This window comes from Pseudescherichia sp. (assembly GCF_031987975.1).
GTDB lineage: Bacteria > Pseudomonadota > Gammaproteobacteria > Enterobacterales > Enterobacteriaceae > Pseudescherichia.
In genome coordinates, this window is record NZ_DALZYX010000003.1 from 1 (window position 1) to 42,400 (window position 42,400).

At 58.3% G+C, this 42,400-nt stretch carries 34 protein-coding genes and 1 other annotated feature; of the genes, 14 read left to right on the top strand and 20 right to left on the bottom strand.

Features of this window, described 5'->3' with window-relative positions:
• Window positions 1-212, top strand: a 212-nt coding sequence (locus tag RTN40_RS05830) for a hypothetical protein (protein WP_312227653.1), incomplete at its 5' end; no start/stop codon positions are given.
• A gap of 144 nt (window positions 213-356) precedes the next feature.
• Here the strand turns inward: RTN40_RS05830 and clpB are convergent.
• The 3 genes from clpB to rluD form a co-directional block, all read right to left on the bottom strand.
• Window positions 357-2,930, bottom strand: coding sequence for an ATP-dependent chaperone ClpB (gene clpB, locus RTN40_RS05835; RefSeq protein WP_312227654.1), 2,574 nt, complete (start codon window positions 2,928-2,930; stop codon window positions 357-359).
• A 131-nt stretch (window positions 2,931-3,061) separates the two neighbouring features.
• Window positions 3,062-3,793 carry a purine nucleoside phosphorylase YfiH gene (gene yfiH / locus RTN40_RS05840; protein WP_312227655.1) on the bottom strand — a complete coding sequence of 244 codons (732 nt, stop codon included), beginning with the start codon at window positions 3,791-3,793 and terminating at the stop codon, window positions 3,062-3,064.
• Window positions 3,790-4,770: a 23S rRNA pseudouridine(1911/1915/1917) synthase RluD gene (gene rluD / locus RTN40_RS05845; protein ID WP_312227656.1), complete on the bottom strand. Its 981-nt coding sequence runs from the start codon at window positions 4,768-4,770 to the stop codon at window positions 3,790-3,792. Before rluD ends, yfiH begins: the two co-directional genes overlap by 4 nt.
• 133 nt (window positions 4,771-4,903) lie before the next feature.
• On the opposite strand from rluD, the gene bamD reads away from it, so the two are divergent.
• The 4 genes from bamD to pheA all read left to right on the top strand — a co-directional run bounded on the left by bamD (window position 4,904) and on the right by pheA (window position 7,676).
• Complete coding sequence (gene bamD / locus RTN40_RS05850; RefSeq protein ID WP_312214126.1) at window positions 4,904-5,641, top strand: outer membrane protein assembly factor BamD; 738 nt, start codon at window positions 4,904-4,906, stop codon at window positions 5,639-5,641.
• 268 nt (window positions 5,642-5,909) lie between these two features.
• Window positions 5,910-6,245 carry a ribosome-associated translation inhibitor RaiA gene (gene raiA, locus RTN40_RS05855; protein ID WP_312214122.1) on the top strand — a complete coding sequence of 112 codons (336 nt, stop codon included), beginning with the start codon at window positions 5,910-5,912 and terminating at the stop codon, window positions 6,243-6,245.
• Between the two features lie 105 nt (window positions 6,246-6,350).
• Window positions 6,351-6,476, top strand: a sequence feature (Phe leader region).
• Window positions 6,352-6,399 carry a pheA operon leader peptide PheL gene (gene pheL, locus RTN40_RS05860; protein WP_181016674.1) on the top strand — a complete coding sequence of 16 codons (48 nt, stop codon included), beginning with the start codon at window positions 6,352-6,354 and terminating at the stop codon, window positions 6,397-6,399. It overlaps the preceding feature by 48 nt.
• A 39-nt stretch (window positions 6,477-6,515) precedes the next feature.
• On the top strand, window positions 6,516-7,676 hold the full coding sequence (pheA, locus tag RTN40_RS05865; protein WP_312227657.1) for a bifunctional chorismate mutase/prephenate dehydratase: 1,161 nt from the start codon (window positions 6,516-6,518) through the stop codon (window positions 7,674-7,676).
• On the opposite strand, the gene RTN40_RS05870 is transcribed toward pheA, so the two are convergent.
• The 3 genes from RTN40_RS05870 to aroF all read right to left on the bottom strand — a co-directional run bounded on the left by RTN40_RS05870 (window position 7,673) and on the right by aroF (window position 10,815).
• The gene (locus RTN40_RS05870) at window positions 7,673-8,545 is read right to left on the bottom strand and encodes an SMP-30/gluconolactonase/LRE family protein (protein ID WP_312227658.1); all 873 of its coding nucleotides are present in this window, start codon (window positions 8,543-8,545) and stop codon (window positions 7,673-7,675) included. The two genes, pheA and RTN40_RS05870, sit on opposite strands and share 4 nt — an antisense overlap.
• Before the next feature lie 68 nt (window positions 8,546-8,613).
• Window positions 8,614-9,735, bottom strand: a complete 1,122-nt coding sequence (tyrA, locus tag RTN40_RS05875; RefSeq protein ID WP_312227659.1) for a bifunctional chorismate mutase/prephenate dehydrogenase — start codon at window positions 9,733-9,735, stop codon at window positions 8,614-8,616.
• A gap of 9 nt (window positions 9,736-9,744) precedes the next feature.
• Window positions 9,745-10,815: a 3-deoxy-7-phosphoheptulonate synthase AroF gene (aroF, locus tag RTN40_RS05880; protein WP_312227660.1), complete on the bottom strand. Its 1,071-nt coding sequence runs from the start codon at window positions 10,813-10,815 to the stop codon at window positions 9,745-9,747.
• A 231-nt stretch (window positions 10,816-11,046) separates the two neighbouring features.
• On the opposite strand from aroF, the gene RTN40_RS05885 reads away from it, so the two are divergent.
• Entirely contained in the window at window positions 11,047-11,421 is a 375-nt protein-coding gene (locus RTN40_RS05885) for a DUF2799 domain-containing protein (RefSeq protein ID WP_312227661.1), read from the top strand.
• Between the two features lie 149 nt (window positions 11,422-11,570).
• On the top strand, window positions 11,571-12,779 hold the full coding sequence (dgcN, locus tag RTN40_RS05890) for a diguanylate cyclase DgcN (protein ID WP_312227968.1): 1,209 nt from the start codon (window positions 11,571-11,573) through the stop codon (window positions 12,777-12,779).
• Here the strand turns inward: dgcN and RTN40_RS05895 are convergent.
• The 7 genes from RTN40_RS05895 to ffh form a co-directional block, all read right to left on the bottom strand.
• A complete protein-coding gene (locus RTN40_RS05895; protein ID WP_312227662.1) occupies window positions 12,765-14,159 on the bottom strand; it encodes a PepSY-associated TM helix domain-containing protein in 1,395 nt (464 codons plus the stop codon). The genes dgcN and RTN40_RS05895 overlap by 15 nt on opposite strands.
• Window positions 14,160-14,198: 39 nt before the next feature.
• Window positions 14,199-14,600, bottom strand: coding sequence for a DUF2946 domain-containing protein (locus RTN40_RS05900; protein WP_409418517.1), 402 nt, complete (start codon window positions 14,598-14,600; stop codon window positions 14,199-14,201).
• 144 nt (window positions 14,601-14,744) lie between these two features.
• Window positions 14,745-15,092 carry a 50S ribosomal protein L19 gene (rplS, locus tag RTN40_RS05905; protein WP_006178051.1) on the bottom strand — a complete coding sequence of 116 codons (348 nt, stop codon included), beginning with the start codon at window positions 15,090-15,092 and terminating at the stop codon, window positions 14,745-14,747.
• A gap of 40 nt (window positions 15,093-15,132) precedes the next feature.
• The gene (gene trmD, locus RTN40_RS05910; protein WP_312227664.1) at window positions 15,133-15,900 is read right to left on the bottom strand and encodes a tRNA (guanosine(37)-N1)-methyltransferase TrmD; all 768 of its coding nucleotides are present in this window, start codon (window positions 15,898-15,900) and stop codon (window positions 15,133-15,135) included.
• Window positions 15,901-15,943: 43 nt separating this feature from the next.
• Window positions 15,944-16,483, bottom strand: a complete 540-nt coding sequence (gene rimM / locus RTN40_RS05915; protein ID WP_312214106.1) for a ribosome maturation factor RimM — start codon at window positions 16,481-16,483, stop codon at window positions 15,944-15,946.
• A 15-nt stretch (window positions 16,484-16,498) separates the two neighbouring features.
• Complete coding sequence (gene rpsP / locus RTN40_RS05920; protein ID WP_042387512.1) at window positions 16,499-16,747, bottom strand: 30S ribosomal protein S16; 249 nt, start codon at window positions 16,745-16,747, stop codon at window positions 16,499-16,501.
• A gap of 114 nt (window positions 16,748-16,861) precedes the next feature.
• Entirely contained in the window at window positions 16,862-18,223 is a 1,362-nt protein-coding gene (ffh, locus tag RTN40_RS05925; RefSeq protein WP_312227665.1) for a signal recognition particle protein, read from the bottom strand.
• Window positions 18,224-18,388: 165 nt separating this feature from the next.
• Here ffh and RTN40_RS05930 point away from each other — a divergent pair, with 165 nt between their 5' ends.
• Together RTN40_RS05930 and RTN40_RS05935 are read left to right on the top strand one after the other, a co-directional pair.
• A complete protein-coding gene (locus RTN40_RS05930; protein ID WP_312227666.1) occupies window positions 18,389-19,180 on the top strand; it encodes an inner membrane protein YpjD in 792 nt (263 codons plus the stop codon).
• 30 nt (window positions 19,181-19,210) lie between these two features.
• A complete protein-coding gene (locus RTN40_RS05935; RefSeq protein WP_312227667.1) occupies window positions 19,211-20,497 on the top strand; it encodes an HlyC/CorC family transporter in 1,287 nt (428 codons plus the stop codon).
• A gap of 40 nt (window positions 20,498-20,537) precedes the next feature.
• On the opposite strand, the gene grpE is transcribed toward RTN40_RS05935, so the two are convergent.
• On the bottom strand, window positions 20,538-21,131 hold the full coding sequence (gene grpE, locus RTN40_RS05940) for a nucleotide exchange factor GrpE (protein ID WP_312227668.1): 594 nt from the start codon (window positions 21,129-21,131) through the stop codon (window positions 20,538-20,540).
• A gap of 121 nt (window positions 21,132-21,252) precedes the next feature.
• On the opposite strand from grpE, the gene nadK reads away from it, so the two are divergent.
• The 3 genes from nadK (at window position 21,253) to bamE (ending at window position 24,355) form a co-directional block, all read left to right on the top strand.
• Entirely contained in the window at window positions 21,253-22,131 is an 879-nt protein-coding gene (gene nadK / locus RTN40_RS05945) for an NAD(+) kinase (RefSeq protein WP_312227669.1), read from the top strand.
• Between the two features lie 86 nt (window positions 22,132-22,217).
• Window positions 22,218-23,879, top strand: a complete 1,662-nt coding sequence (recN, locus tag RTN40_RS05950; RefSeq protein WP_312227670.1) for a DNA repair protein RecN — start codon at window positions 22,218-22,220, stop codon at window positions 23,877-23,879.
• Window positions 23,880-24,016: 137 nt separating this feature from the next.
• Window positions 24,017-24,355 carry an outer membrane protein assembly factor BamE gene (bamE, locus tag RTN40_RS05955; RefSeq protein ID WP_238081059.1) on the top strand — a complete coding sequence of 113 codons (339 nt, stop codon included), beginning with the start codon at window positions 24,017-24,019 and terminating at the stop codon, window positions 24,353-24,355.
• A 60-nt stretch (window positions 24,356-24,415) separates the two neighbouring features.
• On the opposite strand, the gene RTN40_RS05960 is transcribed toward bamE, so the two are convergent.
• Complete coding sequence (locus RTN40_RS05960) at window positions 24,416-24,706, bottom strand: RnfH family protein (protein WP_312227671.1); 291 nt, start codon at window positions 24,704-24,706, stop codon at window positions 24,416-24,418.
• Window positions 24,696-25,133 (bottom strand): type II toxin-antitoxin system RatA family toxin, encoded by a 438-nt coding sequence (locus RTN40_RS05965; protein ID WP_312227672.1) that lies wholly within the window; start codon window positions 25,131-25,133, stop codon window positions 24,696-24,698. Before RTN40_RS05965 ends, RTN40_RS05960 begins: the two co-directional genes overlap by 11 nt.
• Before the next feature lie 154 nt (window positions 25,134-25,287).
• On the opposite strand from RTN40_RS05965, the gene smpB reads away from it, so the two are divergent.
• A complete protein-coding gene (gene smpB / locus RTN40_RS05970; protein ID WP_312227673.1) occupies window positions 25,288-25,770 on the top strand; it encodes an SsrA-binding protein SmpB in 483 nt (160 codons plus the stop codon).
• A gap of 60 nt (window positions 25,771-25,830) precedes the next feature.
• Here smpB and RTN40_RS05975 read toward each other — a convergent pair whose 3' ends face one another.
• From RTN40_RS05975 to RTN40_RS05990, 4 genes are all read right to left on the bottom strand, one after another.
• Entirely contained in the window at window positions 25,831-27,000 is a 1,170-nt protein-coding gene (locus tag RTN40_RS05975; protein ID WP_312227674.1) for an HlyD family efflux transporter periplasmic adaptor subunit, read from the bottom strand.
• Window positions 27,001-27,010: 10 nt separating this feature from the next.
• Window positions 27,011-29,143: a type I secretion system permease/ATPase gene (locus RTN40_RS05980; RefSeq protein ID WP_312227675.1), complete on the bottom strand. Its 2,133-nt coding sequence runs from the start codon at window positions 29,141-29,143 to the stop codon at window positions 27,011-27,013.
• Window positions 29,144-29,166: 23 nt separating this feature from the next.
• On the bottom strand, window positions 29,167-30,456 hold the full coding sequence (locus RTN40_RS05985; protein ID WP_312227676.1) for a TolC family outer membrane protein: 1,290 nt from the start codon (window positions 30,454-30,456) through the stop codon (window positions 29,167-29,169).
• Between the two features lie 134 nt (window positions 30,457-30,590).
• Entirely contained in the window at window positions 30,591-42,164 is an 11,574-nt protein-coding gene (locus tag RTN40_RS05990) for an Ig-like domain-containing protein (protein ID WP_312227677.1), read from the bottom strand.
• A 10-nt stretch (window positions 42,165-42,174) separates the two neighbouring features.
• On the opposite strand from RTN40_RS05990, the gene RTN40_RS05995 reads away from it, so the two are divergent.
• On the top strand, window positions 42,175-42,400 hold a 226-nt coding region (locus RTN40_RS05995; RefSeq protein WP_312227678.1), incomplete at its 3' end, for a hypothetical protein.

Here is a 42,400-nt window from a genome sequence, read left to right on the forward strand (position 1 = left end):
TCCATGTCTTCGAGTGCCCACACAGATTGTCTGATAAATTGTTAAAGAGCAGTGCCGCTATTTTCGCTGCGGCGCGGGGTGTGCATATTACGCTTTCCCGCTCAAGAGTCAAGCGTTTATTTTTGCTTTTCTCTGGCAGAACTTCCGAAGAAGTTCCTGCTGACGCGGCGGCTTGTTTGCCGTTGTTCCGTGTCAGTGGTGGCGCATTATAGGGAGTTATTTCTGGCTGACAAGTATAAAATTAAAAAAAGTTATCGATAGCGCAAATTTTGAACAAAACAGTAATCTAAAGCCTATTTTCGCCTGGATTATAAACAAAAACGGGTCCCTGAGGACCCGTTTTGCAATTTTACCAGTTACTGCACGGCAGCAATGCGGTCGTCTTTTACCACCAGCTGTACCGTTTTGCCTGGAATCAGCTCGCCGGAGAGGATCTGCTGCGCCAGCGGGTTTTCGATCTGCTGCTGAATAGCGCGTTTCAGCGGACGCGCCCCATATACCGGATCGTACCCGTTTGCACTCAGCAGCTTCAGCGCATCATCAGACATCTGCACCTCATAGCCGCGCTCTTCAAGACGCTTATAGAGACGCTGCAGCTGGATCTGGGCAATCGAGGCGATATGCTTCTCACCCAGCGGATGGAATACCACGACCTCATCGATACGGTTGATGAACTCCGGACGGAAGCTGTGGCTCACTACGCCCATGACCATCTCTTTCATATGGCTGTAGTCCAGCTCACCGAAGCGTTCCTGGATCAGATCGGAACCCAGGTTCGAGGTCATAATCACCACGGTATTGCGGAAGTCTACCGTCCGCCCCTGCCCATCCGTCAGACGACCGTCATCCAGCACCTGTAAAAGAATGTTGAATACGTCCGGGTGCGCTTTCTCTACCTCATCCAACAGGATCACAGAGTAGGGACGACGACGAACCGCCTCGGTCAGATAACCGCCCTCTTCATAGCCAACGTATCCTGGAGGCGCCCCCACCAGCCGCGACACGGAATGCTTCTCCATAAACTCGGACATATCGATACGCACCATCGCATCGTCGCTGTCGAACATAAAGTTAGCCAGCGTTTTGCACAGCTCAGTCTTCCCTACCCCGGTTGGCCCAAGGAACAGGAAGGAGCCAATCGGACGGTTTGGATCGGACAGACCTGCCCGGCTACGGCGAATGGCGTTCGATACCGCCTCGACGGCCTCGTCCTGGCCAATCACCCGGCTATGCAGCTGCTGCTCCATACGCAGCAGTTTCTCGCGCTCGCCCTCCATCATGCGGGCCACCGGAATCCCGGTCCAGCGCGCCAGCACCTCGGCGATCTCAGTATCGGTTACCTTGTTACGCAGCAGACGCATGGTTTTGCCTTCCGACTGCGTTGCCTGCTCAAGCTGTTTCTCCAGCTCGGGGATTTTCCCGTACTGCAGCTCGGACATCCGCGCCAGGTCGCCAACGCGGCGGGCCTGTTCGATAGCAATCTTCGCCTGCTCCAGCTCGGCTTTAATCGTCTGTGTTCCGGAGAGCGAGGCTTTCTCGGCCTTCCACTCCTCTTCCAGCACAGAGTACTGGCGCTCTTTATCGGCCAGCTCGCCGTTGAGCATCTCCAGACGCTTGATGCTGGCGTCATCGGACTCTTTCATCAGCGCCTGCTGCTCCAGCTTGAGCTGGATAATGCGCCGGTCCAGACGATCCAGCTCTTCCGGCTTGGAGTCGATCTGCATCCGGATGCTGGATGCCGCTTCATCGATCAGGTCGATAGCTTTATCCGGCAGTTGGCGATCGGCGATGTAGCGGTGGGACAGCGTCGCAGCCGCCACGATGGCCGGGTCGGTGATCTGCACATGGTGGTGCAGCTCATAACGCTCTTTCAGTCCACGCAGAATAGCGATGGTATCTTCAACCGACGGCTCGGCAACAAACACTTTCTGGAAGCGTCGCTCCAGGGCCGCATCTTTCTCAATATACTGGCGGTACTCATCCAGCGTGGTTGCGCCGACGCAGTGCAGCTCACCGCGGGCAAGAGCCGGTTTCAGCATGTTCCCGGCGTCCATTGCGCCGTCGGCTTTACCTGCGCCGACCATCGTGTGCAGCTCGTCGATAAACAGGATGACGTTGCCCTCCTGCTTCGACAGGTCGCTCAGCACGCCTTTTAAGCGCTCTTCAAACTCACCGCGATATTTCGCCCCGGCCACCAGCGCGCCCATATCAAGCGCCAGCACCCGACGGCCCTTCAGCCCTTCCGGTACTTCGCCGTTAACGATACGCTGTGCCAGCCCTTCTACAATGGCAGTTTTACCCACGCCCGGCTCGCCGATTAACACTGGGTTATTTTTGGTACGGCGTTGCAGCACTTGAATAGTACGGCGAATCTCTTCGTCACGACCGATCACCGGATCCAGCTTGCCCTGCTCGGCACGCTCGGTGAGGTCAACGGTAAATTTCTTTAAGGCCTGACGCTGGTCTTCGGCCCCCTGATCGTTCACGCCTTCCCCTCCGCGCATCTGTTCAATTGCCTGGGTCACATTGTTGGTATTCGCTCCCGCTGCTTTCAGCAGATCGGCCAGCGTGCCGCGCGACTCCAGCGCAGCCAGAACAAACAGCTCTGACGAAATAAAGTTATCGTTGCGTTTCTGCGCCAGCTTGTCGCAGAGGTTGAGCACGCGCACCAGATCCTGCGACGGCTGTACGTCGCCGCCGGTACCCTCTACCTGCGGCAGACGGCTCAGCGCCTGGTCAATGGCGGTACGGAGCTGGCCTGCATTGACACCAGCAGAGGTGAGTAACGGACGTACCGATCCCCCCTCCTGTGTCAGCAAGGCGCTCATAAGATGAAGTGGTTCGATGAATTGATGGTCTTGCCCCAGCGCGAGTGACTGAGCGTCGGCAAGAGCCAGCTGGAATTTATTAGTAAGACGATCCAGACGCATAACTCCTCCCATAATACAGGTCAAATTTGCTACTGGAGATTAAATGAGGTCATCCCTCAATTATTCAAGGTTAATGATCTAAATTATGTACAAAGAATGTTACACGTACTGGATCGTCTTGATTCTTTAGGTTATATCAGCCAAATGAAACTTGCCAGGCGCCCGGTGGTTTTGTCGCGGCGATAAGAGAAAAATTCATCCTGCTCGCTGAAGGTGCAACGGTCGCCACCGTAGACAGCGTCTACGCCGACGCGTGCCAGCCGCTGACGAGCGAGCTGATAGATATCAGCAAAATATTTTTCGCCTGCCGCACGAAACGCCGCTGAAGCGTTCGAATCTTCAGCAATAAAAGCGTCCCGTACTTCCGGGCCAACTTCAAAGGCGTCAGGTCCAATGGCCGGTCCCAGCCAGGCGATGATGTTTTCCGGCTTATCTGCAAAACAGGCCACCGTCTCTTCCAACACCCCCGTGCACAGGCCACGCCAGCCCGCGTGTGCCGCAGCCACTTCGGTCCCCGCACGGTTACAGAACAGCACCGGCAGGCAGTCGGCGGTCATCACGGCACACACCGTGCCGGGTGTATTGCTGTAAGAGGCATCTGCCCGCTTAGAGGCGTAAGGCTCGCCGGAGAGCGTCAGTACGGTCTTACCGTGCACCTGCTCCAGCCAGACGGGTTTTGAGGGTAGGCCGCCTGCGGCAAACAACCGACGACGGTTCTCCTCGACATGCTCAGGGTTGTCACCACAGTGTGCGCCCAGGTTCAGAGAGTCCCAGGGGGCGAGGCTCACGCCGCCGTTGCGGGTAGAACTACAGGCCGCGACGCCTTCAGGCAGCGGCCACTGCGGAACAATCAGCGATGTCATAACCAGTCCACGTCCTCTTTATGGGTTTCGAAATCGGCGCGCATGGCGTCGATAAGGTCGATCATATCCTGGGGGATCGGCGCATGCCACTCCATCTCAATACCGGTAATCGGGTGATAGAGACGCAGCATGGTCGCGTGCAGCGCCTGGCGATCGAACTGGCGCAGCGCAGCGATAAATTCGTCAGATGCCCCTTTCGGCGGACGCGGGCGGCCACCGTAGAGCTGATCGCCCACCAGCGGATGGGTAATGTGCGCCATGTGAACACGGATCTGGTGCGTACGGCCTGTTTCGAGGCGCAGGCGCAGACGCGTATGTACACGAAAGTGCTCCATGATGCGGTAGTGGGTGACCGCAGGCTTGCCCATCGGATGCACCGACATGTGGGTACGCTTGGTCGGATGGCGGCTGATTGGCTCTTCCACCGTACCGCCCGCCGTCATATGACCAATGGCAACGGCTTCATACTCACGGGTGATCTCACGCAGCTGCAGAGACTCTACCAGCCGGGTCTGGGCCGGAACGGTTTTGGCGACCACCATCAGGCCGGTGGTGTCCTTATCCAGTCGGTGGACGATGCCCGCACGCGGTACGTCAACGATCGGCGGATAGTAGTGCAGCAGCGCATTCAGTACGGTGCCGTCAGGGTTGCCCGCGCCGGGGTGGACGACCAGGTCGCGCGGCTTGTTGATAACAAGGATATCGTCATCTTCATAGACGATGTTGAGCGGGATATCCTGCGGCTCAAAGCGCGCTTCTTCTTCGATCTCTGCATTGATGGCAACACGCTCGCCACCCAACACTTTCTCTTTAGGTTTGTCGCAAATTTTGCCGTTGACCTGCACGCGCTGGTCAAGGATCCACTCTTTTATGCGCGAACGTGAATAATCCGGGAACATTTCGGCCAATGCCTGATCTAAGCGTTGACCGAGTTGGTTTTCGGACACCGTTGCGGTGAGTTGTACTAGTTGTGCCATAGACAGCTTCTTCGTTAACCTTGGGTTTTTACGGCTTCGCCGTTTAATATAGTGTGCTATTGTAGCTGGTCTTAATCGGGAGCAGGAACAGAGAATCCTCCCGCATAAACATTTTGAGGAAAGTCAAAACGTCATGACGCGCATGAAATATCTGGTGGCAGCCGCCACGTTGAGCCTGGCTTTGGTGGGTTGCTCCGGTTCAAAGGAAGAGGTGCCTGATAATCCGCCTAATGAGATCTACGCGACTGCCCAGCAAAAGTTGCAGGACGGTAACTGGAAACAGGCCATAACGCAACTGGAAGCGCTGGATAACCGTTATCCGTTTGGACCCTACTCCCAGCAGGTTCAGCTGGATCTGATCTACGCCTACTATAAAAATGCCGATCTGCCGCTGGCTCAGGCCGCGATCGATCGCTTTATGCGCCTGAATCCGACTCATCCTAACATCGACTATGTCATGTATATGCGCGGCCTGACCGACATGGCGCTGGACGACAGTGCATTACAGGGTTTCTTCGGTGTTGATCGTAGCGACCGCGACCCCCAGCATGCCCGAGATGCGTTTAACGACTTTTCGAAGCTGGTGCGCGGCTATCCGAACAGCCAGTACGTCACCGATGCCACCAAGCGCCTTATCTTCCTGAAAGATCGCCTGGCGAAGTATGAGTACTCTGTAGCGGAGTACTACACCCAACGCGGGGCGTGGGTTGCGGTAGTGAACCGTGTAGAAGGCATGCTGCGCGACTACCCGGACACCCAGGCGACGCGTAACGCCCTGCCGCTGATGGAAAACGCCTACCGCCAGATGCAGATGACCACGCAGGCGGAAAAAGTTGCGAAGATTATCGCGGCCAACAGCAGCAACACCTGATCGCGTGAAAAACCAAACGGCAGCTCTCGGGCTGCCGTTTTTTTATGCGGTTTCGGCTGCTTCTAAAGAAGTAGTGCCGCTACACAACTTATCAACTATGACGCCCCTTCTATTATCCTTCAAGGGAAATCTCACTTCTTCCTGTCCTGCCTCACAAAAAGTCGTCCTTGACAAAAAGTGACAAAAATACGTGATCTTAATCACACTTTTTGACCTTAGGTTCGTTATGCTGAGGTTACCTGGACGGAAAAGACAAGAGGTAACATCTATGACAATGAACATTACCAGTAAACAAATGGAAATTACTCCGGCTATTCGCCAACATGTCGCAGACCGTCTCGCCAAGCTAGAAAAGTGGCAAACCCATCTGATTAACCCCCATATCATCCTCTCGAAGGAGCCACAGGGTTTCGTTGCCGACGCAACCATTAATACCCCTAACGGACAGCTGGTTGCCAGCGGCCGACACGATGATATGTACACCGCTATCAACGACTTGATTAACAAGCTGGAACGGCAGCTCAATAAAGTGCAGCACAAAGGCGAAGCCCGTCGTGCCACCACCTCGGTGAAAGACGCCAGCTTCGTGGAAGAAGAAGAGTAGTCCTTTACATTGAGTGTCTCATCCACGCGCCTTCGGGCGCGTTTTTTATTGACAGGGTGAAAACAGTACGGTTACTTTAACTTGCAGACACGCACAGGAATCTTCCATGAAACAGACGCCGTTTTTCTTCGCACGCTTTTTTACCTTCCCCTGAACGGGAGGCGTTTCGTCGTATAAGAGTGTGTGCGAAGACGAACAGCAAGGCCTCCCAAACCGGGGGGCCTTTTTTATGGCTGACAGACCGATAACGATAATGACTAAGGCAACACTATGACACCGGAAAACCCGCTGCTGGATCTGCGTAAAAAGATAAGCGCCCTGGATGAGCAACTGCTGGCGCTGCTGGCCGAGCGCCGCCAGCTTGCCGTTGAGGTGGGCAAAGCCAAGCTGACCTCCCACCGCCCGGTACGCGATATCGACCGTGAACGCGATCTGCTGGAGCACCTGATCCAGCTGGGCAAAACGCACCATCTCGATGCGCACTACATCACCCGCCTGTTCCAGCTGATTATTGAAGACTCCGTTTTGACCCAGCAGGCTCTGCTCCAGCAGCATCTCAATAAAACCAACCCGCACTCGGCGCGGATCGCTTTTCTCGGCCCAAAAGGATCCTATTCGCACCTGGCCGCACGTCAGTATGCGGCGCGTCATTTCGAACAGTTTATTGAGAGCGGCTGCGCCAGGTTCCACGATATTTTCCAGCAGGTAGAGACCGGTCAGGCCGACTACGCCGTCGTGCCGCTGGAGAACACCAGCTCTGGGGCGATCAACGACGTCTACGATCTGCTCCAGCACACCAGCCTGGCGATCGTCGGGGAGATGACCGTGCCTATCGATCACTGCGTGCTGGTCTCTGGCACCACCGATCTGAGCAAAATCGAAACGGTCTACAGCCATCCGCAGCCCTTCCAACAGTGCAGCCAGTTTTTGAACCGCTATCCGCAGTGGAAAATTGAGTATACCGAGAGCACCTCGGCGGCAATGGAGAGGGTGGCCCAGGCGAACTCGCCCCATGTGGCCGCGCTGGGTAGCGAAGCGGGCGGCGCGCTGTACGGCTTGCAGGTACTGGAGCGTAACCTGGCGAACCAGACGCAAAACATCACCCGCTTTATCGTGCTGGCACGCAAACCGGTTAACGTCTCCGATCAGGTTCCGGCCAAAACGACGCTGCTGATCGCCACGGGCCAGCAAGCCGGTGCGCTGGTTGAGGCGCTGCTGGTGCTGCGTAACCACGGCCTGATCATGACCAAGCTGGAGTCACGCCCAATCTACGGCAATCCGTGGGAGGAGATGTTCTATCTGGATATTCAGGCCAACCTGGAGTCTGCATCCATGCAGAAAGCCCTGCGCGAGCTGGGGGAGATCGCCCGCTCGCTGAAGGTGCTGGGCTGCTATCCTGGCGAAAACGTTGTGCCAGTCGATCCGGCTTAACGCTCAATAAAAGGTGATTTCTTCACCCCTGCCACGCTTACCGGCAGGGTGAAGATCGCCCCGGAGAGCGGGAACTTCGCCAGCTCATCTTTCTTCATATTCTCGCGGGTGGTGGTGATAAACAGCGTCTTCATATCCTCACCGCCAAAGCAGACCATGGTCGGGCAGCGCACCGGCAGGCGATACTCTTCAAGCTGCTCGCCCTCAGGAGAGAAGCGTGCGATACGCCAGCCATCATAAAGCGCGCTCCAGTAGCAGCCCTCCACGTCCGTCGCCGCACCGTCCGGCTGCCCCTCCTCTGTTTTAAAGGTGTGGAATATCTCGCGCTTGCCAGGCTCACCCTTCTCATCCAGCGGCGTACGGTAGATCACCTCCTGCGGCGTATCGGAGGTGTACATCCACTTCCCGTCCGGGCTAAACGCTAATCCGTTGGCCCCGAGAATATCGCACTGGATAACCTCCGGAGTCAGATCGTTATCGACCCGCACCAGCAGCGCGCCGTTATAATCCTGCGGCGACCAGAAGGTGCCGGCGTAAAAGCGGCCAAAATGATCGGTACCGCCGTCGTTGAAGCGCGCCAGCTCAGGGTTAGAGGGGTTATCACATATTTTATGGGTCAGCAGACCGCGCTTGTCCGCCAGCCAGATGGCGTTACGCATCGCGACGATAAAGCCGCCCTTCTCGCGCAGAGCAAAGCAGCCCACCTCTTCCGGGAACCGCAGGACGGTATGTTCGGCAGAGGCCAGATGGTAGCGGTGGATCTCCCCCTCCAGAATATCGGCCCAATAGAGTGCCTGTTCCGATTCGCTCCAGACAGGACATTCCGGCAGATGGCCGGTGTAATCAAACAGCAGTTGCGGCTCAGCCATAGAGACTCCCATACAGTAAAAAGGCCAGCGGGTAACCCACTGGCCTTAAAGTATATACAGCTTTTAACCTATTGACGGTTGTCGTTGGCCTGACGCAGCAGCACCCGGCTTTCGCTCTGGAAGCGCTGGGCGTAGTCGCCAAACCAGTGCTCGACCTTGCGGAAGCTATCGATAAACGCCTGCTTGTTGCCCTCCTCCAGCAGCTCGATAGCCTCGCCAAAGCGCTGATAGTAACGCTTGATCAGAGCCAGATTGCTCTCGGAAGACATGATGATGTCGGCATAGAGCTGCGGATCCTGAGCAAACAGCCGCCCGACCATCGCCAGCTCCAGACGGTAGATGGGCGAGGAGAGCGCCAGCAGCTGCTCCAGCTGCACGTTCTCTTCCGCCAGATGCAGCCCGTAAGCAAAGGTAGCGAAGTGACGCAGCGCCTGAATGAAGGCCATGTTCTGATCGTGCTCGACGGCGCTGATGCGGTGCAGTCGCGCGCCCCAGACCTGAATCTGCTCCAGCAGCCACTGGTAGGCTTCCGGCTTGCGTCCGTCGCAGTAGACCACGACCTGCTTCGCCAGGCTGCCGCTGTCCGGGCCGAACATCGGATGCAGCCCCAGCACCGGTCCCTTATGCACGCTAAGCATCGCCTGTAGCGGCCCGCTTTTTACCGATGCCAGATCGACCAGGATGCAATCCTCCGGCAGCGGCGGCAACGAAGCAATCACCTGCTCGGTAACATGAATTGGCACGCTGACGATCACCATTCCGGCGTCAGCGACAATATTGCCCGCCTGCGCCCAGTCCTCTTTCTCCAAAATACGCACCTGGTAGCCGGAGAGGGTCAGCATCTTCTCGAACAGCCGCCCCATCTGGCCGCCGCCGCCCACGATAACCACCGGACGCAGCGTCGGACAGAGAGTTTTGAACCCTTTATCGTTCTCGCTGGAGTAGGACTCACGCATTACGCGCCTGAGGACATCCTCAATCAGGTCCGGCGGCACGCCAAGCGCCTCGGCCTCATGACGGCGGGAGGCCAGCATGGCAGCCTCACGCTCGGGAACGTAGATCGGCAGGCCATATTTACTTTTAACCTCGCCCACCTCGGCCACCAGATCCAGACGCTTGGCCAGCAGGGCCAGCAGCGCCTTATCTACTTCATCAATTTGATCGCGCAGGGCGGTCAATTCAGCAACCATAACAACCTCTTAAGCCAGACGTGCTGCCAGATGCCCACGCAGATGTTTGTTGATCTCACGCAGCAGCGCATCGGTGGTCTCCCAACTGATGCAGGCATCGGTCACGGAGACGCCGTGCTTCATATCGCTGCGCGGCTGCTCTGACGATTGATTACCCTCATGGATATTACTCTCGATCATCAGGCCGATGATTGACCGATTACCATCTTTAATTTGCGCCACCACGGATTCCGCCACCGCAGGCTGACGGCGGTAATCTTTATTTGAGTTACCGTGGCTGCAGTCTACCATCAGGGCTGGCTTCAGGCCCGCCTGAGTCATCTCTTTCTCGCACTGGGCCACGTCCGCCGGGCTGTAGTTTGGCGCTTTACCACCGCGCAGGATCACGTGTCCGTCCGGGTTGCCCTGAGTCTGCAACAGACACACCTGACCGGCCTGGTTGATACCTACAAAGCGGTGCGGCATTGCCGCCGCGCGCATGGCATTGATCGCCGTCGCCAGGCTGCCGTCTGTACCATTTTTGAACCCGACCGGCATTGAGAGGCCCGAGGCCATTTCACGGTGGGTCTGGGACTCAGTGGTCCGCGCCCCGATGGCCGACCAGCTAAAGAGATCGCCCAGGTACTGCGGGCTATTGGGATCCAGCGCTTCGGTCGCCAGCGGCAGGCCCATGCTGACCAGTTCCACCAGCAGGCTACGGGCAATTTTCAGCCCGTTTTCGACATCAAACGATCCATCCATGTGTGGATCGTTAATCAACCCTTTCCAGCCAACGGTGGTACGGGGTTTTTCAAAATAGACGCGCATAACCAGGTAGAGGCTATCGCTGACCTCTGCGGCAAGGGCTTTAAAGCGGTGAGCGTACTCAATGGCCGCCTGCGGATCGTGAATAGAGCAAGGTCCACAGACCACCAGCAGACGCGGATCGCGCCCGGCAATGATGTCGGAGATGGTCTGGCGCGATTGGGAGATCTGCGCCTCCTGCTCAGCCGTTAGCGGAAACTCCGCCTTCAGGCGTTCCGGGGTGATTAAAACCTGCTCGTCGGCGATGTGGACATTATTCAGCGCGTCTTTTTGCATGATGGCGATCCTGGTCGGTTGTTGCGATAGTTCGTTGCGATAGTGTTCTCGTCAGAGAGTGACTTAACAGTAACATAACCGGTAAAGATTTCAATCCATATTACGTACATAATAGTTTACATTAACCTCTAAAAGGCCATTTATTTGCGTTTACTTCGTAAATATAAATGTACAGAGAGCAACCTAACGGCAACCAGGCTACGCTATAGTAAAAGAAAAAGGAGCACGACGATGAAACCTGGAATGTACGTACTATTAGCGATCCTGCTGTCTGGCTGTTCAGTTGAACCTTACACACATGCTCCCACCTGGACCGGCACGGACTGGTACAGCGCCGGAAAAGACGACGCCCTCTCCGGCGCGGTAGTCAAAGAGAACAGCGTGCTGGCTGCGTTACATAACGATGCCGACGTTGATCGAAACCGTTATCTGCAAGGCTACAAGGAAGGCCTGAAGAGAATTTGCCACGACGACTTTCTCTATGCCTGGGGCCGGGCGGGTAAGATCTACCCTGCTGGCTGCGACACGCAAGAGAGCGCCACACAGCTGCGTAGTGCCTGGCAAGCGGGAATGACAGAGGGAACCCGCGACGCCATCCTCAATTAACAGTCGGAATATTATCCAATCTGTGAATACGTCGCGATCGGCTTTGGCACATCTGGAGTAATATAACCACGATCGTACAAGGGTCTATGCAGGCAAACGCTGCTTTTCTGCTACGTGTAATATTTAGCCGTCGTTGCGGGGAAATAATGATGAATACGGATCTTTCACGCCCAACCTTTAAGCGAACCCTACGCCGAATCAATATTATTAACGTGATTATTACGATGACGCTGGTCTGGTTTCTGATCTCCGTCACCTCGGTGCTAACGCTTAAAGAGTATGCCCAGCGCAATTTAGAGCTGACGGGGGCGACCATGAGTCGTAGCCTGGAGTTCGCGCTTGTCCGCAACGACGCCTCCGCCGCTGCCGATACGCTCTCTACGCTCGGCCAGCGCGAACTCTATAGCGCAGCGGAGGTGCGGGACGCGAAACAGCACGTAGTAGCGGGCTGGTCCTCGACGCCGAAAACCAGCTATGACAAAGCCAGCGAGCTGATCCGTCAGGGGCTGCTTTCCCAGCCGGTTACGCAGCCCATCATGCACGACGGCATGCAGATCGGCGAGCTGCGCCTGACCGCTCAGGCCAGCCTGATTGGACACTTTGTTCTGCTCTCCCTCGGCGTGCTGACTGGCTCGATCCTGTTTGCTTCTGCGGTGGCGCTTGCTATCAGCCGCTACCTGCATAACGGCGTGTTTAACGCCCTGCAAAATATTACCGACGTAGTGCATGACGTGCGAACCTACCGCAACTTTTCCCGCCGCGTCGCCGACGAGCGTATTGATGAGTTCCATCGCTTTGGCCAGGATTTTAATAGCCTGCTGGATGAGATGGAGGAGTGGCAGTTAAGTTTACAGGCGCGCAATGCTCTGCTGCTACGTACCGCTCTGCACGATCCGCTGACCGGGCTGGCTAACCGCGCCGCTTTTCGCAACGCTATTACTACTCTGATGAAGGATGAAACCGCTCAAAGCTGCTCGGCGCTGCTGTTTCTGGACGGAGATAACTTTAAATTTATCAACGATACCTGGGGCCACGCCGTCGGCGATAGCGTGCTGATTGAGGTGGCGAAGCGTTTAACTGACTTCGGCGGTAAACAGCATACGGTCTACCGCCTGGGTGGGGATGAGTTCGCAATGATCCTCACCGGCGTGCACAGCGAGCATGAGGTTAAGCGTCTCTCAGGCGCGCTGGCCCAGCAGTTCTATCAGCCTTTCGATCTGCACAACGGCACGACGACCATGATGACCCTCAGTATCGGCTATGCGCTGGCATGGGAGCACGCCAGCGCCGATAGCCTGCTGGAGCTGGCGGATAAGAACATGTACAAGGTCAAGCAGCGCCACTCAAAGACGCCCTGACTCTTGCTCTGGCTGCAGCCGTGCGGCGCTGGCCCGCCGCCAGCGCAGAATATCGATGGCGATAAACAGCAGCAGGCTGATGCCCAGCACCGGCAGCGCCAGGCCAATCAGCACGGCGAGGACCAGGGTTATCAGCCGCCCTCCTCCGCCCAGCGCCAGCCAGCTCTGCACCAGGGTTTGCACCGGACTCACGCTACCCCGCGCCGGACGGCGGATCCACCACAGCCGGTAGCCCACCACGATGCTGACGCACAGCGCACCGCCAAACAGGATCAGCGCCAGCTGGTTTGGCAGACCAAACAGCACCCCCATATGGAAATCGACGCCCCAGCGGGTCAGCTTCGCCATCAGCGGGAAGTCGGCAAAATGCGTTTGGTCAATCACGGTCATGGTGTGACCATCGATCGCCACGGCATCAACCTGCGTTGGCCAGGCCCGGTCAATCTCCGTCACCGTCCAGGCCATATCTGCGCTGCGCGGCGGACGGATCTCAAGACGAGAGGCATCAATGCCCGCCTGGCGGGCAACCTGCAACACCTCATCATACTGGACGCTGTCGGCGTCGCTCTCCTCCATCGGCATCGCCATCCCCTCATGGTGATCGTGATGCGCGTGATGTTCCGCATGGGGATCGGCAGGCTGGGCAGGACCGCGCAGCTGAGTATTCACCTGCGGCGTCATCCAGCCCAGCGCCGCACGCATTTTATCCACGTTGCCACCCGCCCACTGCGACCAGGTCAGGCCGGTCGCAGAGAAGAGCAGCATCCCCGCCAGCAGAGCCCACCCCAGGCTGACGTGCAGGCGGCGGCTGTTCTGCACCCGATTGTTAATCCGCCGTTTTGGCCGGGTAAACCACCACAGCGCAATGCCACCCAGGGCAGCGATCCACATCCACGACGCGGCCAGCTCGCTGTAAATTCGCCCAACGTCTCCCAGCAGCAGGGAACGATGCAGGTAGTCGATGGTCTGGCGCAGGGGCAGAATGCCGCTGGTGCCATAGACGGTCATATCGCCTTTTACCGCCAAAGTCACGGGATCGATAAAGATAGCCCGGTTCTCCGAGACGCCGAGTTGCGGATCGGCAAACATCACCCGCGTCGTCTCCCCGTCGATAAGCCCAGGGCGGACAGCGTGTAGACGCAACGTTCCGCCGGTCACCTTCTCGGCCACCGCCACCTGCTCGGCCAACGGTTGCCGCTCGCCGGTTACGGATCCGTAGAGTGCATCGTGATAGAGCGCACTCTCCAGCTGTGGGGTTGCGACATAGAGCGTCCCGCTGAGAGCAGCGATAAAGATAAACGGGCCAACAAAGAGGCCGATATAGAAATGGAGGCGTCGCAGCAGGTTTACCCATGCCGCGCGCGATGTGCAGGTAGTCATACTTTTCCTTTCTAAGGCAAAAAGTTATCGGTTTTGTTTTTAAAGGGAAAAAGCAGACTGACGCGGCGGGGCGCGGGTATCGGGGCAGAGCCAGGGGAAGAAGTGCCAGTGGCGCACGGCGGGGCGTGGCGGTGTGATCCGCAGCCTGAGCAGCACGCCACAAAGCAGAACGATAAGCGCAAGGATCACCCCTGGCACATGGGCCAGCAGCACGCAGTAGCCACACGCTTCGGCATGGTCGACCGGCATGCTTTGCGGCACGGGCTGATGCTCGGGCATCGCATGATGTTCAGACATCATCGACATCTCGTGATGCATGCCAGGCATGGCGCTCATAGGATCTTTTTGCAGCGCGACGGAGATCAATGGGGCAATCACGATCAGCAGGATCGCAAACAGCGCGGTCAATGCCGCTGCGCGTTTCCATGTTGAGTGATGCATCAGGTTAGCCACTAGCCCTCCGGTCGAGAGGGGACATTGTAATGGATTTATAACGCAGGGGTTAACAGATCGCGCCTACAGGCATAAAAAAAGGGGCCAGCCCACAGGCCAGCCCCTTTTTATCGGATGTCGCGACAGCGAACCTTAGTTCAGACGCTCTTTGATACGAGCAGACTTACCGGTACGCTCACGCAGGTAGTACAGTTTAGCTTTACGTACAGCACCACGACGTTTAACAGCAATGCTGTCAACTACCGGAGAGTGAGTCTGGAAGACACGCTCAACGCCTTCGCCGTTGGAAATTTTGCGAACAGTGAATGCAGAGTGCAGACCGCGGTTACGAATAGCGATAACCACGCCCTCGAATGCCTGCAGACGTTTTTTGGAACCTTCAACAACCCATACTTTCACTTCCACGGTATCACCCGGACGGAAGGAAGGTACGTCCTGCTTCATCTGCTCTTGTTCAATTTGCTTAATGATGTTGCTCATAATTTAATCTCTTATCCTGGGTAAACTGATATTTGGAGGCTCACGCCATCCCATCATGTATTTGCTGCTGTTGTGCGTGCTCTTTTCGGAACTCCGCCAGCAGCTTTGCTTGCTCTTCAGTCAGAGCCAGGTTTTCCAGAAGTTCAGGTCTTCTAAGCCAGGTGCGGCCCAGCGACTGTTTCAGACGCCAGCGACGTATCTCAGCATGGTTACCCGACAGCAGAACCGCCGGAACCTCCATGCCTTCTAACACCTCAGGACGGGTATAGTGTGGACAGTCCAGCAACCCATCGGCAAAGGAATCTTCCGTTGCCGAAGCCTCATGCCCCAGTACGCCTGGAATAAACCGGGCAACCGAGTCAATCAGCGTCATTGCTGGTAACTCACCACCGCTGAGCACGTAATCGCCGATAGACCACTCTTCGTCAATCTCGGTTTGGATCACACGCTCATCGACCCCTTCGTAGCGCCCGCACACCAGAATCATTTTCTGATTCGTTGCCAGTTCGCTGACGCCCGCTTGATCAAGCTTGCGTCCCTGAGGTGACAGATAGATCACCTTTGCGCCTTCACCCGCCGCGGCTTTCGCTGCGTGGATGGCATCCCGCAAGGGCTGAACCATCATGAGCATCCCCGGCCCGCCGCCGTAAGGACGATCGTCCACGGTACGGTGCCGGTCGTGAGCGAAGTCACGCGGACTCCAGCTCTGGATGCTCAGCAGGCCATTTTTAACGGCCCGGCCAGTTACCCCGTAATCGGTAATGGCGCGAAACATGTCAGGAAACAGGCTAACTATACCAATGAACACAAGCCAATCCCCATCGTGCCGTGCCTACCGTTTATCCGGAGGTTTAAAAACCAGGATCCCAATCTACTTCGATTGTGCGAGTAGTGAGATCGACTTTCTTGATAACCTGTCCATCGAGGAACGGAACCAGCCGCTCCTTGATACCAAACGCATCTTTCAGGTTTGCCTTGATGACGAGAACGTCATTTGACCCGGTTTCCATCATATCGATGACTTTCCCCAGGGCGTACCCTTCTGTGGTCACTACCTGGCAGCCCATAAGATCTTTCCAGTAGTAGTCACCCTCAGTGAGCGGCGGCAACTGCGACGAATCCACGACAATTTCACAATTAGTCAGCGCATTCGCAGCATCACGGTCATCAATGCCTTTCAGCTTAATGACGATGTCCTGATTGTGGTGACGCCAGCTTTCCAGCTCGACCATCTGCCACTTACCGGCCTTCTGGATAAACCAGGGCTGGTAATCAAAAATGCTTTCAGCGTCTTCAGTGGAGGAAAACACTCTGAGCCAACCACGGATCCCGTAGCAAGAACCCATTTTTCCCAATACGATCGGTTCAACAGGTGCTTTAATGCTCATCATGACCACCGTGACAGATTAAGCTGCTTTGTTTGCTTCTTTGATCAGCGTAGCAACGCGATCGGAAACGGTAGCGCCTTGGCCAACCCAGTGAGCGATGCGATCCAGATCCAGGCGGGTGCCTTCTTCTTTTTCGCTAGCGATCGGGTTGAAGAAACCAACGCGCTCAATGAAGCGACCGTTGCGTGCATTACGGCTGTCAGTAACAACAACCTGGTAGAACGGACGCTTTTTAGCGCCGTGACGAGCTAAACGAATAGTTACCATAACATCCTCTTGTGTGAATAAAACACCAGGCCCCGTCGAGGAACGGAGCCCGGTGTCATATTAAAAGCCCGAAAATTTTACTCGTTTCGGCGCGAAAAGCAATCTCTAAAGCAATTAACGTCCTGGGAATCCTGGCGGCATCATCCCCTTCATGCTGCGCATCATTTTCGCCATCCCGCCCTTCTTCATCTTTTTCATCATGCGCTGCATGTCGTCGAACTGCTTCAGCAGGCGGTTAACGTCCTGCACCTGCATGCCGCAGCCCGCCGCGATACGGCGCTTGCGGGAGCCTTTGATGATGTCCGGGTTGGCGCGCTCTTTCAGCGTCATCGAGTTGATGATCGCCTCCATACGCACCAGAATCTTGTCGTCCATCTGGGATTTGACGTTGTCCGGCAGCTGGCCCATGCCCGGCAGCTTGCCCATCAGGCTGGCCATGCCGCCCATGTTTTTCATCTGCTTAAGCTGCTCAAGGAAGTCGGTAAGGTCAAAACCGTCGCCTTTCTTCAGCTTGTTCGCCAGCTTTTCTGCCTGCGCGCGGTCTACCTTGCTCTCGATATCTTCGATCAGCGACAGCACGTCGCCCATGCCGAGGATACGGGAGGCGATACGATCCGGGTGGAACGGCTCCAGCGCTTCCGTTTTTTCACCCACGCCGAGGAACTTGATCGGCTTGCCGGTGATATGGCGAATAGAGAGCGCCGCACCGCCGCGGGCATCACCGTCAACCTTGGTCAGCACGACGCCAGTCAGCGGCAGCGCTTCGTTGAACGCCTTCGCTGTATTGGCCGCATCCTGACCGGTCATGGCATCGACCACGAACAGCGTCTCTACCGGATTAATAACGGCGTGGACGTGTTTGATCTCGTCCATCATTGCTTCGTCAACGTGCAGACGACCGGCGGTATCCACCAGCAGCACGTCGTAGAATTTCAGCTTCGCCTCTTTCAGCGCCGCGTTAACGATATCAACCGGCTTCTGGGCAACGTCGGAAGGGAAGAAATCGACACCGACCTGCTGGGCCAGGGTCTCAAGCTGCTTAATCGCCGCCGGGCGATAGACGTCGGCGGAGACCACCAGTACCTTCTTCTTGTGCTTCTCGCGCAGGAACTTACCCAGCTTACCGACGCTGGTGGTTTTACCCGCACCCTGCAGGCCCGCCATCAGCACCACCGCAGGCGGCTGCGCGGCCAGGTTAAGCACCTGGTTCTCTTCGCCCATCGCCGCAACCAGCTCGCCGCGTACGATTTTGACGAACTCCTGACCCGGGGTCAGGCTCTTGTTAACTTCATGACCAACCGATTTTTCTTTTACGCGGTTAATGAACTCGCGTACAACCGGCAGGGCGACGTCCGCTTCCAGCAGTGCCATTCGCACTTCGCGCAGCGTCTCTTTGATGTTCTCTTCGGTGAGGCGTCCACGGCCACTGATATTGCGCAACGAGCGCGACAAACGATCGGTTAAATTATCAAACATTGTCTTTCACCTGGGGTGGAAACGGTTGGCCGCCTGGGCGACACATAAATACGATTTTGCGGCAGTATAACATGAAGCCGCTGCTGTTGGGATGCAAGGGTTGGAGGTAAGGTCGCGTAACGCTATACTGCCTCTCTTCTAACTACTGCAACTATCGACATCACTATGCCCGTTTTTGCCCTGCTTGCGCTTATTGCTTACTCCGTCAGTCTGGCGCTGATTATTCCCGGCCTGCTGCAAAAAAACAGCGGCTGGCGGCGGATGGCTATCATCTCTGCGGTCATCGCTCTGGTAAGCCATGCGCTGGCGCTGGAGGCGCGCATCTTTCCCGACGGCGATACGGGACAAAACCTGAGCCTGCTCAACGTCGGCTCGCTGGTCAGCCTGATGATCTGTACGGTCATGACCATCGTAGCCTCGAAGAATCGCGGCTGGCTGCTGCTGCCTATCGTCTACGCCTTCGCGCTGATCAACCTGGCCTTCGCCACCTTTGTACCCAATGAGTTCATCACCCACCTCGAAGCGACGCCAGGAATGATGGTGCACATTGGCCTGTCGCTGTTTGCCTATGCGACGCTGATTATTGCTGCCATGTACGCCCTGCAGCTGGCGTGGATCGATTACCAGCTGAAGAACAAGCGCCTGGCCTTCAGCAGCGAGATGCCGCCGCTGATGAGCATCGAGCGCAAGATGTTCCACATCACCCAGATCGGCGTGGTGCTGCTCACCCTGACGCTCTGCACCGGCCTGTTCTATATGCGTAATCTGTTCAGCATAGAGAACATCGACAAGGCGGTGCTCTCTATCATTGCCTGGTTTGTCTATATCGTTCTGCTGTGGGGGCACTATCATAAAGGATGGCGCGGCCGCCCAGTGGTCTGGTTTAACGTGGCGGGCGCAGGACTCCTCACGCTGGCCTACTTTGGTAGCCGCGTTGTTCAGCAGTTTGCTGGCTAAGTACACCCGTTAAGCACGTAAGGAACTCTCTTGGAACACATCTCCACCACCACGCTGATTATCACGCTGATCGTCATGGTGGTGATCTCCGCCTACTTCTCCGGCTCCGAAACCGGCATGATGACGCTGAACCGCTACCGGCTGCGTCACATGGCGAAGCAGGGCAACCGCGCAGCAAAGCGCGTAGAAAAACTGCTGCGTAAGCCTGACCGCCTCATCAGCCTGGTATTGATCGGCAATAACCTGGTTAACATCCTCGCCTCCGCTATCGGCACTATCGTCGGGATGCGCCTCTACGGTAACGCCGGGGTGGCCATTGCCACCGGCGTACTGACCTTTGTGGTGCTGGTCTTTGCCGAGGTACTGCCAAAAACCATCGCCGCACTCTACCCGGAGAAGGTCGCCTTCCCCAGCAGCGTTCTGCTCGGGCCGCTACAGATCGTCATGATGCCGCTGGTCTGGCTGCTTAACACCGTGACCCGCCTGCTGATGCGCATGGTCGGCATCAAGGCTGACGTTGTGGTGAGCGGTGCCCTGAGCAAAGAGGAGCTGCGCACCATCGTACATGAGTCTCGCTCGCAGATGTCGCGCCGCAACCAGGATATGCTGCTGTCGGTGCTGGATCTGGAGAAGGTCAGCGTTAACGACATCATGGTGCCGCGCAACGAGATTGTCGGCATCGACATCAACGACGACTGGAAATCCATTGTTCGCCAGCTGACCCACTCTCCGCACGGGCGCATCGTGCTCTACCGCGAATCGCTGGACGACACCATCAGTATGCTGCGGGTGCGCGAAGCCTATCGCCTGATGACCGAGAAGCAGGAGTTTACTAAAGAGATGCTCCTCCGGGCGGCGGATGAGATCTACTATATCCCGGAAGGCACGCCCCTCAGCGTCCAGCTGGTGAAATTCCAGCGCAATAAGAAGAAAGTGGGGCTGGTGGTGGACGAGTACGGCGACGTGCAGGGCCTGCTGACGGTGGAGGATATTCTCGAAGAGATCGTTGGCGACTTTACCACCTCGATGTCCCCTACCCTTGCTGAAGAGGTCACCCCGCAGAACGACGGTTCGGTGATTATCGACGGCACGGCCAACGTGCGGGAACTCAATAAAGCCTTTAACTGGCAGCTGCCGGAAGAGGAGGCGCGCACCATCAACGGCATGCTGCTGGAGGCGTTAGAGGAGATCCCCGCCGCAGGCACGCGGGTGCGTATTGCCCATTACGACATCGATATTCTCGACGTGCAGGACAACATGATTAAGCAGGTGAAGGTGCTGCCGGTTAAACCGCTGCGGGAGAGCGTGGCAGAGTAAAAGCTGTAGGCCGGGCAAGGCGCCCGGCACCACAGGAGGCTTAGCCCTTCGCTTTCGCGACGGTGACCATCGCGGCGCGTAGGGTGCGGCCGTTAAGGGTATAACCTTTCTGCATTACGCCCAGCACGTTCCCTGCCGCAACCTCTTCAGATTCAACCATGGCAATCGCCTGGTGAACGTTCGGATCCAGCGGCACGTTGGTATCGGCAACCACGTCAACACCAAACTTGCGTACGACGTCCAGCATCGACTTCATGGTCAGCTCAATACCTTCCACCATCGGTGCCAGCTCTGGGTTGGCTTTATCCGCCACTTCCAGCGCGCGATCCAGGCTATCGATCACCGGCAGCAGCTCATTGATAAACTTCTCCAGCGCAAACTTATGCGCCTTCTCAATGTCCAGCTCGGTACGGCGACGCAGGTTTTCCATCTCCGCTTTGATGCGCAGGACACCGTCACGCTCGCGATTTTGCGCCTCAACCAGCTGTGCTTCGAGGTTCGCAATTTTCTCATCGCGCGGATCCACCTGCTCAACAGAAGCGTCAGGCTCTACTGCCTCAACCTCTTCATGCTGCTCCGTGATAATTTCTTCCGGGGCTTGCCCCTCAGGCGTTTTCTGTTCTTTACTACTCATGAATTTCTCCGCGTTTTTTTGCATTGATCTCGCTAACTTCGCTTATTATGGGGATCAGTTTTCCGGTTTCAAGAGAAGCCTTAAGATTGTCACCTTTCATTCGGCACAAGGACTCCAGATAATGAGTACTCATTTCACGTGTATTGGGATTGTCGGCCACCCGCGTCACCCTACGGCGCTGACCACACATGAGATGCTCTGGCGCTGGCTGTCCGGCCGGGGATATGACGTTATCGTTGAGCAACAAATTGCCCAGGAGCTAAAGCTTACCAACGTGCGCACCGGCACGCTGGCGGAGATTGGCCAGCAGGCCGATCTGGCGGTGGTGGTCGGCGGTGACGGCAATATGCTCGGCGCGGCGCGCACCCTGGCGCGGTACGATATCAAGGTGATCGGCATCAACCGTGGCAACCTCGGCTTTCTGACCGATCTCGACCCGGACAACGCCCAGCAGCAGCTGGCAGACGTGCTTGAAGGACACTACATTGCCGAAAAGCGCTTTTTGCTGGAGGCGCAGGTGTGCCAGCACGACTGCCAGAAGCGGATCAGCACCGCTATCAATGAGGTGGTTCTGCATCCGGGCAAGGTGGCGCACATGATCGAGTTTGAGGTCTATATCGATGAGGTGTTTGCCTTCTCCCAGCGCTCGGACGGGCTGATTATCTCCACCCCTACCGGCTCCACGGCCTACTCGCTGTCTGCGGGCGGCCCAATTCTCACCCCGTCGCTGGACGCCATTACCCTGGTGCCGATGTTCCCGCATACGCTCTCGGCGCGCCCACTGGTGATCAACAGCAGCAGCACCATTCGCCTGCGTTTCTCCCACCGGCGTAACGATCTGGAGATCAGCTGCGACAGCCAGATTGCGCTGCCGATCCAGGAGGGCGAGGATGTGTTAATTCGCCGCTGTGACTACCATCTCAACCTGATCCATCCGAAAGATTACAGTTACTTTAATACGTTGAGTTCCAAGCTCGGCTGGTCAAAAAAATTGTTCTGAAATCGACGGCGGGTGCTTTACTGGATATAAAACCTGTTTATACTGTACGAAAACACAGTTATGGTTTTTCATACAGGAAAGCGGCTATGCTGGCACAACTGACCATCAGTAATTTTGCAATTGTTCGCGAGCTGGAAATTGATTTTCACAGCGGCATGACCGCCATTACTGGCGAAACCGGCGCGGGTAAATCCATTGCCATCGATGCGCTCGGGCTGTGCCTCGGCGGGCGTGCAGAAGCCGACATGGTTCGCACCGACGCCGCACGCGCCGATCTCTGCGCCCGCTTTTCCCTGAAAGACACCCCTGCTGCCCAGCGCTGGCTGGAAGAGAACCAGCTTGAAGATGGCCGTGAATGCCTGCTGCGTCGCGTCATCAGCAGCGACGGTCGCTCTCGTGGCTTTATCAACGGCACGGCGGTACCGCTCTCGCAGCTGCGCGAGCTGGGCCAGCTTCTTATCCAGATCCACGGCCAACATGCGCACCAGCTGCTGACCAAATCCGATCATCAGAAGACCCTGCTCGATGGCTATGCCGGTGAGTATGCCCTCACCCAGCAGATGGCAGAGCACTACCGCCTGTGGAACCACAGCTGCCGCGAGCTGGCCCAGCATCAGCAGCTGAGCCAGGAGCGCAGCGCTCGCGCCGAGCTGCTGCACTACCAGCTGAAAGAGCTGAACGACTTCAGCCCGCAGCCGGGCGAGTTTGAGCGCATCGACGAAGAGTACAAGCGTCTCGCCAACAGCGGCCAGCTGCTGAGCACTAGCCAGCACGCCCTGACGCTGCTCGCCGACAGCGACGACGCCAACCTCCAGAGCCAGCTCTATACCGCCCGTCAGATGGTGACCGAGCTGGTGGGCATGGACAGCAAGCTCTCCAGCGTGCTCGATATGCTGGAAGAGGCCGCTATTCAGCTGAGCGAGGCCAGCGACGAGCTGCGCCACTACTGCGATCGTCTCGATCTCGACCCGAACCGCCTCTACGAGCTGGAGCAGCGTATCGCGAAGCAGATTTCGCTGGCGCGCAAGCACCACGTTACGCCGGAAGAGCTGCCCGCACATCATCAGGCGCTGCTTGACGAGCAGCAGCTGCTTGACGATCAGGCCGACTCCCAGGAGACGATCTCCCTGGCGGTGAAGAAGCACCATCAGCAGGCGCTAACTACCGCGCAGCAGCTGCACGACCAGCGAGTGAAGTATGCCCAGGAGCTGGGCGGGCTGATCACCGAGAGCATGCACGCCCTGTCGATGCCGCACGGTCGTTTCCATATCGACGTCAGCTTTGACGAGCGTCACCTGACGCTGGAAGGTGCGGACCGCATTGAGTTCCGCGTGACGACTAACCCGGGCCAGCCGATGCAGGCCATCTCGAAGGTCGCCTCCGGCGGTGAGCTGTCGCGTATTGCCCTGGCGATTCAGGTGATCACCGCCCGTAAGATGGAAACCCCGGCGCTGATTTTCGATGAGGTTGACGTAGGTATCAGCGGCCCGACCGCGGCCGTAGTCGGTAAGCTGCTGCGTCAGCTGGGCGAGTCCACGCAGGTGATGTGCGTAACGCACCTGCCGCAGGTGGCGGGCTGTGGTCACCACCACTTCTACGTCAGCAAAGAGACCGATGGCGCGATGACCGAAACACACATGCAGCCGCTGGATAAAAAAGCGCGACTGCAGGAGCTGGCACGTCTGCTTGGCGGTAGCGAAGTCACCCGCAACACGCTGGCTAATGCTAAAGAACTACTGGCAGCCTAAACTTTTCGGCTAATTCAGAGTCATAGTGAGACATAAAATCGCCGCTGGACCATTTTAATGTGGTAAAAGGTCTATTATGATCGGCATATTACAAATGAGCCGTGCACTGCTCAGGCCCGAAAAGGAATCAAATCACTATGCGCTGTAAAACGCTGACTGCTGCCGCAGCGGTTCTTCTGATGATGACTGCAGGCTGTTCCACTCTGGAGAAAGTGGTTTACCGCCCAGATATCAACCAGGGGAACTATCTGGCACCTAACGACATCTCTAAAATTCGTATCGGCATGACGCAACAGCAGGTTGCCTATGCGCTGGGTACCCCGATGATGAGCGATCCGTTTGGTACTAACACCTGGTTCTACGTGTTCCGCCAGCAGCCGGGCCATGAGGATGTCACGCAGCAGACGCTGACCCTGACCTTTAACAGCAACGGTGTGCTGACCAACATCGACAACAAACCGGCCCTGACCAACTAGGTTCCGCCAGGTAAAAAAACAAAAAGCGCTCAGTGAGCGCTTTTTTTGTGCCAGCAAGAACTATTCGTCGTCCGCTTTTTCTGCGCGCTTACGCCGCAGCTCCTTCGGATCGGCAATCAGCGGGCGATAGATCTCTACCCGGTCACCGTCCTGAACGGCATCAGCCAGCTTCACCGGACGGCTGAAGATACCCACCTTGTTTTTCGCAAGATCGATATCCGAGCGCAGCTCCAGCAGGCCAGAGGCATTGATCGCCTCCTCCACCGTTGCCCCTTCGCTCAGCGTCACGTGCTGCAGGTACTGCTTCTCTGGAAGGGCATAGGCCACTTCGACGCGAATGTCACCCGGCACTGTAAACCTCTTTGGCGCGATGGGTAAATGCCTGCACCATGTTTGAGGCCAGCTCTTTAAAGACGCGACCAAAGGCCAGCTCAATCAGCTTATTGGTGAACTCAAAGTCCAGATTGAACTCGATGCGGCAGGCATCCGGACTCAGCGGCGTAAACCGCCAGCCGCCCATCAGCTGCTTAAAGGGACCATCCACCAGCTGCATAAGAATGCTTTGGTTATTGGTAAGCGTGTTACGGGTGGTGAACGTCTTGCTGATGCCCGCCTTTGAGACATCAACGGCAGCCGTCATCTGCGTCGGGCTTGCCTCCAGTACCCGGCTGCCGGTACAGCCTGGCAAAAATTCCGGGTAGGACTTTACGTCGTTCACTAATTGATACATCTGTTCTGCGCTGTAAGGCACTAAAGCAGTTCGGCTTATCTGCGGCATAGCGTTATCCTGAGGTCTACACCTCATAAATAATAACATTTCCTGTCCAGGAAAGGAAAACGCAAAGCCAAACTCATGCTAATATAACGCGTTACACCTCGCAGGATAGATGGGGTATTTTTCAACAGCTGATTACCGACGATTTACGATACTTATGACAAAGAAAAAAGCACATAAACCGGGTTCCGCTACCATTGCGCTAAACAAGCGCGCCCGTCACGAATATTTTATCGAAGAAGAGTTTGAAGCGGGTGTGTCCCTTCAGGGTTGGGAAGTGAAGTCCCTGCGCGCCGGGAAGGCCAACATCAGCGACAGCTATGTGATCCTGATTGAGGGCGAGGCTTACCTGTTCGGGGCTAACTTTACGCCGCTGAGCGTCGCCTCAAGCCACGTCGTCTGCGATCCTACCCGCAACCGCAAGCTGCTGCTCAACCAGCGCGAGCTGGACACCCTCTATGGCCGCGTAAACCGCGAAGGCTATACCGTTGTCGCCCTATCGCTCTACTGGAAAAATGCCTGGTGCAAAGTGAAGATCGGCGTCGCCCGCGGTAAGAAACAGCACGACAAACGCTCCGATGTGAAAGAGCGTGAGTGGCAGGTAGATAAAGCCCGCATTATGAAGAACGCCGGACGCTAATCTCTACGCTTGCAGCACCTCCCTCTCCGCTGGGGAGAGGGTGTGCGACTAGCGGATTACCTAGCGCTCGCGTAGCGCCTCGTTGACCTTGTTCAGCGGCTTGATCAGGTAGTCCATCACCGATTTCTGTCCGGTTTTGATCTCTACGTTCGCCACCATGCCCGGCAGGATCGGGAAGCGCTGGCCACTCTTGTTTTGCAGCTCGGCGCTCTTAGTCCGCACATAGACACGGTAGTAGAACTGATCCCGACGCACCTCATCCTGCAGCGTATCCGGCGACACCACCTCTACCTGACCGGTGAGGTTACCGTAGATCGACGAGTCGTAGGCCGTTACCTTCACCGTCGCGGGCAGGCCTGGACGGATATAGGCGATATCCCGTGGGTTAATGCGCGTCTCCACCAGGAGCTGATCTTCCAGCGGGACGATCTCCATCAGCTTTCCCCCCGGCTGCAGGACGCCGCCGACGGTAGTCACCTGAATGTCCTTGACGATGCCGCGCACCGGGGAGAAGAGCGTCGCCCGATCCACCTGATCCGCCTTACCGCTCATCGCCTGGATCTGGGCTTCAAGATCGGCGTTGGTTTTTACCTGCTCCTCGCGGGCGCGTACTGCAAACTGGTTGCGCGCCTCGTCGATCTTACCCTGCAACTCGGTGGCCTGGCGCTGGAGGCGGATCACCTCTACCTCGCTTGCCGCCCCCTTCGCCACCAGCGGCTGGGTCATGCGTAGCTCCGACATCACCAGTTGATACGTTTTCTTCAGGTTGGCCACCGTCTCGTTCAGGTTGCGCCGCCGGGATTCATACAGCTGCCGCTCACGCGCCACCAGCTCCGGATCGCGCATCGACTCTTCGCTAAAGCGCAGCGGCTCCCCAGTCAGCTCCGAGCGCAGGCGCTCGCTGGAGGCCCGTAGCGCACGTACCCGGGCCGCCGACTCGCCGTAGTTAGACTGAAAGCGGGTGGGATCGAGACGAGCCAGCATCTGCCCGCGCTCGACAATGTCCCCCTCGCGCACCAGCATTGCGCTGACGATACCGCCGTCGAGGCTCTCGATTACCTGCGCATGGCTTGAGGGCGTGATCTTGCCGGTGCCTACCGTGACCTCATCCAAAATGGCCCACCATGCCCATGCCACGAAGATCAGTAGCCCCGCCAGCGCCAGCCAGATCACCGACGAGTAGAACCGCCCCTGACGGGCAAGATCGTCCTGCATATTCAGTTGACTCATTGCTTGCTCCTCAGGCTACCGATGCCACATTGCTGTTGCGCGCCGCCTGCTGCAGCAGGGTATCGCGCGGCCCATCGGCAATAACCTTGCCGTTCTCCATCACCACAATCCGGTCTACCAGGTTCAGCAGCGCCGGACGATGGGTCACCAGCACCAGGGTACGTCCGGTGAGCCACTGCTGGAGCTGGCGGATCACCCACGCTTCCAGCTGCTCATCCATTGAGGCCGTAGGCTCGTCGAGCAAAACAATCTGCGGGTTACGCACGATCAGGCGGCTGAGCAGCACCATTTGCCGCTGACCGCCGGAGAGGCCACGTCCGCCCTCGTTGATCAGTCGGTCGAGGCTGGCGGCATCCTGCTGCACCATGCCGATCGCCCCGCTGATGCGCAGGGCCTGGATCAGTTCCGCCTCGGTGGCGTGCGGATGGCCCAGCATCAAATTCTGCCGCAGGGTGCCGAAGAAGAGGCGCGAATCCTGGGAGAGATAGCCCACCTGGCGGCGGACATCCATGGGATCGATATGCGCCATATCGACGCCGTCGATAATCACCTTGCCCTTGCTGGCCTGCGCCTGGCCCGAGAGCAGCTTCAGCAGGGTCGATTTACCCGCCCCGGTCTTGCCGAGGATCGCCACCCGCTCGCCGGGTTTGATCTCCAGACCGTCGATCTGCACCGCCTGATCGCCCTTCTCGGGATCGTAGCTGTACTGCACCTTCTGCGCCTGGTAGTGACCGGCCAGCACCGGGCAGTGGGCCATTTTCTGATCGGCGCTCTTATCCAGCGGTTTCTTGAGCAGATCGTCGAGGCCGTTCATCGCCATTTTGGCGTGCTGCCAGCGGGAGAAGACCATGGTCAGCTGCATCAGCGGCGCGATGGTGCGCGACGAGAGCAGGCTACAGGCCACCAGCGTACCGGTCGTAATGTTACCTTCCATAACCAGATAGCAGCCGAAGACCAGCATCCCGGCATAGGTGATCTGCTGGACGGTAGAGGCCCAGCCGCTCAGCCGTGCTCCCCACACGCGCTGCTTCATGCCGATGTTAGCCCCCACGGCATGGGTATGCTCCCACTGACGCTGAAAATATGGCTCAGCCTGTAGAGCTTTAATATCCTCCACGCCCTCAATGGACTCCACCAGCACCGCGTTGCGGATCGCGCTCTCACGCATCCCCTCTTTCGCCAGCCTCGCCATCGGCCACTGAACGAGGATCCCAGGGATCACGATCAGCGGAATGGCGATCAGGGGGATGATCACCAGCGGGCCGCCCACCAGCGCCATGATACCGAGGAACAGCAGTACAAACGGGATATCCATCGCCGCGCCGACGGTGGTCGAGGTGAGCAGCTCGCGCACCTGGTCAATCTCACGCAGCTGGGAGATGAACGAGCCGGTAGATTTGGGTCGGGCATCGTTTTTGATCGCCATCGCCCGGGCAAAGAAGAGCGAGGAGACGTTGAGATCGATATGCTTACCCATGATGTCAGAGACGTGGGTACGCGCCAGGCGGATCATAAACTCCAGCAGGGCGGCGAACAGCACGCCGATAAACAGCACCCACAGGGTGGGGATCGACTGAGCGGGAATGACGCGGTCATAGACCTGCATCGAGAAGAGGATCCCCGCCAGGGCCAGCACGTTGCCCAGCACCGAGGCGAGAGCGATCTCCGAGAGCTTGCGCTTGGCGTGGCGGAAGTGCCGCCAGAACCAATGCTCCTCCCAGGGGCGGGTAAAGTCATCGATACGGGAGTCGCGCCCCCGGGCGGCGATGCCGAGCATCACTACCTCCGGCTTGACGCGGGTCAGCAGCGTCTCCAGCGCCTCCTCGCGCACCAGATCGCCCCCCTCGCTGAGCCAGTAGGCCACCAGTCCGTCGGCGTCGATAGTCTCCAGCAGCATCAGCTCGCCGGACTCCAGTTGGACGATGACCGGCAGGTTTTGCGCGTTCCAGCGCATCTTCTCCAGCTCTACCACGCGTACCTGGAGTCCCATCAGGCCGCTTAATCTCTCCAGCCGCGCGTTAAGCGGCAAACTCTCAAACCAGCGCATCTGCTGGCGTACGGCAGGCGCGTCCGCCGGCAGGCCAAACCGCCCCGCCGCACGCACCATGACATTGATCCAGCTCTCGGTATCAGGCTGTTGCATAACTACTCCTTGGCCGTTAGCGCTTAAAGTGATGGCAGGGTATCGCCGATGGTGCGGCTACGCTCAATGCCTAACATATCCAATAGATTATCCGCGGCGGCCGCATAGCGGACCGCAGCGTCCCAGGCGTCGTAGCGGGCGGTAATCGACGCGGTATCGGCCTGAAATACATCCTGCTCAATGCTGAGCAGATCGTTAAGGCTGCGCTTGCTCAGGCGATACTCATCGCGATAGACCCCACGGGCGCGATCGGCGCTCAGGTACTGCGCATCCCCTGCCCGCTGACGCTGCTGCGCCCCGGTGAGGTCGGCCCACGCGGTGGCGGCGCGCTGGTTGATCTCCAGCTTGCTGGCCTCCACCTGCGCCCGGGCGCTGGCCCTGTCCCCTTCGGCGGCATCAACGCGCGCGCCGACGGCCCCGCCCTGGTAGATCGGTGCATCCACTACCAGCTGCACCTGGTCATCCCAGTAGCTATCGTCATCGTTCTGATAGCGCGTCCTGCCCGCCTGCACCGAAACCGTCGGCCAGTGCTGGGCCTGGGCCTGGCGAATGCGATCGTCCGCCGCCAGCTGCCTCGCCTGGGCGCTGCGCACCGCATTGCTGCGTTCGTAGGGGAGCGAATTAAGGGTAATTTTCTGCTTCATCAGATCTTCAGGCAGATCGGGGAGCGTGTCCGACATCACGCCGGTGAGCACGCTCAGCGCCGCCTGGGCGGAGCGGGTCTGCGCCTCGTACTGGGCGAGGGAGGCGTTCAGCCCGGCAATGCGCGTCTGCGCCTGCAACACGTCGGACTGAGAGCTTAATCCGGCCTCGGCGCGCAGATCGGCCATCTCCTGCACGCTCTGCAGTGAGACAATATTTTTGCGCGCCGCCTCGGCCAGCGCCTGGTAGCGTTTAACCTGTAGATAGGTTTGCAGCGTCTCCATCCCTACCTCGTTGAGGGAGTTATAGAGATCGTAGCGATAGGCGTCGGAGAGGTTATGTTGCTCATCGATGCTGCCGCCGGTTTTGCCAAAGTCGTAGATTAGCTGCTTGAGGCTGACGCCGCCGGAGCCGTTGTTATTGAGGGAGCCTGCCGAGTCATTGCGGTGCGAACGCCCAACGTTACCCTGCAGGGATATCTGTGGAAACCAGGCGCTCTCCGCTTCGTCGAGGTTGGCCTTTCCTACATGGATCTGCGCCGCCGCCTGGGCAATTTTGGGGTTGCGGGCGAAGGCACGTAAAATCGCTTCTTTGATGGTTAGCTGCGCCTGGAGCTGCTCTCCGGGTGCGGCCTGCCAGTTAAACTGCTCTTCTCCATATGCTGAGGTCATCACGCTCGCTCCGAGCACGGCCAGCAAAACTACATATAATGCCTTTGCTTTCATCTATCCACCCTGACTGTCCCTGGTGATATTTTTATAATCTTTTATGCCTCATCCCTGAGGCATAAATGACAGGGATAACGCTATACCATATTGACGTGCAGCCCTTGCTGGACCAGCACATCGCCTAACGTCGTGTTTTGTGCACTGTTGTGATAGACATCGAACTGCATCCCGTCCACTTCGCGCTGTCCGCTGATGGCCCAGATGTCGTTCGCCCCATGCACCAGGTTCACCTGGTCGCCGTTGCTGCCTTTAATCACCAGATCGTCTTCCGGCTTATCGGTTACCGTCAGCGCTTCGTTCAGATCGAGCGTCAGGCTGTTAGTACCGGATTTACCAAGGTCGATAATCTCGATGCTGTGGACGCGGCTCGCGGCATCAATAAGGTTAAGGATCATATTGACGCCATCGAGCACCAGGGTATCGGTCCCCGCACCACCGTTAATATCGATAAAGCCCAGCGTTGAGAGATGGATCGTGTCGTTACCCTCGCTACCCTGCACGCTCTCACCGCTCTCCTGCGTCCCGTCAGCCAGCGTGATGCTCAGTCCGCCAATGGTGAAGGCATCGTCAGCCGATGCGCTCTGGGCGCTGGCGTCAGTGGTACTCTCCTCACTACTGGTCGCCGCAACGCGACTCACGGCAGCAGGCGCTGTGCTGCTCTCCTCCGTGGTCTGTTGAGTGGTATCGCTGCTCTCTACCGCACTGGCTGCCAGCAGCGAGAAGCTGGTGGCTTCGGCTGCCAGAGTTTGCGTCCCGACTGGCGGTGTGGTGGTGGGGTTGCTACCGTTGAGGCCAACGTTCAGGTATCCCACGTTACCAGCAGCATCTGCTGCATAGAGATTGAGGACGGTGCTTAGCGATAAAATCCTTGCTAAATCAAGCCCTACATCAAGCGTAGTTGACCAGCGGCCATCTGCACCGGTTATTGCCGTCGCCTGCGCAAGATTGAGCAGGTTGAGGTGTACCAGCGCCCCCTGACCGAGGTTATTCGAGGTCCCGCTAATGGTCAGCTTCGCCGAGCCGAGCAGGCCGGTAAGCACGCCACCCAGTAAGCCCAGCAGGTTGGTAACCGGGTTAATTGCCAGCGTCGGCTGGGTCAGCTTGACGCTAACGTCCGCCTCGGTTGCCGTGGTATTCCCTACCCGGTCGGTTACCGCTACGCCCACTTTCAGCGCGCCGGTGGCGAGGTTTTGCAGCACCGAGTTGCTGACCGTGGCCGTCCAGTTGCCCGCCGCGTCGACGAGAGCGTTGATCGGCGTCCCGCCAAGGGTAACGACAACCGACGCGCCTGCCGGAACACCGCCAATTTTGCCGCCGATGACCTGGCCCGACGCCGCCTCGTTAATGTTGAGGTAGCCGTCGTTACCAAACAGCGAGGTCAGCGAGATAGTCGGCAGGTTGTGGGTGATCACATCCAGCAGCGAGGTGGCGGTCGCGTTCTTCCCTGCCGGGTTGACCAGGCTGGCGTTGACCGTCAGCGTCCCGTCCAGCAGCGCCGCGAGATCGGTTTTCGGTACCGAAACGGACCAGTTGCCGTTGGCCGCCACCGTTGACTGGTAGGTTTTACCGCCAAGAGAGACGTTGACCAGCGAACCGGCTGCGTTGGTACTGGTCCCGGTAATCACCTGCGCGCTGAGGATCTCCGCCGCGTTCAGACCGTTGCCGCCGAACAGGGTGTTGATCAGCAGCGACGGTGCCTGCTGAATGGCGACCGTCAGATCCTGCGCCGTGGAGGCAACGTTACCCGCCACGTCGCGGGCGGTGGCGGTAACCTGCAGCAGGCCATCTGCCAGCCCTTGCAGCGATAGCGCCGGAACCGGCAGCTGCCAGGTACCGTTTGCCCCAACGGTAGTGGTCAGGCTCAGCGGACCGATATTGACGTCAACGACCGTACCCACAGCAAGGTTGGTACTGGTCCCCGACAGCAGCGGCGTGGAGAGCAGATCGCCGAGATCCAGCGTACCGTTGCCAAACAGCGGGTTCAGGCCCAGGGTTGGCAGGTTCTGCACGATGGCGTTTACCACCTGGTTGCCGGTCACCACGTTACCGACGGTATCCACGACGCTGGCGGTGACGTTGAGCGCGCCGTTGACTACGCTGCCCGCTAATGCACCTGCCGGTACCGTCACCGACCAGACGCCATCAACCACGTTGCCGACGAAGCTCTGGCCCGCCACGCTCAGGTTAACGACCCCGGAAGCGAGGCCCGCCGCCGTACCGCTGATGGTCTGCGCCACCCCCAGATCGGCAAGGTTGATGTAACCATCGTTACCGAACAGGGTATTGATTGCTACCGTCGGCAGATTCGCCAGCCCTACCCGCACTTCGACCGGGGCGGCAATCTGTGCGGTGTTGCCATCCGGAGTGACAATGGTTACCTGCGGCTGGAATACGCCGTCCAGCAGGCCGGTCAGATCGGATGGTGCCAGATTAATAGAGAACGCCCCGCCCGCGTCCACTGCACCCAGGAAAGTTTTACCTGCCACCTGCACTTCGACGCGGGAGCCTACCGGGGCGTTGCCCACGACGCCGCTGATGGTCTGGTTCAGCAGCGAGCCGGCTACGTTGAGCACGTTGTCGGTAAATACTGCCAGGCTATTGAGTACCGGCGCGACCAGATCCACCTTGATCAGCGCGGTCTGGCTCGCCGGGTTACCGTACTGGTCGAGCGCGCTGATGGTAATCGGTACGTCCCCAGTGCCAATTCCCTGTAGCAGAGCCTGAACCGTTGCCGGCAGGTTCACGGCCCAGCGGCCGCTGCCGTCAACGTTAGTGGTAAAGGCCTCTGCATCACCGATCTGGATAGTCAGCTGCTGTCCGGCCAGACGGGTTGAGGTGCCGCTCAACGCCGCACCCAGCAGTTCAGGAATGCTCAGTACACCGTCACTAAACAGCGGATCGAGTCCGATGGTCGGCAGGGCACGGGCAACGTTAAAGCTGGCGCTGGTGTTGACCACGTTGCCAAAGGCATCGGTGATCGCCAGGCCCACGCTCGCCTGACCATCCGGCAGAGTATTAAGCAGCGTATCTGGCAGTACCGCAGACCAGGTGCCGGTGACGGTATCCACAACCGCATTGATCGCCTGGCCGCCGAAATTAACCACCATTTCCGTGACGTTTGCCGCGTTATTAAGCGTACCGGTCAGGGTCTGGGCAACGCCGCTCTCCACGCTGTTGAGCACGTTGTCCGCCGTCATCAGGATATCGCCTACCACCGGCAGGTCGGTCAGCGCCAGGCCAACATCGACAATTTCCTGACGGGTATTGCCGTTGGCATCGATCACATCAAACTGCAACGCCAGGGTGTCGGTGAGCAGTCCCTGCCACAGGGTCGGCGGCAGGTTGACGGAGAAGCGGCCATCCGGGCCGACCAGCAGATCGTTGATGGTGACATCCGTCCCCACCAGCGTCAGGTTGACCCGCGCCCCGCGGTAGTCGCCGCTAACCTGTCCCGTCAGGGTCTGGGTGACCAGCGACTCGGCCACGTTCAGGATGCCATCGCCGAAGAAGAGCGAGTCAAAGAGCACGCCCAGCGTCGGGTTGAGCGCCACGTTCAGCGCGACGTTGTTGGTGGAGACGTTACCCGCGCTATCCCGTGAAGTGATGCTGATCACCTGCGCGCCATCGGTCAGGGTAGAGAAATCGATATTTGGGAAGTCATAGCGCCAGTTCCCCTGCGCATCGACCTGCCCGGTCCAACTGATAGGCCCAAGCTGAATGGTCACCTCGTTACCCGGATCGCCGGTTCCCTGTAGCAGCAGACCCGATGCAGCGCTGACGGTATTGAGCACCGCTGGAATGCCCAGCGCGTCAACGTAGAGCAGCGGCGCGCTGGCATCGACCGTTATTGGCTGGGTGGTACTTTGCGGGTTGCCTGCCGCATCGGTAATGGTGGCGGTCAGCGGATAGGTACCGTCGGCCAGCCCCGCGACGTCGCTCTGCGGAACGGTGACTGCCCATTCGCCCTGAGGATTGACCGTCGCATAGTAGGTTTTACCGTTGAGGGTCACCTGCACGTCGCGGCCAGGTTCGCTGGCGGTACCGCTGATGGTCTGGCTTAGCCCTTTCTCATCAATATTGACGATGTTGTCACCGGCAAAGCTGTTCAACGTGATGGTCGGCGCAAGGGTATCGACGACAAACGCCTGCGCTGCGGTAAAGCCTGGGGTTGTTACGCTCTCGACGCCAAGGGTATGTGGTCCGTCACCCAGCAGCGCGCGTGGCACGTTAAAGGCCCAGCTGCCATCTGGTGCAATGGTCGCTGTGCCAATCACGGTTCCATCCAGCACGACGTTAACTGTTCCCGTCACGTTAGTTGCCCGGCCACTGATTGGCAGGGTATCGGTAGCAAACTCGCTGGCGTTAACAAGGTTATCGCCCGCAATCACGTCCAGCGTCAGGAAGGCTGGCGGCGGGGTGAGATCGACCGTCAACGTACCGCCATCGATCGATACCAGGTTGCCAGCACGATCCGTGGCCTGAACGGTGATATTGCCCGCCGTCAGCCCAGCCATATCCGCAGGCGTGAGCTGTAGCGTCCAGCTGCCGTCCGCCTGAATGGTAGTGGTGAAAGTACGCCCGTTCGGGAAGGTAACCTGCAGCGGCGACCCGGCTTCCAGGTTAGTTGAGGTCCCGGCAATGGTCTGTACCGTCTGGCTCTCGTCGTAGGTCAGCACGTTATCGCCCGCAAACGGCGTTGTAACCACCAGTCCCGGCTGATCGATCAGGATAGTGACCGGTGCGCTGGTGCTATTTGTGTTGCCCGCCCCGTCAATCACCGTGACCTGCACGCTTTGATCCCCGCGTGCGACCCCATCCCAGTCAGCATCGCTCAGCGTCAGGGACCACGTCGTACCTTCTACCGGCACGTTAGCAAAGAGCTTGCCGCCCACCGTCACGTTAACCTGCGTTCCCACCGGGTAAGGCGAGGTAAAGCTGCCAGCGAGGGTATTCGTGCCGCTCGCCTCATCAACGTTAACCACGTTATCGCCAAACAGCGGCGTAGTAAGGGTCACGTTCGGCGGGGTCAGTGCCACCTGGTATGGCACCGGAACGGTAGCGCTGTTGCCGAACTGATCCTCTGCATAGATCACCAGCGTGTGTGGCCCCTGGGCCAGCGACTGCAGCGAGCCTGCTGGCAGGTTAATGGTCCAGGTGCCATCCTCCAGCACGGTAGCGGTATACGGCGTGCCGTTAACATCGACCCGAATCGTCACAAACTGGTTAGGCCCAAGCACCTGGGTAGAGCCGGTGATTTGCGCTGCGCCAGCCGCCTCGGCGATGTTGAGAACGTTATCGCCAAACAGCGGATCAGCAATTGGCGCTGGCAGCGAGGTACGTACCTGGAAGCTGCCCGCATCGGTATCGGTATTGCCAGCCCGATCCCTGACGGTGACCTCAAAGGTTGGCGTGGTGTTATTTGCCAGGTCTTGCAGATCGTCAGCTGGCAGGGTGATGATCCAGTCGCCGTTCTCCTGCACCACCTCGGTATAGGTCTGCCCCGTGCTTAACGTGACGCTGACCGTCTGCCCCGGCCCGGTGACACCGGTATTGCCGCGCAGCACCTGATCGCTCTGCGACTCGGTGAAGTTCAGCGTGCCATCGCCAAACGGCGTAACAAACTGCGCCTGCGGCAGGGCATCAACAATCGCCTCAAAGCTGCCCTGCCCGGTAATTTGGTTACCGGCAACATCGGTAACAATAATGTTTACGCTCAGGACGCCATCCGGCAGCGCCTGCAGCTGTGCTGCCGTCAGCGGCAGCGTCCAGGTCGCCCCGTCTACCGTCGCAGCGACGGCCGGACCGTTGTTGACGCTGACCAGCACGCTGCCCACCTGCCCTGCGGGCACGCCCGTTGAACCGGTAAGCGCCGAGTCAGCCTGCGTCTCGGCGAAGTTCAGGATGCCGTCGGTAAAGGCAGTATTCAGCGTTGGCGGCGCCAGCGCATCGGTGCGGACAATAAACTCCTGCGCTGGCGAGGTAGAGACGTTACCCGCCCGGTCGGTAAGGATCACCGTCATGGCATGGGTGCCGTCAAGCAAGCCGTTGAGCTGCTGCGGCGTTAGCGGCACCGTCCAGTTACCGTTGACGTCTACGGTACCGACAAACTCCTGTAGGCCATCCACTACGATCCTTACCTGCTGGTTTGGCCCGGCCTGGCCGGTAGAGCCGGTAATTTGCGCGCCGGTATTGGCCTCCTGCTGGTTGAGGTAGCCATCACCAAACAGCGCTAGCGGCAGCTCTGCCGCAGGTCCAAAGCGTACTGCATCGAGGCTGCCGCTGGCCGTGGCCGGATTACCAAAGGTATCCAGCGCCGTAACCGTAATAGGCAGGATGCTGTTCGCCTGGACCTGTATTGCCTCTCCAGGAACCGTTACGGCCCAGGTAGTACCGTTGACGGTGCCGAGGAAGCTTTGGGTACCAATAGTGACGGTGACCTGTGTGCCTGCTGGCAGGCCGCTAACCGTCCCGGTCAGCGTGGTACCCGCCGCCAGCTCATTCGAGCTAGCAATGTTATCGCCAAAGACAGGGTTGAGCGTAATGGCTGGGGCATTCTGGGTGTTAACATTAATCGGCACCGGCACAGGCTGAACATTACCCTGCGGATCGGTGACGCTGAAGTTTAGCTGGGAGGTGCCCTGCGGCAGCGACTGTAAATCCGCCGCCGGAATAATCATGCTCCAGCCACCGTTATCGTCAATGACTGCTGCAATGGTTTTGCCGTTAATGGGCAGCAGCACCGTCAGGCCCGGCGTACCGGTCCCGGTGAGGGTTTGATCCAGCAGCGACTCGGCAATATTGACCCGGCCATCTTCAAGGAAGGTGCCTGCCGTCTGCACGGTAAGCAGCGGCGGGGTCAGATCGATACTAACGGAATGGGTCGCCTGCGCTCCGTTTTGGGCAGCATCCACCGCCGTGGCGGTAACGGTATAGGTGTTTCCGTCAGTTAACGCCTGCACCGCCGTCTGTGGCACGACAAACTGCCAGGTACCATTGCTGCCAATGGTGGCGCTATAGGTCACGTCGTTAAAGGTGGCGCTGACCACCGTTCCCGCCGCCAGATTGGTCGAGGATCCGCTAATTAACAGCTCACGACCCTGCTCCTGGATATTAATGATGTCATCCTGCGCCACGGTATTGACGGTCAGCGTCGGCTGAGACGCCGGCGTGGCGGCAAAGATCACGTTTTGTGCGCCGGTCGCCACGTTGCCAGAGCGATCGCTCACCTGCACGCTGATGGTTTGTGTCCCGTCGGCCACTGCCGCCAGCACTTCCGGCAGGATATCCAGCGTCCAGCTGCCGTCTGCCGCAACGTTGGTCGTGTAGGTCTGGCCGTTCAGGGTAACGGAGACCGTTTGCCCCTCCTCCACGCGGGTGGTCGTGCCGCCGATGGTCAGCGGACTTTGCGCCTCCAGAGCATTAACATAGTTATCCGCCGCCACGGTATTCACCGCAATCAGTGGGGCATTCAACGGTGATGCATCGAGGGTAAAGCTGCCTGGGACAGTCGTCGTATTGCCCGCCGGATCGGTGATCCTGGCCGAGATTGCTACCGGACCATCGGCAACGTTAGCCAGCGCCCCCGCTGGCAGCGTAATGCTCCAGGTCCCGTCCGGCTGAAGGATCGCATCATAGTTCTGGCCGTTAACCAGCACGATCACCGCCTGCACGTTCTGCGCATCGTATGGCCCGCCGGTGCCGCTGATAACAATGGCTCCGCTGGCTTCGCTGCCGTTGACGATGTTATCTGCCGTCACACCATTGATAGTCAGCAGTGGCGGCACGGTATCAACGTTCAGCGGTGCGGTCTGCGTGTTCTGATTACCCGCCGCATCGGCAACGGTGACCGTCACCGTATGCGATCCCTGAGCCAGCAGACCGATTTGCGTCGGGGTCAGCGGCAGCGTCCAGTTACCGTTGGCATCCACCGTACCGCTTATCGGCGCGCCGTTGTCCAGCTGAACGCTCACGCTCTGGCCTGCTCCTCTGCTGCCGGTGGTCCCGGTCAGCGCACCACCTGCCGCCGCTTCCAGGGCGTTGATGGTGCCGTCGCCAAACGGCGTATTGATCGTCGCCACGGGCAGCTGCTGGGTAACGATCAGGAACTGCTGCTCACTGGAGAGCGGTAAGCTATTCACATCGACTGAAGAGACGGTCACGGTTGCCGTTCCGTCGCTAATCAGTGCGGCAGCGGCATTGGGTACGGTCACGGTCCAGAAACCGCCAGCATTTACCACGCCCTGATACTGCTGCCCGTTAAGGGTCACGGTGACCGGAGTGCCTTCAGGAATACGCGCCGAGGAGCCGCTGATGGTGATCCCGTCGCTGATATCCGCCAGGCTAATGGCGTTATCCCCTTCGACCGGGTTAATGAGCAGCGCGCTGGCGGTAGAGTCTACGGCGAAGTCAACGGTCACTGGCGCGGAGGCATTGCCCGCGCTGTCGGTTACCGTCACCGTGAGCTGCTGAGGGCCATCGGCAAGATCGCTCAAGGCCGTAGCCGGAACCGGTATCGCCCAGCTGCCGTCGGCGTTAACCACGCCGCTGAGCGGCTGGCCGTTCACGGTAAGCGCCACCGTGGCACCCGGCTCGGCAGGTACGGTTCTACCGGTCAGGGTAAAGCCGTTTGCCAGCTCGGCAGGATCGAGCACGTTGTCACGGGTAACCGGATCGACCACTACGTTCGGCGGCGTGGCATCAAGGCTAACCTCCCGGGTAACGGTTATGGTGTTGCCTGCCGCATCGGTCACGGACACGGTATAAGCAACCTGCCCGTCCGGCAGCGAAGCCAGTGCCCCGGCAGGCAACGTCACCACCCAGCTGCCCGGCGTTACACCCGGCAATGCCGTGTAGCCCGTACCGTTCACATTCACAACAACCTGAGCTGCGTCTGGCGAGGTAATATTGATAGCCTGGTTGCTCTGCACCTCCGTGGCGTTGAGCGTATCCGTGCCGTTGATAGGCTGGACGGTCACCTCAGGCGGCAGCTTATCAACGGTGAACGGGATGGTCTGTGAGGCGTCATTGCCTGCGGCATCAGCCACCGTTACGTCAAATGAGGCAGCGCCGTCTGGCAGGATAGTCAATGCCCCGGCAGGCAGGACAACTGACCAGCTACCGTCCGTGGCAACGGTACCAACGTACTGCTGGCCGTTAAGGGTAGCGATAACTGTCTGGCCCGGCCCCGTGACGCCGGTATTGCCGGTGACGAACTGATCCAGCCCTGACTCAACAAGGTTCACCACGCCGTCACCAAACGGTGTATTGACCACCGCCTGCGGCAGATCGTTAATCATTACCGTAAAGATATGACTGTCGATAACGACGCCGTCAGGACCTGTGGCAGTGGCCGTGACCACGGCAGGGCCATCCTGCAACGCCAGCAGATCGGCGGATCCTACCGTGACCTGCCATGCACCGTTCGCACCAATAGTCCCCGTGTAGGTTTGACCATTGAGCGTTACAGTGACAACGGTATCTACCGGCAGCCCGGCGCTGTTACCGTTGATAACCAGATCGTTACCCGCCTCATCAAAGTTCAGATAGTCATCGCTAGCGATAATGTTTATTGCTACCGCATCGGTGGTGGTATCCACAGTAAAGCTTTGATTAACCGAGGTCGTCTGGCCATAGCCGTCGGTCACGCTGACGTTAAGGGTGTTAATACCGTCCGGAAGCTTTTGCAGCTCCACGGCGGGCAGAGTGACGCGCCAGCTGCCGCCTGCATCTACCGTGCCCTGATAGCTACCTGACCCGAGGATAACGACGATCACGCTGCCCGGCTCGGCATTAGTCACCGTTCCCTGTAGGATCTGATCGACCTTAAGCTCTGCCGCGTCCAGATCGTTACCGTCGGTCAGTGCCTGGACGTTAAGCACTGGCAGAGCAGTTTTTACATCAATATTTTGCGTGACGGTCTGGGTGTTACCCGCCGCATCGGTCAGCGTTACCGTCAGTGGATAACTGCCCTGGCTCAGCTGCAACAGGTCCGCTGCCGGGAGCGGCAGCTGCCAGTTACCATCTGTTCCAACGGTGGTGGTGTAGGTGTTGCCGTTCAGGGTGATGGTGACCGGCTGGCCGCGCTCGGCTGCCGAGCTGATACCGCTCAGAACCTGATCCTGACCCAGCTCCTGACCGTTGAGTTTGCCATCCGCTGTCAGCGGCAGCAGGCTGAGCGCAGGCAGGGTAGTATCAACCTGCGCGGTGCTGGTCAGCGGGGAGCTGTTGCCCGCGGCATCGCTGGCGTTAACGTTAATGGTTAGCAGCCCATCCGGGATCGCCTGCATATCACTGGCCGGAACGGTTACGCGCCAGTTGCCATCGCCGTCCACCAGCGCCTGATAGGTATTTCCCGCCAGCTGCACGCTGACGTTCTGCCCGCTGCCGGAGACGCCGGTGTTACCGCTCAGGACCTGATCCTGCCCTTTCTCCACGCTGTTAAGGTAGCCATCACCAAACGGCGCATCGATAGTTGGTATAGGCAGGTAGTGGATCTGTACGTTTAGCGTATGGGTATCGCCTGCCGCCTGTGATCCCTGAGTGACGACTGCCTCGACGGTGTTAGGACCATCCGGCAGCAGCAGCAGATCCGCTGATGGGATCTGTACGCTCCAGTTACCTGCGGCATCAATGGCGGTAACGGCATACTCTTTGCCGTTAAAGCGCACGACGATATTGACGTCAGGCCCGGTGACCGTCGTCACACCACGCACCTCCAGCGGGCTTTGCGCCTCGCCGGCGTTCAGGTAGTCGTCGGTTGAGAGGATAGCAATGGCGATGCCAGTCTGAGAGCCATCAACGCTGATGGTGTCGGTACGCACTACCGGATTACCGTTGGCGTCGTTTACCGAGACGGTAAGGGCATTATCCCCCTGTGCCAGCGAAGAGAGATCGCCCGACGGCAGAATAGTTTTCCAGCTACCGTCGCCCATCACCTCCGCATAGTAGGTCTTATTGCCGAGGGTGATAGTGACAAGCTGCCCCGCCGGGATATTCACGGTTTGTCCGGAGAGCGTCTGGCTCAGCAACAGTTCAGCGGTATTAAGAACGTTATCTCCCGTTAAGGGATCGACAATCACCTGTGGGCTGGTGAAGTTGGTAGTGAAGTCAGCTTGCGCCGTTGTCACGTTACCTGCCCGATCGGCAATCTGATACTCCACGGTATAGGGCTGGCCATCCTGCAACTGTTGAATATCGGCCTGTGGAATGCTCAACTGCCAGCGGCCAAGGCTATCAACCGTAGTGGAGTAGCTTTTATCGTTCAGCGTTACCGTCACTACGCTGCCCTGATCCTCGCTAGAGGAAAAACCGCGAACGATCTTGGCAGAGTCCAGCTGGGAGAGATCCAAAATGTCGTTTGGTACGAAAGGCGTTAGCTGGAGCGCGGGCGGGATGGTATCGACCCAGAGATCCATGGAAGTGGTAACATTTCGACCTTCGCTATCAATCAATACCACGTTTAACACCCGCAGGCCCTGCGGCAGAGATTGAAGAATGTCAGCGGGCATTTCAAGGTTCCAGCTGCCATCAGCGTTGACCTGAGTGGTCCAGGTGTATTGTTCAACGGTAACGGTAATCTGACTTCCGGCATTCTCTGCCTCGGTGCCTCCGCTCAATACCTGATTAGCGCTGACCTCTTGCTGATTCAGCATATTATCGCCAGTGAGCGGAGCGACCCACAGCGTTGAGACTGGCGGAGTAGGCTCCTCACCATCGTCCGGCGGCGTGGTGCCGCCATCGTCCGGTGGCGTGGTACCGCCATCATCCGGTGGCGTGGTGCCGCCATCGTCCGGTGGTGTGGTGCCACCATCGTCCGGCGGTGTGGTACCGCCATCATCCGGTGGCGTAGTACCGCCATCATCCGGTGGCGCGGTACCGCCATCATCCG

Excerpts from the sequence above, each read along its gene's own strand:
- pheA (WP_312227657.1), top strand. The coding sequence starts at position 6,516 with ATGACACCGGAAAACCCGCTGCTGGATCTGCGTAAAAAGATAAGCGCC.
- RTN40_RS05980 (WP_312227675.1), bottom strand. The coding sequence starts at position 29,143 with ATGCAACAGCCTGATACCGAGAGCTGGATCAATGTCATGGTGCGTGCG.
- clpB (WP_312227654.1), bottom strand. The coding sequence starts at position 2,930 with ATGCGTCTGGATCGTCTTACTAATAAATTCCAGCTGGCTCTTGCCGAC.
- rplS (WP_006178051.1), bottom strand. The coding sequence starts at position 15,092 with ATGAGCAACATCATTAAGCAAATTGAACAAGAGCAGATGAAGCAGGAC.
- dgcN (WP_312227968.1), top strand. The coding sequence starts at position 11,571 with ATGAATACGGATCTTTCACGCCCAACCTTTAAGCGAACCCTACGCCGA.
- RTN40_RS05990 (WP_312227677.1), bottom strand. The coding sequence starts at position 42,164 with ATGCTGAATCAGCAAGAGGTCAGCGCTAATCAGGTATTGAGCGGAGGC.
- nadK (WP_312227669.1), top strand. The coding sequence starts at position 21,253 with ATGAGTACTCATTTCACGTGTATTGGGATTGTCGGCCACCCGCGTCAC.
- yfiH (WP_312227655.1), bottom strand. The coding sequence starts at position 3,793 with ATGACATCGCTGATTGTTCCGCAGTGGCCGCTGCCTGAAGGCGTCGCG.
- RTN40_RS05965 (WP_312227672.1), bottom strand. The coding sequence starts at position 25,133 with ATGCCGCAGATAAGCCGAACTGCTTTAGTGCCTTACAGCGCAGAACAG.
- raiA (WP_312214122.1), top strand. The coding sequence starts at position 5,910 with ATGACAATGAACATTACCAGTAAACAAATGGAAATTACTCCGGCTATT.
- tyrA (WP_312227659.1), bottom strand. The coding sequence starts at position 9,735 with ATGGTTGCTGAATTGACCGCCCTGCGCGATCAAATTGATGAAGTAGAT.
- ffh (WP_312227665.1), bottom strand. The coding sequence starts at position 18,223 with ATGTTTGATAATTTAACCGATCGTTTGTCGCGCTCGTTGCGCAATATC.
- RTN40_RS05930 (WP_312227666.1), top strand. The coding sequence starts at position 18,389 with ATGCCCGTTTTTGCCCTGCTTGCGCTTATTGCTTACTCCGTCAGTCTG.
- smpB (WP_312227673.1), top strand. The coding sequence starts at position 25,288 with ATGACAAAGAAAAAAGCACATAAACCGGGTTCCGCTACCATTGCGCTA.
- RTN40_RS05885 (WP_312227661.1), top strand. The coding sequence starts at position 11,047 with ATGAAACCTGGAATGTACGTACTATTAGCGATCCTGCTGTCTGGCTGT.
- RTN40_RS05870 (WP_312227658.1), bottom strand. The coding sequence starts at position 8,545 with ATGGCTGAGCCGCAACTGCTGTTTGATTACACCGGCCATCTGCCGGAA.
- rpsP (WP_042387512.1), bottom strand. The coding sequence starts at position 16,747 with ATGGTAACTATTCGTTTAGCTCGTCACGGCGCTAAAAAGCGTCCGTTC.
- rluD (WP_312227656.1), bottom strand. The coding sequence starts at position 4,770 with ATGGCACAACTAGTACAACTCACCGCAACGGTGTCCGAAAACCAACTC.
- RTN40_RS05900 (WP_409418517.1), bottom strand. The coding sequence starts at position 14,600 with ATGCATCACTCAACATGGAAACGCGCAGCGGCATTGACCGCGCTGTTT.
- grpE (WP_312227668.1), bottom strand. The coding sequence starts at position 21,131 with ATGAGTAGTAAAGAACAGAAAACGCCTGAGGGGCAAGCCCCGGAAGAA.
- bamD (WP_312214126.1), top strand. The coding sequence starts at position 4,904 with ATGACGCGCATGAAATATCTGGTGGCAGCCGCCACGTTGAGCCTGGCT.
- recN (WP_312227670.1), top strand. The coding sequence starts at position 22,218 with ATGCTGGCACAACTGACCATCAGTAATTTTGCAATTGTTCGCGAGCTG.
- RTN40_RS05985 (WP_312227676.1), bottom strand. The coding sequence starts at position 30,456 with ATGACCTCAGCATATGGAGAAGAGCAGTTTAACTGGCAGGCCGCACCC.
- bamE (WP_238081059.1), top strand. The coding sequence starts at position 24,017 with ATGCGCTGTAAAACGCTGACTGCTGCCGCAGCGGTTCTTCTGATGATG.
- RTN40_RS05895 (WP_312227662.1), bottom strand. The coding sequence starts at position 14,159 with ATGACTACCTGCACATCGCGCGCGGCATGGGTAAACCTGCTGCGACGC.
- RTN40_RS05975 (WP_312227674.1), bottom strand. The coding sequence starts at position 27,000 with ATGAGTCAACTGAATATGCAGGACGATCTTGCCCGTCAGGGGCGGTTC.
- rimM (WP_312214106.1), bottom strand. The coding sequence starts at position 16,483 with ATGATGAGCATTAAAGCACCTGTTGAACCGATCGTATTGGGAAAAATG.
- aroF (WP_312227660.1), bottom strand. The coding sequence starts at position 10,815 with ATGCAAAAAGACGCGCTGAATAATGTCCACATCGCCGACGAGCAGGTT.